Raw genomic sequence first — 50420 nt, forward strand, 5'->3', positions numbered from 1 at the left:
CCTGGCGATCATCGTCTCCGAAACCACGAGCAACACCGCGTCGGCCGCGGTGGTGGTGCCGATCGTGATACCGGTGGCGGTGGCCGCGGGCGTCAACCCGTTCGTGCCGGCGCTGGCGGCGACGTTCGCGGCGTCGTTCGGCTTCATGCTGCCGGTGTCCACCCCACAGAACGCGATCGTCTACGGCTCGGGCGTCGTCCCGATCACAAAGATGATCCGCTCCGGCGTCGCGTTCGACATCGCGGGCGCTATCCTGATCATCATCTTGCTGCCGCTGATGATCAGCCTCTTGGGATTGGGTACATGACCGATATCGCCGTCATTCCCGGTGACGGGATCGGTACCGAGGTTATCGCGTCGGCGCGCGCAGTGCTCGACGCGGTCGCGAAGAAACATGGAATCGCGTTGTCGTACACCGAGTTCGACTGGTCGTGTCAACGATACGCGGCCGAGGGCGCGATGATGCCCGACGACGGAATCGAGACGCTGCGCGGGTTCGACGCCATCTTCCTGGGCGCGGTCGGGTGGCCGGGCGTGCCCGACCACGTGTCGCTGTGGGGTCTGCTCATCCCGATCCGCCGCGCGTTCCGCCAGTACGTGAACATGCGGCCGATCCGGGTGTTCGACGGCGTCGAAAGCCCGCTGCGCACGGCGCAGGATGTCGACTTCGTCGTGGTCCGCGAGAACGTCGAAGGTGAGTACAGCGAGATCGGCGGACGGCTCAACCGCGGCTTTTCCGACGAAATGGCGGTCCAGGAGTCGGTTTTCACGCGCAACGGCGTCGGCCGCATCGCGGACTTCGCGTTCGAGCTCGCCCGCACCCGCCGCGGGTACGTGACGTCGGCGACCAAGTCCAACGGCATCGTACACACGCTGCCGTTCTGGGACGAGGTGGTCGCCGAGCGGGCGTCGCACTACCCCGACGTGCGGCTCGACAGTGAGCACATCGACGCGCTGGCCGCCAAATTCGTCCTGCAGCCACAGCGATTCGACGTCGTCGTCGGCTCGAACCTGTTCGGCGACATCCTCAGTGACCTCGCCGCCGCGGTGGCGGGTTCGATCGGGATAGCTCCGTCGGCCAATCTCGACCCCACCAAGCAGTACCCGTCGATGTTCGAACCCGTACACGGGTCGGCCCCCGACATCGCCGGGCAGGGCATCGCCAACCCGATCGGCGCGGTGTGGTCGGCGGCGCTGATGCTCGAGCATCTCGGGCACGCGGACGCCGCCGGTGAGGTGATGGGGGCCATCGAGTCGACACTGGCCGCACCGGAGACCCGCACCGGAGACCTCGGCGGGCGGGCGTCGACCGCCGAAGTGACCGACGCGCTCGTCGCGCGATTGGGGTGACCGACCCCAGCAAACTCCCGTGCTTCACCGACACCCCGCAGAGACGCTCCCAAAATTCGTGCGTCTAGGGGTATCTCGGCGATGGTAATGTTGGCCGGCAAACATGTGTGTCCCCTGGACCGTCGGCGAGCGTTGGGAAAGGCGAATGAGCGACAATCTGCGGGTAGACCCGTTGGAGGTCCGGATGGCCGCCGACCACGTCAACGCGGCCGCCGACAGCCTCAGGTCTGCCCACGGCACCGCGCACGAGCGAATGGGCGCCGCCGCGCCCGGCTGGATCGGATCGAGCGCCCCGGGACTCTCAGCAACCACCACGAAGTGGGAAGAGGAGTCCGCCGCGCATTACACCGAACTCCTCAAACACGCCGAGGATCTGCGCTCGGCAGCGGAGAAGTATGTCCGCACCGATGACAACGCCGCTACCGAAATCGACTCTACGGGAGCGAATCTGGGCACCATGGGGCTCTGACCCGTGGACATGACGTTGGCCGACGTTGCGCGTTGGCAACCCGAGCAGATCGACGAGGTGTCCAAGGCGGCGGCGCACCGGGCCGGCACCAGCGGTGAGACGGCCGAGGCGCTGCGCAATCTTTCGGTGTTCGGGACGTGGAAGGGCCGGTCCGGCGAGGCCGCGCAGCAGGCCATCGAGCAGTCGGCCACCAAGCTCAACACCACGCAGAAGGAAGCGATTCTGGTGTCGCTGGGCGCTCAGAAAGCCGCGGCCGATGCCCGCGCGGTCAAGAACGACCTCAACAGCCTCATCGACTACGCGGCCGCCGCGCCGGCGGTGCAGCTCGACCTGAACACCGGCACGGTCACTCCCCCCGACACGACCGGGTGGACCGATGAGGAGATCGCGCAGCTCGAGAAGAAGATGGCCGAGGTGGAGAACCGCGCGGTCGCGGTGCTGGCTGCCGCAGAAGAGGTCGACGGCGACCTGGCCCGGGTGCTGTCCGCGGCCACCGGCGGCGATCCGGACACGCCCGCCGAGCAGGGCAGCGCCGACGGCGAATCGCTGCAGGACGGGGAGCTCACCCCCGAAGAGCTCGCACGCCTTCAGGAGAACACCACGCTGACTCCGCAGGAGCAGGAAGCGTTGGCGCGCGGCGAGTTGGTGCTGCCGGCCAGCCAGATGGACTACCTGAACCAGCTGTCGCGGTCGCTGGATGGCAAGAGCCCCGCCGAGATTCGCGCGATGATGGACAAACTCGGCCCGAACGGCGGACGTGTCGCCGACGCTTTGCAGCTGGTGTCCAACGAGAACATCACCGTCGCCGGAGCCAGCCCCGACGCCAAACCGGGCGACGCCGGCTATGTACCCACCCGCGGTGGCATGCAGAACCTGCCGTCGGGCATCCGCGAAACATTCGAGGCGCCGCTGCGCGGACCCACCGCCCCCACCGCCGGAACCAACGACAAGGGCAACCCCACCCTCGAGTGGCCCGACCCGTACAAGCCGTTCCCGCACCTCGACGAATACCGCGATGTCGCTGCGATCGTGTCCGCCGGTGACGCCAAGCTGCAGCAGGGCACCGCCTTGGACAACGCGCTGCTGGACAAGTCCGAGCAGATCCTGCAGAACATGCACGAAGCACCCGACATCGCCTGGAAAGAGGACATCGGACTGGGCCAGCGTCTCGTGGACCCCACCGTGCAGGACATGCTCAACGCCGCAGGACGCGACCCGATGGCCGTCCACGACGCGCTGGCCGGAGCGGACGGCAAGACGCCCAACGGCGGCTTCATCGAGGACCTGTTCACCCACCATTGGGCCGACAACGGTGCGGCGGCAGGCAATCTGCTCAACGGCACCGGCACCGGCGCCGTCCCGACGGACCTGGCCGATCCCACCCAGGCGTTCCAGGCCGAGCAGGCGGGACAGACCATGCACGCGGTCGACAAGTGGGCCGGGGAAAACTCCCCGCGGTTGCTCGACATTCCCGGCACCGACGGACAGTCGCTCGGACAGGTCAATCCCGACCTCGCGCGTGCGCTCGCCGACGCCAACAAGCCGTATATCGACGACATGCTGGGCAATCCGCTCGACAACACCCGCGGGTTCGCACCGCTCGACGATCTGAAGAATCCCGAGATGCCGGTCACCCGGGACCTTTTCGCGGTCATCGACACCGACCCCCAGGCCGCCGCCACCCTGAACAGTCAGGCCTACCTCAACGGCATGCAGTACCAAGCGAACTTCGAGCAGTCCGTCATCGACGGCGGCACCGTCGACACCGCGGATCTGCAGTCGGCGGGCACGTTGCGCGGCATCATCGACTCCGGTGCCAACATCGCCGACAACGACGCGATCAAGTACGGCAACCTGCAAGAGGTCCGCGCGTATGAGAGCCGCCAAGAGTGGTTCGAGTTCGCCAAGACGGTCGGCGGTGAAATCCCCGGTGTCAAAACATTTCTCGAGTGGCACGACAAGATCGGCGGCGACATTTTGCACGACATCTTCGTCGGGGATGCGCCGGTGCCGAACGACCCGACCTATATCGTCCAGGAGAGTTCCGAAGCGCTGCAGTATGCGGTCGCCCAGCGGTTGCTCGACAACAACATCGGCGATCCGCGGTTCTTCGCCGAGGCCGGGTTGATCGATCCGGGCACCGGCCAGCTCAAACCGCTCGAGGACGGCTTCGCCGACTTCCGGACCGCGCTCACCACCTACTTCAACGGAATCGATCCGACGGTGAAGATCGGCATCGAGGACTACGAGGACGCCTACCGTGACGCCCTGCCCCGCCCGCCGGCTCACACGGGATAGGTTCGCCTGACGGCGTCGTAAGTTTCACGTACGGTGGGGCCGTGGCCGAAGCCGACCGCAGCCGCGTCATTGCCGCGAGCCCGACGCAGATCTGGGATGTACTCGCCGATTTCGGCGCCATCGCGTCGTGGCTCGACGTCGATCACTCCTCCATCCTGACGCGCGGTCCGGACGGCGCGTTGGTCGGAACGGCGCGGCGCGTGCAGATCGGGCGCAACACCCTGGTCGAAACCGTCACCGAATGCGATCCGCAGTATGTCCTCGCCTACGAGATCGCGGGCCTGCCCAAGGTCTTGGGCACGGTCAGCAACCGCTGGAAACTCGAACCGACCAGCGGTGGCGAGACGGTCGTGACGATCACCAGCACCGTGCGCAAGGGCCGCGGCAGAACGCAGCAACTCGTCGAACGGTTAGCCAGCCGGGCGTTGGCCCGCGGATCCGACAAGATGCTCGCCGCGCTGGCGAAGCGATTGGAGAACACCCCATGACAGATCGGCCCGACATCATCATCGTGATGACCGACGAGGAGCGCGCGGTTCCGCCTTACGAGGCACCCGACGTCCTCGCCTGGCGCCGAGAGACGCTCACCGGTCGCAAGTGGTTCGACGAGCACGGCGTGAGCTTTCAACGGCACTACACCGGATCGCTGGCCTGCGTGCCCAGCCGCCCGACGATCTTCACAGGCCAGTACCCCGACCTGCACGGCGTCACCCAGACCGACGGCATCGGCAAGACCGCCGACGACTCCCGGATGCGCTGGCTGCGCCCCAACGAGGTGCCCACGCTCGGCAACTGGTTCCGCGCGGCCGGCTACGACACGCACTACGACGGCAAGTGGCACATCTCGCACGCCGACCTGACGGACCCCGCCACCGGTGAGCCGCTGGCCACCAACGACGCCGACGGCGTCGTCGACCCGAAGGCGGTGCATCGCTACCTCGACGCCGATCCGCTTGGACCGTACGGGTTTTCGGGTTGGGTCGGCCCGGAACCGCACGGCGCCCCACTGGCCAACGCGGGGCTCCGGCGCGATCCGCTGATCGCCGACCGCGTGGTGGCGTGGCTGCGGGACCGCTACGACCGCCGCCGTGCGGGAGACGTCGACGCCATGCGGCCGTTCCTGCTGGTGGCCAGCTTCGTCAACCCGCACGACATCGTGCTGTTCCCGGCGTGGCAACGGCGCAGTCCGGTGCGCCCGTCGCCGCTCGACCCTCCGCCGATCCCGCCGGCGCCGACCGCCGACGAGGACCTGTCGACCAAACCCGCCGCGCAGATCGCCTACCGGGAGGCCTACTACTCGGGCTACGGACCGGCTCCGGCCATCGACCGCACCTACACCCGTCAGGCCCAGCGGTACCGGGACCTGTACTACCGGCTGCACGCCGAGGTCGACGCCCCGATCGATCGCGTGCGACGCGCGGTCACCGAGGGTGGCTCGCAGAACGCGGTGCTGGTCCGCACCTCGGATCACGGCGACCTGCTCGGCGCGCACGGCGGACTGCACCAGAAATGGTTCAACCTGTACGACGAGGCGACGCGGGTGCCGTTCGTGGTGGCGCGGATCGGCGACCAGGCCACGCAGCCGCGGACGGTGACGGCGCCGACGTCGCACGTGGACATCGTCCCGACGTTGTTGGGCGCCGCCGGTGTCGACGTCGAGGCGGCGGCGGCGAAGCTGGCCGAGACCTTCTCCGAGGTGCACGACCTGCCGGGCCGCAATCTGATGCCGGTGGTCGACGGCGCGGCGGTGGACGAATCGCGAGCGGTGTACCTGATGACCCGCGACAACGTGCTCGAGGGTGATACCGGCGCATCCGGTATGGCCCGCAAGCTGAAGATGTCGACGAAACCTCCTGCACCTCTGCGGATTCGGGTTCCGGCGCACGTCGCGTCCAACTTTGAGGGACTGGTGGTGCGCGTCGACCAGGCCGGCGGCCAGGGGCATCTGTGGAAGCTGGTGCGGACGTTCGACGATCCGGCGACGTGGACCGAGCCGGGAGTGCGTCATCTCGCGGCCAACGGCATCGGCGGCGAGGCCTATCGGACTTCGCCGCTCGACGACCAGTGGGAGCTGTACGACCTGACCGACGACCCGACCGAGGCCCGTAACCGGTGGACCGATCCGGACCTGCACGACCTGCGTCAGCACCTGCGCATGCAGCTCAAGCAGGCCCGCGCGGAATCCATCCCGGAGCGCAACAGTCCCTGGCCGTACACCTCGCGCCGTTCCCGAATGTGAATCCTCGGCGGGATCCGCGACTCGAACCCGCCATCCGTTCACCTTCGGGGTCGGGTGACTCCGGCGCAGTTGACTTTCTCTGCCAAATGTTTGCTGACCGCCGAACCAAGCCTGTACCGTTCTTCTCGGGTTGATATCCCAGCCTTGCGGAAATCGTCACGGCGGCGATCCGACTTCCCCGCCGACAATGGCACAGCCACCACCTCAGCCGTAACGCGGCGCGCTGCCACCACCAGCGCTCCCGAGGTGAGTACAGTCGGGATGCCTGACAAGCTCCGCACCTCGCTTCGGCCGAAGCGACGGATCACCTAGGTAGACGAAATCGTCCAGCAACCGCTGCCGGGCTACCGCAACACCTACATACGGCGTCGTCACGTCGCGGGCTAAAGGATCTTTAGTGAGTCAATTTACCGAGACGATGTACCGGAACGCCCGGTGGAGCACCAGGGGGATGGTCACCGGTGAGCCGGTCGCCCCCGTGCGGCATACCTGGGCGGAAGTCAACGAACGGGCCAGCCGGATCTCGGGCGGGCTGGCCGCGGCGGGTATCGGACACGGCGACGCGATCGCCGTGCTGGCCGGCGCGCCGGTGGAGATCGCGCCGACCGCCCAGGGCACCTGGATGCGCGGCGCCAGCCTGACCATGCTGCACCAACCCACTCCCCGCACCGATTTGCTGCGCTGGGCCGACGAGACCACCGCCGTCATCAACATGATCTCCGCGAAGGCCGTGGTGATCAGCGACCCGTTCATGGCCGCCGCCCCTGTGCTGGAGGGGCTGGGCATGACGGTGCTGACCATCGAGACACTGCTGACAGGCGCTTCCATCGACCCGGTGGAAACCACCGACGACGACGTCGCACTGATGCAACTGACGTCGGGGTCGACGGGTTCGCCGAAAGCCGTTCAGATCACCCACGCCAACATCGTCGCCAATGCCGAGGCCATGACGGTCGGTTGCGAATTCGACGTCGACAACGACGTAATCGTCAGTTGGCTGCCCTGTTTCCACGATATGGGGATGACGGGCTATCTGACCGTACCGATGTACTTCGGCGCCGAGCTGGTCAAGATCACACCGGTCGACTTCCTGAACGATACGCTGTTGTGGGCCAAGCTGATTCACAAATACAAGGGCACCATGACGGCCGCGCCCAACTTCGCCTACACGCTGTTCGCGAAGCGGCTACGACGGCAGGCCACACCTGGCGAGTACGACCTGTCGTCGCTGCGTTGGGCGCTCTCGGGCGCCGAACAGGTGGACCCGCAAGACGTCGAGGATCTCTGCGAGGCGGGCAAACCGTTCGGGTTGCGACCCGAGGCGATCGTCCCGGCATACGGAATGGCAGAAACGACGGTGGCCGTGTCGTTTTCCGAATGCGGCCGCGGGATGGCGGTCGACGAGGTCGACGCCGACCTGCTGGCAGTGCTGCACCGCGCGGTGCCCGCGAGCAAGGGTCGCACCCGTCGGCTGGTCAGGCTCGGCCGGCCCTTGGATGGTCTCGAGGTACGGGTCATCGACGAGGACGGCGCAGACCTGCCTCCACGCGGCGTCGGCGTCCTAGAAGTGCGTGGCGACCCCGTGACCCGGGGCTACACCACCGCTGCGGGCTTCATCCCGGCGCAGGACAAACGCGGCTGGTACGACACCGGCGACCTGGGCTACCTCACCGAGGACGGCGAGATCGTGGTGTGCGGACGCGTCAAGGACGTCATCATCATGGCCGGTCGCAACATCTATCCGACCGACATCGAACGTGCCGCCGGTCGCGTCGACGGGGTGCGGCCCGGCTGTGCAGTGGCGGTGCGGTTGGATGCCGGATTGTCGCGGGAATCGTTTGCGGTGGCTGTCGAGTGCAAGAACTTCGAGGACCCCAACGAGGTACGCCGCGTGGAGCGGCAGGTCACGCATGAGGTCTTCGCCGAGGTCGACGTGAGACCCCGCAACGTCGTGGTGCTCGCCCCGGGCATGATCCCGAAGACACCGTCCGGCAAGTTGCGGCGTGCACACGCGTTGGCGCTCGTGAGCTGATACCGCCGCGCGCGAAGGGTAAATTCGTAATCCACCCTGGCGGTTTACGACGCGCAACCCGGACGGCGATCGACCTCGGAGGCCGAGCTGTCGGCCGCACATCGCGACGCCGACGAAGCCGACCTGTACGCCGGCCATGCGGGGTGACCGGGTTGGTGGCGGATGCACATCAGATGACGATCTGCTCGCGGATGTGGCGCAGTTCGCCGCGTGGGCGATACCCGGCGTCGACGGCTCGGCATCGCGCTGAAGCAGCTCCGCGACGGTACACCGCCCATCGAGGCGTGGGCGGCCACGGTGGGGTTCGTCAACGAGATCGACCGCGTCCAGTAGGAAGAGCTGCACGAAGGACCGTGGTCGTGCATCTCTGCATCACCCCGGTCGGCCACGGATCCGGCAGACCCTCATACCGGCACCCGTTGGGGGGTCAGGAGACTCTGGGCGAGTCGCATGTAGGCACCTGCTACGGCCTGCCACGCCATGTCCGGGGCCATGCGCCGCGCTTCGGCGGCCATCGCGCCCGAGAGACGAGGCTGGGTGACGATTTGGCGCAACGCCGCCGCAAGTCCGGCGGAGTCGTCGTGGTCGACGACCTCGCCGGCCCCGCCTGTGAGTAGTTCAGAGGCGTGCGGAAAGGCGGTGGCCACCACCGGTCTGCCGTGCGCGATCGCCTCGACCAGCACGCTGGAGGCTACCTGCTCCGTGGAGTCGTAGGGCAGTACGACGACCGAGCATTGCTGGAACAACGTGGCCAGCATGGCTCCGTCGTAGTAGCCTGCGTCGAACGTCACCGAATCCGAGACGCCGCACCTGTTTACCTGGTCGATCCTGGCTTCCCGATATGCCTCACCCTCGGCTGCCGTCACGTGCGGATGTGTCGGACCGGCGACGAGGTACCGCGGGCGTCCAGGTACGTCCTTCAATGAAGCCATCACCTCGATGACGCGCTCGACGCCGTCTCCTGGCGCCAACCAGCCCCAGGTCAAAATGGTGGGTCTGCTGGGGCGCTTCGTGCGGATCGTGGCGGGGACGGTCGCGCCGTGCGGGATCACGCGAACCTTACGGCGGTCGACCTGATAGTCATGGCACAGCCGCTGCCGTGCCGATTCGGACATCACGACGACGTGGGCCGCGGAACCGACGATCGCCTCGAGCGCCGACGTCTGGTGTGCTGTCGGCGTTTTCGGGACTGAGCCGACGATGACGATCGACGGGATCGACAACCCGTCGACGATGTCGAGTACATCGTCGGCGCCGACGCAGAAGTCATGGTGGACGACCGCGACGTCGGCCTGGTCGAGCGCTTGATCGCTCGAATGCGGGCTCGCGGAATCCCCCACGACGCTGACGTCGACCCCCTGGCCGCTCAGCGCACGGGACAGACCGGCGGTGAACCGGGCCAACGCGCAGTATTCCGGTGCGGGTGTACCGAGGATGCTGATGCGTGTGCGGTATGGATTGCGTTGGCGCTGAGCGGAATTCGATCCGAGGACAGATATCGGCGATGCGTTCAAGGCGGTCCCAACTGAAGGATTGGTACCGGCGTGTCCGGCATGAGCAAGTCGCTCGGTCAGATCAGCGGAACTCGGCTGACCCGTTCCGGAATGGCTGGGCTCCCAACTCCTCGAGGCTACACCCGCAGAAACGCTCGACTTCGCCGGGCACGGCCCTGGAAAGAAGTCAGGGGTAGGGTCTTGGCATCGGGACCATCCAGGCCCCCGCAATCAAGGGGCCAGCGATGTCTGACAAGTCTCCTCGGCAAGCGATGTCCAAGAAGTCCGGTAAGTCTCTGAAGGAGAAACGGGCTGACAAGCACGCCAAAGCCGCCGCCAAAGCGGCCTCCGCCGATGCGGTCGGCGATCTGCGCAAGCGCTGAGCCAGCCTTCTGGTCAGGCGAATTTCAGCTCAGAAGCGGTTTCTGGGGCGTCGTCGCTGGTCGCCGTGAGAAAGCGGTCCGGCAGGGCCAGTTTGTGGATCGTGCGCAGCGTCAGAAGGTATTGACGCACGAGCGAGCCACTGGTGTAGGGCAGGTCGTATTTGTCGCAGATGGCACGCACGCGCACGGCGATCTCCCCAAGGCGATTGCTCGGTAGGTCGGGGAACAAGTGGTGTTCAATCTGGTAGCACAGGTTGCCGGTCGAGAACGCCAGTAACGGACCGGCGTCGATGTTGGCGGCGCCCAGCATCTGCCGCAGGTACCACTCGGCGCGGCTCTCCTCGTTGATGGCGTCGGCGGTGAATTTCTCGGCTCCGTCGGGGAAATGGCCGCAGAAGATCACCACATATGTCCAGAGGTTGCGTATGAGGTTCGCCAACGCGTTCGCGGCCAGCGCGCGACGCCACCGCCGTCCGCTCAGCGCGGGGAAGACCACGTAGTCCTTGACACCCTGTCGGGCGATCTTGCGAAGAAGCTTCCTTCTCTCCCGCGTGACCCGCACGGTGTCACCCTCTGCGCGGTCGCGTTCGGAATGGACGCCGTGCAGCGCGATACCCCACTCGAAGATGGCCGCCAGCAGCAGGTTTCGCAGGGGCTGCAACAGATGCACCGGTTGCCAGGGCTCGTCGCGCGTGATCCGCATGATGCCGAACCCGAGGTCGTCGTCCACACCGACCACGTTGCTGAACACGTGGTGGCGGTAGTTGTGCGAGTACCTCCATTGCGCCGAGACAGCGACCATGTCCCATTCCCAGGTAGTGGAATGGATTTCCGGATCATTCATCCAATCCCATTGCCCATGGGACACGTTGTGGCCGATCTCCATGTTCTCGACGCACTTGGCGAACGCCAACGACGCCGTACCGAAGAGCCAGCCGGTGCGCGACCGGCTGACGCCGATGAGCAACCGCCCCGCCACCTCGAGCGCCCGTTGGAACAAGATCGTGCGCCGGATGTAGGCAGCGTCGCGTTCGCCGAGCGACTCCTCGATATCGCTGCGTATGGCGTCCAACTCGACACCGAGGGCCTCGATGTCCGCTTCGGTCAAGTGGGTGTAGGCACCGATGTCGGTGATTGCCAAAATGTGTCCTGTGTTCGTGCGGGTGGTGGAGCAGGCTCGTGTACGAACCATTGGTTGACGGCGGACCACCGGCCGGAATCGACGAAAGACAACGGCAGCACGTCGGCTGCGACCAGTCTAGAGAAAAATCGTCGGGGCGACGGCGCGGTGTCAGCCGATCGATACCAGTTGGTCGATCGAGTCGTTGGGCAGCTCGCCGTCGACGACCGCCGTCACCAGCAACTTGTCCAGCGTGATAGCGCCGTTGTGGTTGGTCAGGAAGGCGATGTCGGCGGCATCGCGTCCGGCGGCGATACGCACCAACGACTGGCGCGGTGCCAGCAGCGTCGCGTCGACCACGCGCCAGGCGTCGTCGACGAGCGCCTCGGCGACCGCATGAAAGTCCATCGGGTACAGCCCGGGGGCATACACCGATACCACCCGGGCCGGGACGTTCACCGCCCGCAGCAGAGCCACGACCAGGTGCGCATAATCGCGACACACCCCCTCGCCGGCCAGCAGTGTGTCGGCCGCACCGTCGATCGGGTCGCTTGAGCCGGGGACATACTTCAGGCGGGTGCCGACCCAGGAGGACACGTTCTCGAGCAGGGTCGTCGAGTTGAGGTAACTACCGAACTCGGTCGCGGCGAAACCGTAGAACTTGTCGGCCTCCGCGTAGCGACTGGGACGCAGGTACATCAACCGGTCGTAGGGGGTGATGGGCGCGGGATCCGTCCGGCCGACGATCGTCGCGGCGTACTCCACCGTCAACGTGCCTGTGGGCACGGACAGGGTGTGTATGCGGTTTCCATGTGCGCCGCTGATCTCGGTCGGTTCGACGGGTTTGCCGTCGAGAAGAATTGAAAGCTGCTCGTGTACTTCGGCATTCGGATGCGGGGCGACGGCGATCTGAAATTCCAATTCGGTCGGATCGGTGATCTCGACCTGGAGTTCGACCCCGACCTGTCGCCGCATGAGCTGAATCACGAGCCGGACGTGAGGAGGGAGTTCACCGTCGACACGTTGCCGGGCGTGGCTGCGGCCATCGCGATCGTGTGTGCGAAATCGGCTTCGGTGGCGGCGGGAACCACCATCAGGGTGATCCTGCTACCGCTGCCGTCCAACACCGCGATCGTGTTAGCCGGCTGTCGTTGGTATCCGTCGAGACGAACGACTCGCCCCTTCACAACCGTCTTCCGCGGCGCCTCCGCCCACTCGGCGAGGTTGTACATCACTCGAGCCACCGGTCCGAGACGAACCGAAAGAACGCTGAGCAGGTCGGGAAGCTCCTTCTGAAGATCCTCGCTGTGGGGCCACCAAGCCCCGTCGACATAGCCAGTCGTCGGCCCTTTGCTCTTCAAGCGCAATCGCGGGGTGCTCTCAGGCCCGTCGTGTCGTCGGCCGGAGACTGTGGGGGCTTCTTGTACCGCCATCGGATGGTCCTGTCTGAGCCGTCGAACGGCTCAATCACTCAGATCGGTGACGACACGATCTCAGATGGTCGCGTGCGAGATATCGCCGATAGACCTTCAGCCTACGCGACTTGGCCCGTGATCACCGTCCCGAACTCAAATCCCCTGGGCAACAGCAGATTTCGCTTCGGACCCACATACGAAACGTGGGCTGGTGGGAATTCCCACCAGCCCACAGTCGTCGTGCAAGCTAGACGGCGGTTACGCCGATTGCCTGAGGCCCTTTGGCGCCCTGCTCGATGTCGAACTGAACGCGTTGGTTCTCCTCCAGCGACCGGAATCCATTTCCCTGGATCTCCGAATAATGAACGAAGACATCCTTCGCGCCGCCGTCGGGAGCGATGAAGCCGAAGCCCTTATCGCCGTCGAACCACTTCACAGTTCCCTGTGTCATACTTTTCAACTTCTCTCATTCTGAACGGATGTAGATAAACATCCACGTGAAACGCTATCACGCCCACCCCTCACCTCGTTCCGCGAGCGTGCGGGTCTGCACCCGACACGCCGCGGAATTTCGACAGTCTGCGCACGCTCGAGGCGGCGCGAGCGTGCGCATAAGGTGGTTGATTGCATACAACGCCGTAACGAATGCTCGCGGACGAGTGTTCAGACGACGGCGATAATCGCCAACTCTTCTACAGCGAACGATGGCCGAAAACCGTACTCGCCAACGCGAATCAATGCGTACGTATATCTACAGGCACTGAGCGCACGCTCGTGGCATCGCGACGGTGCGCAAACCGCCGAGAATTCACGGTGTGTCGACTGCAAGCACGCACGCTCGCGGTCCGCAAGACAACTACTCCGTCGAGTAGTCGAAGCTCAACCAGCGCTGCGGGCGCATCCGGATGATGACCGACGTCGGGGTGAGGTTCTGGTCGGTAAAGGCATTGCCTTCCTCGTCACCGAGGTAGCGGATGGCGATCTCGCGCACCACCGCATCCGTGGCCCGATCGATACCGACGACGTCGCCCTCCGCCGTGACGTAGCGATACGGCGGCGCCTCGTCCTGCGCGGTGATCGAGAACCGGCCGGCGTCCTTGATCAGCCGGTGCTTGAGCGACGCCGACTCCGTCCACAGCAGCACCTCACCGCCGGGCTGATAGCCGTACCAGATCGGAACGCTCAGCGGCGCCCGGTCGCGGCGCTCGACGGCGATGACGCCCACGTGGACGTCGGACAGAAACTTCTCGCGCTCATCGGTCGTCATCTTGGCCATAGCTCAGACAACCGGTGCGACCACGATCACATTCCCGCCGAGGTTCGCGTCGCGGTCCTCATCGCAGCGCCTAGCCTGGATGTGATGCTGACCGACCTGATCGAGCTGCCCGCGGGCACCTTCGCGATGGGATCGGCCGACTTCTACCCGGAGGAGGCGCCCGTCCACGAGGTGACTGTCGAAGTGTTCTCGATCGAGCGCCACCCCGTCACCAACGCGCAGTTCGCCGAGTTCGTCGCCGACACGGGGTACGTCACCCTCGCCGAGCAGGAGCTCGACCCCGCCGCCTATCCGGGCGCCTCGCCCGATGACCTGGTTCCCGGTGCACTCGTCTTCCGCCGGACCCGCGGTCCGGTCGACCTTCGCGACTGGCGGCAATGGTGGACCTGGGTGCCGGGCGCCAGCTGGCGCCACCCGTTCGGACCGGAATCCTCGATCGACGATCGCCCTGACCACCCCGTGGTGCAGGTGGCGTATCCGGACGCGTCGGCATACGCCGCCTGGGCGGGCCGCCGCCTGCCGACCGAAGCGCAGTGGGAGTACGCGGCGCGAGCCGGATCCCGATCCCGGTACGCCTGGGGCGATGAGGTGCAACCCGACGGACGCTTGATGGCCAACGTCTGGCAGGGCCGTTTTCCGTACCGCAACGACGGCGCGCTCGGCTGGGTAGGCACCTCGCCGGTGGCCACCTTCCCGCCCAACGCATTCGGTCTCGTTGACATGATCGGCAACGTCTGGGAATGGACGACGACGCCGTACGCGCCACGCCACCGTCCCGACGCCCAGAAGTCGGGCTGCTGCGCACCGCCCACCGGCGACCCGTCGAAATTCCAGACGCTCAAGGGCGGCTCACACCTGTGCGCACCCGAGTACTGCCATCGCTACCGGCCGGCCGCTCGGTCCTCTCAGTCGCAGGACAGCGCCACCACGCACATCGGATTCCGCTGCGTCGCCGCGTGACGTTGTGCGACAACATCTTCGCGGCGCCTCGATACACACGCGAACCTGACTTGTCGGACCCGGTGCATACAGTGCGGGCATGATCACATCGGTCGCCATCGCACTGGCCCGTCCGCGCGGGCCCTTGCTCCGCTATTCGGCCTGCTCGCAATACCGATGTTGGACTGGAACCGTGCGTGCAGACTCGGTTGACACGGCGATCCTCGACGTCGTACGCCGGGTCCGCGACGAGGCGGGGTGTGAGCGGATCCGGTTCGTGGTTCATCTGCCCCCGCGGAGCACGCTGTGGGCGCTGCGCGACGAGATCGCCTTATTGATTCCCGGTGCCTACTTGGAGCGGCCGCGGCTTGCCGACGAGGAACTGGTGCGCGCGGCGTACGAAGGACTGCGGGCCGAAGCGTCGACCGCATGAGCCGCGACTCTCGCCGCCTGAATCAACGGCACCCGCAAGAACTTTGCCGACGCAACAGTTTATTGACAGCAGCGACAATCAGGCGTTGAGTCTAAATGCCTTCGCACCCGCATGAGGGCGCGCCGAGGCTTGCACCCGGCCGCCCGGCCCCGCGCAAATCGATCGAAGGGGCTGTCATGGCAGACGTGGATTATTGCGTCGTGGGTGCCGGATTCGCCGGCCTGACTGCCGCATTGCGCCTGAAGCAGGCCGGCCATTCGGTGGCGCTACTGGAAGCCCGCGACCGCGTAGGCGGTCGCACCTTTACCGAGGTCCGCGACGACGGGGCCTGGATCGATCGCGGTGGCGCGTGGATCGGTCCCGGACAGGACGCGATCTACGCGCTCATGAAGGAATTCGGGGTGCCGAGCTACAAGCAGTACACCGACGGTGACGCAATGATGTTCGTCGACGGCAAGAAGTACCGTTACACCGGAACCATTCCGCTGTCGATGAGTCCGTGGGCGGTCGCCAACATCGGCACGGTTTTTCTCGAGCTCACGCAGATGTGCAAGGCCATCCCGGTGGAGGCGCCGTGGACGGCACGCAAGGCGCAGAGGTGGGACCAGACCAGCTGGGCGGCGTGGCTGGACAGGAACACGCTGTCCAAGCCCGCCCGCGAACTGTTGGAAAGCGCCGTCGCGGGACTGTATACGTCTGCGGCATCAGAGATCTCGCTGCTGTTCGTGCTGTACCAGATGGCGTCGGCCGGCGGACCGAGCTTCGTGCTGGGCGTCAAGGACGCGGCCGAGGACGCGCGGCCGGTCGGCGGCATGGGCGCAATCCATCGTGCGGTCGCAGCCGAGCTCGGTGACGTCATCCACCTGTCGCAGCCGGTGCGCAGCGTCGAGCAGAATGCCGACAGGGTGATCGTGCGCTCCGACGACATGGTGGTCAACGCACGTCGCGCGATCATCGCGGTGCCGATCTCGATAGCAAGCCAGATCGCTTATGAGCCAACGCTTCCCGCCGACCGATCGTTCCTCCACCAACGCATGCCGAGCGGGGCGGTTTACAAGATCGCGCTGGTGTTCGACGAGCCGTTCTGGCGAGCCGACGGCCTGTCGGGGCAGTCGTTCGGCCCCGGATCGCCGGCGAGCCTGACCATCGACTCGTGCACCGACACCGGCACTCCCGGGATGCTCACAGTGATCACCGAGGGTCCCGAAGCGCGCCGGTTGACCAACCTCGGCGATGACGAACGCAAAAGCGCGGTGCTGGGTGCTGTCGCAGAACGGCTTGGAGACAAAGCACTTTCACCGGTGGACTATGTCGAACAGAACTGGACCATCGAACGGTACTCCGGTGGCGGGATGATCGCGCACGCCCCGCCGGGTGTGCTCACCGAGTTCGGACCCGCGCTGCGTGAGCCGTGCGGACGGATCCACTGGGCAGGCACCGAGACTTCAGCGGTGATGTACGGGTTCATCGACGGCGCCGTGCGTTCCGGCGAGCGCGCCGCGGCCGAGGTCATGGCCCGCGAGGCGATGGCGATGGCTTGACCGCGGACTGACGAGGCTCAAGAGCGGACCTCCACAGCGTCGGGTCCCTAGCTTCCGCGCGCGCGGGTACTGTGCCACCCGTGAGCGGGGAACTGATCCTCACCGACGAGTTCCGCGAGGCGTTGGCGCTCCTTTCCGGTGGCAAGCACCTGTTCCTCACGGGTAAGGCCGGCACCGGCAAGTCGACGTTGATCCGTCGGTTCATGGCGGAGACGGACCGCAACGTCGTGGTGGTCGCGCCGACGGGTATCGCGGCGCTCAACGTCGACGGTTACACCATCCACCGGCTTTTCGGGTTCCGGACCACGACGACGCTTCACGACGTCACCGGCGGTCAGTACCGGCCGGGCCGATTCGCCAAGACCCTGGCGTCGTTGCAGACGTTGATCATCGACGAGGCGTCCATGGTCCGCGCCGACGTCTTCGACATGGTCGCCACCGCACTCGAACGCTACGGCCCCGAACCTGGAGCGCCGTTCGGCGGCGTGCAGATCGTGCTCGTCGGCGACCTGTATCAGCTTCCACCGGTCGTGGGCGACGGCGAGGAAAGCTACTTCACCACCGTCTACGACACCCCGTACTTCTTCTCGGCCCGCAAGTTCGACCGCGACGACTTCCCCACAATCTCGTTGACGACGGTGTTCCGCCAATTGGGTGATGACCGAATGACGGCCATCCTCAACGAGATCCGTGAGGGCGTGCTCTTGGGCCACGCCCAGGAACAGCTCAACGCCCGCGCCGACAAGGACTTCGTACCACCCGACGACGAATTCTGGCTGACGCTGGCGCCGACGAACCGGCTGGTGACCGCCCGCAACCGTCAACACCTGGAGCGGTTGCCCGGCGACGAGATGCGGCACCGCGCCCAGGAGTCCGGCGACCTTTCGCTGTTCGACAAACCGATCGAGGACGAGCTGCGGTTCAAGGTCGGCGCGCAGGTGATGATGCTCAACAACGACCAGGGCGACCGGTGGGTCAACGGCTCGATCGGACGCGTAGTCGGCGTCGGTTACGACCGCTACGGCGCGGTCGTCGAGGTCGAGTTCGCCGACGGATCGTGCGCGGAGGTCACGCCGTTCACATGGGAGGCCACCCGTCCGGTGGTCGACGGCGGGACGCTGCGGCGTGAGGTGATCGGCACGTTCACGCAGTTGCCGTTCAAGCTGGCCTGGGCGATCACGATCCACAAGAGCCAGGGCCAGACGCTGGAGCGGGTCGTCGTCGACCTCACCGGCGGCATGTTCTCGACGGGACAGTTGTATGTGGCGTTGAGCCGCTGCACGTCGTTGGCCGGCCTGGTGCTCAAACGCCCTGTGCTGCCGAAAGATCTGAAGACGGACCGGCGGATCGCCCGGTTCCTCCGCAGTTCGGTCAGCGGCGCCACGGCGCGCAAGTACTGCGCGATCGGCATGTTGACCGTCGGCGACGAAGGCCGGATGTCTCGACCCCGGCCGGTGGAACTGGCAGTGGCCTTCGACGACGGCACCGCGGTCTCGACGCTGATCAACCCGCAGCGTGATCTCGCCGATGCGCGAAGTGCTTACGGCATCGGCGTTTCCGACGTGCTGCTGGCACCGACCCTGCGCGAAGCCTGGGCGGTGATCGCGCCGATGCTGGCGGGCTGCACGCCCGTAGGACCGGAGGTGGACGAGACGCTGGGGCTGATCGACTTCGAGCTCAAGCGGCTCGGACATGTGGCACCGATGCCGTTGGGCATCGAGCTGCGTAAAGCCCGCGTGTCAGGGCGGAGTGCGTTGGAGCGTGCGCAGTCGGCGCTGGCGGCACACGCGGACGCCGACGTCGACACCGGCTCGACGGCGTTCGAGGAACCCGAACCGGCGGAATCGGTTTCGGGCCTGTTAGTCAGTCGCGACCCGGACGTGCCGACGCCTACAGCCGATCATCTGCCCGGGTTGTCCGCCCTGTTGCGGATCAGCCGCGACGTGGGGGCCGTGATGCTCGGTGCGTCGGTGCACCGAGACCTCGACTCGTCATGGGACGCGGCAGCCCGGTCGGCGGTGGCTGATCAACTGCGGGCGGCCGCTTCCCGCGCGCTGCTGCCTGACGAGGTTGTCGCCCGGCTGCACAACGCGTCAGCGCTGCTGGGCATCGACGTGGCGAGCGACGCATCGTTAGTGACGCGGCATGATATCGAATACGCAATGGTGCCAGGGGCGCGGATCTGTTTCACCGGAACGGCTTTCGATCCCTCCGGTCGCGTGGTGGAGCGCGAGGAGATCGAGCGAATGGCCGAGAGGGCCGGCCTGAAGCCGGTGCGATCGGTGACCAAGACGCGGTGCGAAGTGCTGGTGACGGCCGAGGCGGGCACACAATCGGGCAAGGCGCGCAAAGCACAGGAGTACGGCAAGCCGGTGTTCACCGCCGAGGAGTTCTTCGCCTGGCTTGCTGATCGTTGACCGCCCAAGTTTCAGTCGCACCATGTCCGCAACTGGCGCCAAGGTCGGTTGGTCGTGTCGGACCGTCGACGTACGGTCGGCGCATGGCGGGCGGAGACGTACGAGTCAGGCATGCTGAGCAGGTCCCGGATGCGACGGAGTGTGCCAAATGCGCCGGCGCGTCTGACGTGTTGCTCAGAACCACGTCCGGTGCGATGTGCCTCGACTGCGCCGGGTTCGCCCATCTGGAGTTCCTGCCCGCAGGCAGCGCCGCGCTCACCAGGCGCGCGGTGAAGCTCAGCCGGTCGCCGGTCGTCGTGATGCAGAAGAGCCTTCGGCGCTTCCGCTATCGGGGGCAGAGCATGTACGAGCGGCAGGGCATCCTGGCCGAGCCGGCAGCGATCGAGGCGGCGGCGTTGGCCAGCCTCGCTGACGCCGGTGTACGCGGCAGCGACGGTATTGCTGAAAGGATCCGGGAACACTTCCCTGGCTGTCCGACCGACCGTGCCGACGCCATCGCGCTGCACACCGCCGCCAGATTGCGTGGTCGAAGCCGCCAACGCTTGACCACGTTCGAGATCGGGCCCGACGCGGTCCGTCGAGCGGTCACGGCGTCGATCCTTCATGTCGACACCCATTACGACGAGTTGGTGAAGGCGGGTGTCGACCCTGACACCGCCAGGACACAAGTGTTCGACCGCGTCGAGAACGTGCTTCGCGCTTGGCGGGACGGCGTGTCACTGCTCGACACTTGACCACGGCAGTTGTCTCCGCGCTGAGGGCGCGAAATCGAAGGAAAACCACCCCCTGAGCGCAGGATCGACGATGAAAAGGGTGACGCCGGTGAGGATTCCAGCTGCAAGGGAAAGGTCCGACGCGCCGGACAGCCGGTGGGACTGCGCGCAGGGGTAGGGTGCCACCTGTGCATGTCGACGTGATGACCACCCCGCAACCGCTACTGGACATCGGCGAGCTGGCCCGGCGTACCCAGGCGGCCGGCTTCAACGGGTTGCTGTTCACCGAGACCGGCCGCACGCCGTACATGAACGCGGCGGTGGCGGCGCAGGCCGCGCCGGGGCTGGAGTTGTCGACGGGTGTGGCGGTGGCGTTTCCGCGCAGCCCGTTCGTGACGGCGGCGACGGCGTGGGAGTTGCAGGAGGCCTCGAGCGGGCGATTCCGTCTGGGCCTGGGTACGCAGGTGCGCACGCATGTGGTGCGCCGCTACGGGATGGAGTTCGAGCGTCCGGGTCCGCGGTTGCGCGATTATGTGCTGGCGGTGAAGGCGTGCTTCCATGCGTTCCGGACGGGCAAGCTCGAGCATCGCGGCGACTTCTACAGCCTGGACTTCATCACGCCGCAGTGGAGCGCGGGCCCGATCGATGCGCCGGATCCGAAGGTCGATGTGGCGGCGGTGAACCCGTGGATGCTGCGAATGGCGGGCGAGGTGGCCGACGGGATCCACGTGCATCCACTCGGCGAGCCGGGTTACATCGGTCGGCATGTGATGCCGAATCTGGCTGAGGCCGCGGCGAAGTCGGGACGCTCTGCCGAGGATATCGCGGTGATCGTGCCGGTGATGACCATCGTCGGAGACACCGATGAGGAGCGCGAGCGCGAGCGGGAACTGGTGCGCACGAGCATGAGTTTTTACGGCAGCACGCCGAACTACGCGTTCATCTGGGACGAGGCGGGCTTCGAGGGCACGACGGCGCGGATTCGGGAGAAGCAGAAGGCCGGCGACTACCAGGGCATGGCGGCCTGTATCACGGACGAGCACATTGCGACGTTCGCCACGGAGTCGACGTGGGACGGGTTGGCGGACGCGTTGATGTCGCGGTACGGCGGTCTGGCGTCACGCGTGGTGCTCTACAACGCGCTGGCCGATCCGGAGCGATTCGAGCGTTACGGCGAGGTGGCGCAGCGCATTCGGGCTCGATAGAGGGGCGGCCAGCGGACTCGCCTCGATTGGGTCACCATTGGCTGCCGCATACGGTGCAGGTCCAGTCGTCGTTTTGACGGACACAGCCTCGGTAGTCGTCCCACGGCGGGAAGTCCAGATGGAAGACGTGCCCGAACTGCGCGCTCTGCGTCCGTTGGGCGCCGCAGTACGGACACCGCGGATGCTGCGCGAACAGATAGTCGATCAAGCTCGTGAAGCCACCGTCGCGCATGGCGGTGTCGCAGCGCAGGCACAGGACGCCGGGCCAATCGGCGGGAAGCTCGGGCAGCCAACACTTGTCGGGTATCGGCCCGTAGAAGTAGCTCGGCACGTTGGTGGCCTCCATGATAACCGGCTGCGGTTGCGGTCGCTGGGGAAAGTCGACCGTGCGGATGCGGAAGGCGTCGCGGGCACGCTCGCCGAGTAGGTCGAGGACGGCTCCGCATCCGGTGCACCGTCCGCGGGAGTGAAGGAGGGTGGCCGCCGCGGCCAAGCTGGAGTGGCCGAACCGCGTCCAACGCTTGCCGTCGGCGTCGCAGTCGGTCAGCGCGACAAACATGCGAGCGGCCGCGTCGCCGCGAAGCTGCCACACCATGCGGGGGTCCTCGTCGTCGGCGAACCCGACCACCCGCGCCAGCGTGCCGAGGTCCACCAAACCGGGGCTGGGCAGGCCCCAGGTGATCTCGGCGCGGTCGAAGCGGCCGTCGAGACCGATGCGGCCGAGTCGCGTCATCACCGACGGTGGATCGGTGTTCAAAACGATGGCCACCGGGTCGCCGATGTGGGCTTCGCCGAAGCCGTAGCGCCACGGCCGGTAGGGCGAGCGATCCTCCAGCAGAGTGATCACCGCGTCCGTCCAGTCGGCTCCCTCGACGATGTGAAGGCGTTCGGTTGCAGTTTGCGTCACTACACCATTATTCCGGGTGCGTCTGACATTTCATCGATACGCTGGTTTGCTGAACCGGTTAGGTCACCACAGCACGGCGATGGCTGCGGCGGTGAACGAGAGCACGCCGATCGACCAGAACATCGGGCGTGGTATCGGGTTGCCGGTGCGCTTATGACGGGCACTGCCCATGCCACAGAGCCCGCCGAGGATCACGAGGATGACCAGCTTGATGCCGAGCTTCGGATAGTTGAGTTCGACGCCGGCAGGCCACGGCGCGGCCAGGGCAAGTCCGGTGAGCAGTGAGAGCAGCAGACCGTAATCCATGGCGCGGGTGGTACGGAAGCGCTGAGACAGGGCTTCGGCCGCCCAGCCGCCGAAGGTGATCGCGAAGCCGACGATGTGCAGCAGTACAACTACATTGCGTAGTAGCTCCATGGAGGGAGCTTAGCGTTAGGGAAGCCCCTGCACGAGCAGCAGACCGGGGAGGAAGAGCAGCACGGTCAGCGGTGCCGCGATCAGCCCGATCAGCATTCCCCGACCGATCTGCCCCCGTACACCTGCACGAGTCATCAGGACTACACCGATTGCCAGGTCAACGAGAAGAATAGGCACAGCGAATACCGCGAGCGCGAGCCACGGGATGAAGTACCACGTCGCGACGGCCTGCCACGAATGTATTTGCCAGTGCCGCAGTGAATGTCGCTGGTCCATAGCGTCGCACGGAGGCCCGCGCCGATTCGCTCACCATTGAATCACCCAGATTCCGTAGATGAGTCCGCCGACGAGCACCACCGCATACGACCCGAGGACGCCAAGTGCTAAGCCCTATGCGCGCGAGGAACTCGACCGCAGTAGCACGGCAGCTGCAGCGAGGGATATTACGAGGGCCACCGCCCTCGGATTTCGTCTGGATGCTGTCGACGACAAGGTTGATGGGGGCAGAAGCAGCCTAATTGAGCAGATGCGGTATGTCGGTGTCGTGATTGAACCTTTGAGTGATAATCCGGTTATCATCCCGCCCCGCGCAGTGACTGACGTTGAGACTGACCAAGGTTGGGGGCGGCACGGTAACCAAACGCCTAGGGTGACGGGACTGGAGCCGTCAGGCGAGCATCACTTTTCGTGCCAGCACCCACGCTTCGCCGTCACCTTCTCCCTCGGCAATCACCGCGAGTTCAGCGAACGCGGTGGCCAACTCCCCCGGCGCGACCCGAAAGCGGCCCGGCCCGGCGCCGACAACACTCAGCGCCGAGATCGCCAGCAGGCCACCGGGCGCAAGCCGCTCGATTATCGTCTGGTCAAGACGCGGGTCCCGGAATCGGTGGCAGACAACGGCATCAGCGGACGGGCCTACGGGCAGGCCCATGTCGAGATCGACGACGTCGAACCGGCATCGATCGCCGACGCCGTTACGTGCAGCAAGATCCCGCGCCCGACGGATGGCTGTCGCCGAGATGTCCACTCCCCAGACATCCATCCCGCGACGCGCCAGCCACACGCTCGCTGACCCCAACCCACACGCCACGTCCAGTGCTCGTCCCCTGGTCGGGAACTCGTTCTCAAACGCAGCGAACACGGCAGGAAGCTCGGCTGCAACCACTCGCGGCGCCTCGCGGCTCTGATACCGCTCCTCCCAGCGGATGCGATCCTGCTCGCTCACGCCGCTCAGCGTACGCAGCGCCCTCACCTGGGTGGTGGAGGTCAAGTGCGTGCTGATTCCCAAGAAGGGAGCGACGGCTTCATCCGAATGCTCACCGACATTGCGCTTTCAAACGAACAGATGCGCGCAGCGGCGAAAAGCTAACGCCCGGGCGGGAGTTCCCGAGGACCGCGATGTCCGCGCAGCTCACGCGCACCCCCGCCGGCGAGTTCGCCGCGCCCCTCGCCTCTCGTCACTGCGGATGCGTGTTCCGCACCGCGGCCGATCCGGCCATAGCCGTGTTCGCGATCGTCGTCTCGGACGGTCGTCGCTCTCGCACTACCCAACGCATCGGAATCACCTTCATCCACAACTTCTGCACCCTCCTCCATGTGGGTGCTCACCTTGCGGGTGCGGCGCATCGAGAAGTGAATCTCCTCGGTCTCCTCCAGGATGTGCCGCACACCCCGCAGCGGCTTGGTGGTGGTGTCTATCGCGTTGGCGATGATCGGCGGTACCAGCGGACGAATCCAACGCGCGGCGGCGCGTGTGACATCCGGGATTCCGGGAATCAGCGAGCGGACGGCCTCACCCACAGGTTCCACCGAACGGTCGTCGTCGACCGGCGCGGGCAGGTTCTGGGGTGTGACAACCTCAGGCGTCTCGACGGAAGGTGCCTCGGCCGCAACGAGACTGGCCGCTTCGGCCTCCGCCGCGATCGGCAAGTACACATCCTGAGGTTCAATGATGCGCTCGGCGCGTGCGGAAACAGCCGGCTCGATCGCCTCGATCACTCGTCGGCGCTGCTGCTCCCGGTCGATCTCCAGTTGCGCCTCGACGGCCATCCGGGCGCTGGCCAGCTGCTGCTCGGCCCACATGTTCTCGATGGCCGCGCGCACCTCGGCCCGTTTCACCGCGACTGACGTGTCGGCCTGCAGCTCAGCTCGATCGCGCTCGACATCGGCGGCGATCCCGCGATCCTGCGACGTCTCCCCCCGCCACAGCCGCAGGATCAGCGGCAGCAGGGCGAGCAGGACGAAGAACGCGTCGACGAGCAGGCGCAGCATCAGCGCACCAGCCTCGCCCAGCGTGTGATCGTTCATGGCGACCCACCGCGCGCCCAACCCGCGATCCGCGCCGGCCGCCGCGGCCTGCCGGGCCTGCGACAGCGCCTGCTCGGCGTCGGCAACCTGAGCGTCGAGCTCGGGCGCACGACGGTCCCGTTCGGCCAGCGTGGCGTCGAGCGCGAGTTGAGCGTCGGCGAGGAAGTCGTTGGCCGTCCGGTTCTCCGGCCCGGCGCCGGGCACACCGGTGATGAATGTCTGGGGGCAGTCGGGCCTCGGATTGAACTCACAGCGCGCCACCACGAGCGCTTCCTGGCGGCGTTGCACCGCCTGCTCCACAGCCGCGTCGAGCCCATCGCGCGCCGCACGACTTCGGTCCAGGTCGACCGCCGCTCTCGTCACCGCGGGCGTTCCGTCGGCAGCCATCGCCGCCCGCTCCTCGAGCAGCCGATCGACCGATCCGGAGAACGCGACGACGGCAGCGAGCTCACCGACGACGAGCCCGACAGCCACCGCGACGGCAGCACGTCCCACCACGCCGGGGCCTCGGACCGCCCCAGCTGCGAGCACACGGCTCACCGCGCCGACCAGCAGGCCGAACGTCGACGTCACCGCGATGACGGCCATCAGCGGCCAGGTGGTCGACGAATGCAGTGCGACGGCCGCCACGAGCCACGCCAGCAGCGCGCCGACCAGCACCACCACACCTGCGCTGACCAGCGTCGACTGCTCATGGCGGGCGCTCAGGTCACGCCGATCGCCGCCGCCGAGCCAAATGAGCGCAGACGCAATCGGTGAGACATCGTGGTTCTGCTGAGATGCTCTGTGGGCGGACATGGAAACTCCAACATCTTCCGTGCTCTACCAGGCGTGACGAGGCGCAGACCGACGACCATGTCGGTGCTGTTCACCAGGCGGAACCCCCCGCGGATCGCACCATCACGCCGATGCGAATGCCGAAAGTCTCCCATACGCCGACGGTGCCTGTCCGTTCCGGAGGACGCCGCGGCGGCATCGCCTCGTATCGTGACCGAATGCGCAAGGATCGAATCCTCCACATCGCCCGGCAGGTCGCGGCGCTGGTGGTGACGGCGGTGACCGCGGCCTCGACCCTCAACGGCTACCGACCATTGGCGCGTAAGGGCTACCCGTCGATCTTCTCGTTCGGCTTCGGCCTGGTGGTCAGCGAGTTCCCGCTGCAGACGCTGGTGAGCCAGATCGGCGGGCTGGCGTTGACCGCTCGTCGGCTGACCCGTCCGGTGCGGATCATCGCCTGGGTGACGGCCGCCATCTCTGCGATCGGTCTGCTGAACTTCAGCCGCGCGGGTCATAAGGCCGCCGCTCCACTGACCGCCGCGCTCGACAAGGGCTTGGGGACGCGGCGCCGCACCGACTCGACGGGTCTGTGGCGCCGAGCTGCCGGCGGCGGCACCGCCAAGACTCCGGGCGCGCTGCGGATGATGCGGATCTACCGCAACTACGCCCACGACGGCGACATCAGCTACGGCGAATACAGCCGCGCCAACCAACTCGACATCTGGCGGCGTCCCGATCTCGACCGGAACGGGAAAGCGCCGGTGCTATTCCAGATCCCCGGCGGCGCCTGGGTGACGGGAAACAAACGCGGGCAAGCACATCCGCTGATGAGCCACCTTGCCGAGCTCGGCTGGATCTGCGTGGCGATCAACTACCGCCACAGCCCGCGCAACACGTGGCCCGACCACATCGTCGACGTCAAACGCGCGCTGGCGTGGGTCAAGACGCACATCGCCGAGTACGGCGGTGACCCCGATTTCATCGCGATCACCGGCGGCTCGGCGGGCGGGCATCTGTCGTCGCTGGCGGCGCTGACGCCCAACGATCCGCGGTATCAGCCGGGCTTCGAAGACGTCAACACCAGGGTGCAGGCCGCGGTCCCGTTCTACGGCGTCTACGACTTCACCCGCTTTGACGACGCGATGCATCCGTCGATGCCGGAGCTGCTCGAGCAGATGGTGATCAAACAACCGCAGAAGTCGAGCTTGGAGACGTATGCCGATGCGTCACCGGTGAACCACGTGGCCGCCGACGCTCCGCCGTTCTTCATCCTGCACGGCACCAATGACTCGCTGGTGCCCGTCGAGCAGGCGCGGGCGTTCGTCACCAAGCTGCGCGACGTCAGCACCCAGCCGGTCGTGTACGCCGAATTGCCGTTCGCGCAGCATGCTTTCGACATGTTCGGGTCGGCCCGTGCTGCCCACGCGGCGGTCGCTGTCGAGCACTTCCTGGCCGAGATCTACACGAACTGGCAGCAGGGGGCGGAGCCGGAACGCCTCACCGCGACGTGACGTCCGGAGGGCCTCTACCTGGGCGTCGATTACCAGTTTGCCGTGTTCGGCCAATACCATCGCTGACGTTATGACCGACACCGCCACGACGGCTCCGCCCAGCGGCGACGCCTCGCCACCTGGCCGTATCTCCGCCGAGGCCGGCCGCCGCAGAACCTTCGCCGTCATCAGCCACCCCGACGCCGGCAAGTCCACGCTGACCGAGGCGCTGGCGCTGCACGCTCGGGTGATCACCGAGGCGGGGGCGGTGCACGGCAAGGCGGGGCGTCGCGCGACGGTGTCGGACTGGATGGAGATGGAGAAGGCCAGGGGCATTTCGATAACCTCGACGGTGCTGCAGTTCCCGTACCGCGACTGCGTCATCAACCTGCTCGACACTCCCGGTCACGCCGACTTCTCCGAGGACACCTACCGGGTGCTGACGGCGGTCGACTGCGCGGTGATGCTTATCGACGCCGCCAAAGGCCTTGAGCCACAGACGCTGAAGCTGTTCCAGGTCTGTAAGCACCGGGGCATCCCGATCATCACGGTCATCAACAAGTGGGACCGCCCCGGCAGGCACGCCCTCGAGCTCATCGATGAGATCCAGACCCGGATCGGGCTGCGCCCCACTCCCCTGACCTGGCCGGTCGGTATCGCTGGTGACTTCAAGGGCGTGCTGGATCGCCGTGGCGGCCAGTTCATCCGGTTCACCCGCACCGCGGGCGGTGCGACCGCTGCGCCCGAGGAGCACATCGCCGCCGACGATGCGCACGCGGCCGCCGGCGACGACTGGGACACCGCAGTCGAGGAGTCCGAACTGTTGAGCGCCGACGGTGGCGACTACGACCGCGAGGAGTTCCTCGCTGGGACGGCCTCGCCGACGCTGTTCACCTCGGCCGCGTTGAACTTCGGCGTGAACCAACTCCTCGATGTGCTGGTCGAACTCGCGCCGTCGCCGAGCGGAGCGGTCGATGTCGACGGGACTCGTCGTCCAGTCGAATCACCGTTCAGCGCTTTTGTTTTCAAGGTGCAGGCTGGTATGGACTCTGCGCACCGCGACCGCATCGCCTACGCGCGCGTCGTCTCGGGAACATTCGAGCGCGGCGACGTGCTCACCCACGCCGCGACCGGCAAGCCATTCGTCACCAAGTACGCGCAGTCGGTGTTCGGCCAGCAGCGCGCCACGCTCGACGATGCCGGGCCCGGCGATGTGATCGGGCTGGCCAACGCCGCCGCACTGCGACCCGGCGACACGCTGTATCGCGATGTGCCCGTGCAGTTCCCGCCGATTCCGAGCTTCTCCCCCGAGCACTTCGCGGTCGCGCGTGGCACCGATCCGAGCAAGCACAAGCAGTTCCGGCGCGGTATCGAACAGCTCGAGCAGGAGGGCGTGGTGCAGGTGCTGCGTTCGGACAAGCGCGGCGAGCAGGCGCCGGTGTTCGCGGCGGTAGGTCCGATGCAGTTCGAGGTGGCGGTGCACCGGATGGCTGCCGAGTTCAGCACGCCGATCGCATTGGAGTCGCTGCCGTATCAGGTGGCGCGCGTCGTTGACCCCGCAGATGCGGAGTTCATGGACAAGCAGGTCTCCGCCGAAGTGCTCACCCGCAGCGACGGCGTCATGCTGGTGCTGTTCTCGACTCCGTGGCGGTTGGAGGGTTTTCAGCGGGACAACCCCGACGTCAAGCTCGGGTCGTTGGTCGCGGCGTAGGGCGTCGCCGTTTAGGAGACCGCCGCACCGAGCTCGGCGTACACCGCAGCTTCGAAGCCGAGAATCGTCTCGACCATCTTGGCGTCGAAGAACGGCAGCACCTGGGTCGCGATCACCGCCGCTATCCCCGCTTTGCGGTCGATCCAGAAGAAGCTGTTGAACAGTCCGGACCAGTCGGCCGATCCTGCGCTACGCATGCCGGGCAGATCGACCAGATACAGGTGGAAGCCCAGGCCCCATCCCTGCGGGACGTCGAGCAGTTGAACAGGATTCGACAGTTCGGGGACGGTCGGTTCCATCGACATCGGCAGCGGCGCTCCGTCGAGGTGGTCCCGCAACGCGAGCTCCACCGTCTCCTCTTTGAGGATGCGTGCACCGTCGAGCTCGCCGCCGTTGAGCCAGGCGCGCACGAAGCGGCCGTAGTCGGTGATCGTCCCGTAGGACCCGTGGCCCGCGGCGTCCCACTCCGGTTCGGCCGGCAGGTCGAGCTCGGTCTCTAGAAGGCTGCCGTCCGGCGCGCGGAAACGGACAGGCAGCAACCGCGCGCGCTGCTCGTCGCTGGGAGCAAAGGTCGAGTCCGTCATGCCGAGCGGGCCGTAGACGTGCTCGGCGAGGTAGTCGCCGAGTGTCCGGCCGCTGACGGCCTCGACGACCAGACCGAGCCAGTCGGTGCTGACGCCGTACTCCCAGACCGTGCCCGGATCGTTGACCAGCGGCACGCGCAGGCCCTGCTTGACACCATCGAGCGGGGTGGGAAGGCCTTGCTCGGTGCAGTAGGTGTAGAGCTTGTCGTTGAGGAAGTGGTAGCCGCAGCCTGCTGTGTGGTTCATCAGCTGGCGGACGGTCGCCTGCGCCTTGGGTGCGCGCAGGACCGGCTCGCGGCCGTCGAAGCTGTCGAGCACTTGGAGTTCTCCGAACTCGGGCAGGATCGAGGCGACGGGCGCGTCGAGCTCGATGCGGCCTTGTTCGACGAGCTGTAGCGCCGCGGTGGTGGCGACGGCCTTGGTCATGGAAGCGTTGCGGAACATGCTGTCGGGCTTGGCATCTCCGGCTGCGCCCTGGTAGAGGACACCGTCGCGGCCGACCACCGTGGCGGCGATGCCATGCAGTGCCCCATCGGCGGTCACGCCGTTCAGCAGGTCATCGATGCGCTCAAACCCCATCTCAAGCTCCTTTGCTTTGGGATATGCGAGCCATCTTTGCACGGCTTGCGGGGTGTGCCGACGGTGCTCAACTGCTGCAGTCAGTCCGAGGCAAAGGCTTGCAGCTTCTGTGCGAGTTCTGAAAGCTGCAGATCTCCCTCGGCCGCAACGGCGTTCATGAAGTTCTCGGCGTCGTCGACATTGAAGCCGGGGTCCAATTCGACGCCGTTGAGGTACAGAAACGTCCAGGCGGCGGCCCATGCGGTGCGCTTGTTGCCATCGACCAGCGCATGGTTGCGCGCGAGGGACTGCAACAGCGCCGCCGCCTTAGTGAAGGGGTCGGGATAGGCGTCAACGCCGAAGGCGGTGGCTTGGGGTCGGGCCCCCGCCGCGTCGAGCAAACCGTAGTCGGCGACCCTGAGCTCCACTCCTACGGCCGCCGCACCGGCGACGAGAACATCGTCGCGGTCGAGGTATTCGGTCACGCCAGGCGGCGATTGAGCTCTGCGCTGCGTTCGGCGACGATCCGCGCGCCTTCACGCACGCGGCGCTTGTGATCGCTCGCGGCATCGACGGCGGCACGGTGCACGAACGCGCGCAGCGACAGCTCGCCCGCCGAAGCCGCGGTACGTAACTGCTCCATCTCCTCGTCACTGAAGTTGACGTTCAATGCAGGCATACTCCCAAGGTACCAGCATCAGTACCAAGTTTGGTACCAAAATCGTCTTCGCCTGCGTGACGATCCGGAATCGGGCACCGCGTCAACGCGGTGGGTCGAATGTGACGACCTCGCCCCGGTTGATCGAGACCCAGTCCCGAGCCTCCAGGTACGGCCGGAACGTCTCGGTGATCGCCTGCTGGTCGGCGGGCGTCTTGGGTCGCTGCAGTTCGTAGAGGTGCGGGAATTCCGTCCAGGCGACGACGGCGTCCCACAGCCGCAGCGCCGCCTCGCCGACCGGCGGGTCGATGAGTACGGGCCCGAACAGGCATTGGCCGTCGGGGAAGAACAAGGTCGGCACGCCGTAGCCGCCTGCATCGACGACGCGCTGGTGGTCGGCCATCACTTCGTCGTTGGTGGTCGGGTCGGCGATGGCTTGGTCGACGAGTCGGGGGTCGAAGCCGAGTTCTTCTAAAAGCGCTCGGGCGACGGCTTTTTCGTGCGGCTTGTGGCCTTCGACGTGCAGGGCTCGCGCTGCTCGTTCGTACCAGGCGTCGATGTCGGCCATCGACTGTCGGCGCAGCAGCGCACCGATGCGCATCATCGACCAGCCGTAAGACCACTCCCGCTCCCACGGGTGCTTCTTGCCGTCCTGGCGGTTGATCTCCTCGAGGCTGAAGAAGCGCCAGTTCACCTCGAGGCCGGTCAGGTCGCGGACCTCGCGGATCCATCGCGACGTCTGATACGCGAAGGGGCACATGACGTCGAAGTGGAAGTCAACGGCGACAGGATGATTGGTCACGTCGGAACCTCAGAATCGGTGCAGTGCCAGTTCAGCGTCATCCTGCCAGTTGATAGCACCGAAGTCGATGACCGTCACCGACCATCACCGATCCGGAACGGAAATTCCCGCGCGGCAGCGACCCGCGGTGGCGTTAGGGTTGATTCGCCACGGTCGTAGCTGTTCAAGCCATCAAAGGAGGACTCTTGCTTGTCGATCCTGAAGTACTTCGCGCCTTCGCAGGAGAGGTAAGTACAGCGTCTGAGGCCATCAAACGCGCCGACGTGGGCTCCAAGGCGACGACATCAGCCGACGGTCTTGCCGGGTCCACTACACAGTGGGCAATGCGCCTCGTGGGCGAGCACTTGACGAAGAAGGCAGATGCGATCGCCAAGAATGTCGAGGACATGGGGGGCGCGGTTCGTGGGGCCGGAGATCGATACGAGGTAACCGACAGCTCCCTTGCGGGGACGTTCGACGGGCTCTTTTGATCCGTGCTGCCCTCACGCCCCCGCTTACAAGGGTGGGATCCCGATTCACTGAATCCCGCCGCGTCGGCTCTAGAGACTGCGGGTCAATCCGTTTACACATCGGTGCGCAATCTTGACGATGGAATCGACCGGATGTCAGCGGAGCAGACATGGTCGGGTGAGGCGCATGACGCGGCGACGGCGATGTTTCGCCGCGCCACCGATACGACTTCCGAGTTCGCTCACTACACCGAAGCGGTCGCGACAGCGCTGAGTAAGGGCAGCGGATCGATTGGAGGTGCCCGGGCAGCCTTGCTGGATCACGCGGAAGCAGTAGATGCCGGTGAGCTCCAAGTCACGGATATGTGGGTAGTGCTCATCAAGCCTGCCCGCGTCTCGGGCGAAAAGGCAGCCAGCCTATTGGCACAGGCACAAGCAGAGCAGAAGGAGATCAACCGTCTACTGACCGCAGTCGGCGACGCGGACAACGCGACCGCAGAGTCGGTGCAGGCTGCTGCTCAGAATCTCGGTTTCACTCTGCCGGGGCCGAATGACTTTCCACTTCTGAATCCTGCAACGGGAGCTGCCCGACCCGCTGACGAAGTCCCGGATCCAATGACGCTCAACGGGCTTATCCAACAGGGAGTCGTTCGAGACAACGATATGGCGCAGACGATTCGTGAGAGCCGCGAGTGGGTGACAGAAGACGGCCAGGTGCGAAAGTCGCTAACGATGATGAACGGTAGCCGGCACGAGATATACGAGTGGAACGATTTCGCCCCCTGCGTCGAGGACACCTACTACGACAAGCACGGCAACGAAGTTTCCAGCACGTTCTCACAGGACAAGACGAACTACGACGGCACGAAGTACACATCCATTAGGTTCGCCGACGGCACCGAAGTCACGATGACGCAAACCGCGGATGGCAAGACCACGGGAGGCGTGACGGCGGCCGACGGTCGCCATGGCGTCTTACCCGACGAATTCTTCACCCACCCGACGCTCACGACTGTTGGAGGCGCACTCACCGGCCTAGAAGAACAAGCCAAGCGCGGAATCCCCATGCTTTCACCGCAGTCGGTCGAAAACCTCGGGAAGGCGGCCAAGTATGGCGGCCCGACGCTAGGTGTGGCAGTAGCCCTATATGACACGGTGACGGCCAAGACGTTTCACGACGGCTGTGTGGCTGCGATCTCCGGCGGGGCAGGGGTTGGTGGGGGCTATGCGGGTGGTACCTTGGCCGCGGCCGGAGCCTCGGCTTTCGGCGCTCCGCAACTGGCACCGGGGGTCGCCGCGATCGGAAGCGTCGCCGGCACCTGGACGTTCGGATATATCGGCGGAATCATCGGCAATATCGTGTGTCCGAAATGAAGGTTCTCCCTATCGCGCTGCTCTGCACGCTGTTCTTCGGCCCGCTGGGCATTCTGGCGCTGTTTTGGACGATTATCTGCATCGGGCGCGGCGACTTCCTGACGGCGGTGGTGTCGCTGGGGTTCGCGATGTTCTGCCTGGGTTTCATCGTCCCGTTCGCGAAGGTGGTTCCGGGAAAGCTCGTCCCGAGTGGCGATTTCGACGACGAGGGGACGACCATCCGGCCGGATCGAGGCGTGGACATACCTCTCCAGGTCGCGCTCCTCGGACAAACAGTGGCTTGTGGTTTATTCGCGGTTCTCGGACCGCTTGGGATGGTTGATATCCCGGTGCCCGAGCAAATGCGCTTCTACATTCCCTTCGCCAGCGCTGTCGCCGCAGTCATGGGGGCGCCAATTCTGTGGCGGACGCTCCGACGCGGCAGCCTGCATTATCTGCGCTTGACGCCCAACGGATTCACGTTCGTGCAGGGCTCGCGGCCGCAGGACGGTGACTGGGCGCAGGTCGTAGACGTCACCGATGCCTCACCGAAACAGTCCGCACCGACACCGAATTCAATAGTCGTCGTGATGTCCGATGAGGACGTGTTGACGTTGTCGGCGGCCTCGTTCACGCCAGAGGGCCGAGCTCTGCGCGCGCTGGTCCGGTTCTATTGGCAGAATCCGAATTGCCGCGATGAGCTGACCGATGGCCGGGCGCTGAAGCGCCTCGCCGAAAGCTCGCGGCGACACTGAGCTTGAGCAGTCTCACCGTCACACGGTCGGCGGTGTACGGATTCCCAGCCGACTGGGCGTGACTCAGCGATTTACTTCTCGATAGCGCTTGGGGCGGCGACATCAGGCCACGACGACGCAGCGACGGTGCTCACGCCCGCACGGTCGGCCAGAAGAGGTCGAACAGTCGCGCTTCCCAGTCTTTGGCGACGCGGCCGGTCCGTGCGCGCTCGGCGATGATCGTTCCGACCACGGCGTCGATGAGGGCGGCGTCGTTGATGTCGGCGCGAAACGATCCGTCGGCCTTGGCCGCGTCGATCACCGATTCCAGCTCCGAGCGTTGCTTGGCAAGGATGCGGCGGAAGATCTTGGTGAACTCGGGGTCGTCGTCGGTGAGCGTGGCGGCGAGGCCGCCGAAACCGATGCCGACATCGATCGCCTTGACCGCTTCCCCGACGAGCCAGCGGAGCCGGTCCGGCGCTGGGGCGTGCGCGCCGAGAGGTTCAGGAGAGGTCACCCGCGACAGCGCGGCGGAGAGCATGTCGCGACGGTCGCGGTGACGGCGGTAGATGGTGGTCTTCGCGATGCCCGAACGCGCCGCCACCGCCTCGACAGTCACTGACCTGGGCCCTCCAGTGCGCAGGAGCGCCAGGGTGGCGTCCGTGATGGCGTCATCGACGTCGCTTCGCTGTGCCATCGCACCTCCTATGGCCGGGAATATTCCCGGCCGAGAAAACGCTACACTAAGCGTAGCGCTACGCTACGCGTATCGTTGTATCCGAGCTTACGAGAGGTGATAGTTGTGTTGAAGGCATTAGGACGGATCCCGCCGACGTTAGTTGGGTACGTCTGTCTGCTGCTGAGTTTCGCGGCGCTGGGAACGTTCGTGTACGCGCTGGCCGCTCAGAGTGCGGTGGCCGGAATCATCGGGGCCAGCCTGGTCGTATTGATGGTGACGGCGGTGGTGGGCTTCCGCGTTGGTGCCCGAAAGCGCGCCGAGTCCAACGACAGTGGGATCGAGATCCCCAGCGAGAACATCTGGGCGCGACCGCTGCGGCGCGAGCAGATCGACCACTATCTGTCGACGTACCGCGGTGTGCGCGACAACCACGAGCAGTTGTTGGATGCCGCGACCGAGCTGCCCACCGAGCCGGCGAGGGAGCTGGAACGGCAAGCCGCCTGACACGCGGCTCGCGTGTCACTTCACGTCCGAATGACCGCTCGGCCCGGAGGACCGAATTTGGATGAATAACCTTGCCGCCGGGTCACACCAGCGGGCTGCCAGTCAGGCGCCGCCTCGGTCGATGGGAACAAAGGTAGCCTTTGAGTACCTCGCGATTTGATTGATGGCTACAACATTCACGCCCGCGCCGACGCCTCCCCCCACCAACGGAACAGCCTTCACCAAGTTGATTGACCCTCTGGTTCCGAACTTAGTGAGAAGGCGGTATCCAACTTTCCTGTTGATCTCAACTAACACCCGGCCCGGAAGGCGCTGTAATCCAGCGACGGCAGTCTTTGTTCCAACCTCGACGCCCACCTTGCCCAACGCACCGGCCGCACTTGCGCCAAGAAGCGAAATCAGCACCGCGCTCTGCACCTCCTCCGATGTGATGTCATAGCCTCGGAGAAAGGCGATGGCTGCAGACATACGGGCCGAGAGCATGTAGAAAGTGGTTACATCCGCGGGTAGCGACACCGGCAGAGTAATCATGCCGCCGACTCCACTCGCGAAGCCCGTTGAGCCAACCCAACGCCGATGAGTCGCGACAAGTCGATCGATCGCCTTCTCAGCGTCCCCGTGAGCCGTGAGCGCTTCATCAGCGACAGCGTAGGCCGACTTATAAGGTCCAACGCCACTTACTCCGACCGATAGGATTTTGTTCACAAGATCAAGTGCAGCCGAGCCGGAACCAACGGCACTGATCGTGGCTTTGTCCCTGGCTGCTCCTTGTCGTTCGGGCGTATCCCTGGCGTGTTCGGCATCCATAAGTTTTCCTTGTCAACTTCCGATCGATCGCTTCAGCCGAGAAGATGGGCGAAGACACACGGTTCGCATGTACCCCCAGCTGCGCCTCCCTAGACAACCCTTTGGGATCGACCTGAACTCGGCAGCAGATTGGCGCGCGCTATCAGCGCTATCACTTTGTCGAGGGTCCATGAGCCCATCGAGTGATCACCGCTGCTTCACCAAGCGGTGGCCCCGCAGGCTAACTCCACAGCGCTGCAACTCTGTCTTCCACCCATCCTCGAGGCCAATGATCGAGGGGTTCTGGTAAAGCCCTGCACGTACTTCCGCCTCCGTCAGACGGAGGTATTTGCCGTGGTGCGGATCGGCGTGGTCGAGGAACTCCTCTTTGCGGTGGAGCAGTGGCCGGTTTGATCGATCACCGAATCGTTGGAAGCTTGAGTCTAACGAAGTCATCTCAACCCCATACGTCCAGTCCAGGGTGGGATGTGGGTCCGAATCAAATGAGGGGTACGAAGACCACGAAACCCGTCTGCCTCGATGGTCGAGTTTGAGTATGTTCCACCCATCAGGTCTGCCTGCAGCGACAAACCCGCAATATTCGTACAGGCGTAGAACTACGGGCATTTTCGGCGTCGCTCGTCGATGGACGTAAAGCGCAGTAGCCGTTAGCTTACCCGGGGAGTTACGCATCGCCCCACGCACGTACGAATCGTCACGAATCTTTGCTAACAACCGATCTGCCCGAGCGCAGGCCTCACGATAACTTCTGAAGCAGTGCTTGATATCCGCTTGTACAGTCAGCGGCAAGTCCCGCAACGCTGCACGACCGCTAAAGATGGATGTACCAAGATATAGCAGCGTATCGAGGGTAGAACGCTTGAACCCTTCTGCGACTCGCTCCGGAGATGCGCCCTTCTGGATCACTTCGAGCATCGAGCGCCGCGAAAGTGTTCCCAAGATTGGCAAGAGACCCGCCGGTATTTCTTCGAAAAGTGGTGGCCTACCGCGCCTTTCCGTAAAAGCAATCAGTTCAGACACGGCTGATGCGTAATCCTCGCTGTCGGACCACTCGAAGTCGGCAATGGCCCCGCGAGCGAGGTAGGCAAACCTGTCTTCATCGCGACGGAAGGCATAAACGACACCGGGAGTCGGTGACACGCATCGCGTACCCGTCACTTCATCAACCAATTTTCGGAGCTCGCCTGGGCTGTAGAAATGCTGAAAAGTGTTGCGGCTTGTAACTAATCCATCACCGGAGGTGACGCCGTTGATCGAGCTAAGCTCCCACTTCAGGCGGCATGCAACGACTAACACACGCGACGTAAGCGCCCAAGCTGATGCGAGAGTTTGCTGCCGTTCGGCTGGGTTTTCGATGACATTAAGCACGTAGTTGAGGAGGACGATCTGGTTGACGTCGAGATCCGTTTCAGGAGAGAAATGAGGATCCCAGCCCTTCGACTGAAAACCCATCCTGCGCAGTCGCTCGACATCCTGGCCGCGACCACAACCGAAATCGAGAACCGACAGATCGGACTGCAATATGCCGTCGCGCAAACTTTGCCTCACCGGCATCGAGAGGTCGCCCCGGCCAATTGCGGTACGTTGCCTTGCGATAACCCTTTCCTGCATAATCAATGACCGCCAACTAGACTGCTAGCACTTGCTGCCATATCTCGAACGCCCCACCTCACTGCTCTTCGAAGGCTCGTCTACCGCCCAGCACGCTTTGGAGTTGGTCGTCTTGATGGTCAGCCGCACGCGCGACTGCGGCGAGGCTGGTCATTAACTCGTTCTCCTGCAGGTGATCACCAAGAAGGTCGTACTCAATGGTAATCGTGCGCGCATCTTTGTAGTAGACCCAACGTCCGAATTGCGTCTCCATGTTGAGGCGGTTAACTTGCTTGAGAACTAGCTTGGTCGGACCGTCAACGTCCGACAACGCATTCGAACTAATGCGTATTAGCGTTTGCTCGCCCCAGTTCGCAAGTTCGATCGCTACTCCGGCACTTGAAAACCGGAGAAAGACACCCCCGGTTGCCGTTTCGGTCCATGTCAGCGAGTTGGCATCGAGAATTGTGGTGATCTGCTTGTACACACGTTGCCGTGTCACTTACCAGTTCCTTCCGCGTTCCCGACCCGAGACATCACCTCAGAGCGTCTATACACGTCGCACGTGTAACGGTCTGGGAGGAATTCCAACATCCACCGCATAACTGTTTGCCATACTTCTTCAGCTCCGCCGCGGTCAAGTCCAGTGAGTCGACTAATCATTTCCCGCATCTCACCGAATCTTCTCGATTCATGGAGAAAGTCATCGATACTCCGAAACAGCGGTTGACTTTGGAGGCGGTATCCGACGAGCGTCCTGAACTGACTTTCGTCTAGCCCGAGAGGCAGGTCCAGTGCTGCAAGATCGGAGGCTGCAGAGGCCGCGGATCGCGAAGCAAGGGAGCTCGGTCCTCTGCTGTACGCGATGTAGAGGTCAGACGGTATACGCAATGAGGGAATCCAGCTCATCTCTGTAGCTGCTGAGGTCGGGATCTCAACTAGCTCAACGGGCGCTGGTAGCAGCTGCGCAATCCGTTCGATCTCCGAAGCAATCTCGTCAGTCGCGTAGGTGCATTCGAATTCAAGCAGCCTTTCGAGCTCTCTGACGTCTCCGTCTCGGGATTCCACCAGCAGTTCCAGGTTGGGGTTCGGCGCCCACCCAAGTGCCGCTCCCGTAAGATTGGCAGAACCAATGAGTAAGGACGTGTCATTTCGGAAGTACTTCGCGTGCAAGCGATCATGCAGATGGACAGTCCCACCGCGTGAGCGCATGACTTTTAGAACTTCCGTATCTGAGACGCCCGCCGCAACTTCTTCCGGACGCCATCGCGTGTATAACACCGGTTCAACGCCGACTGGTAAGACCGACAGTAGTTTCGCTACCACGCTCTGCTTAGCGAACGGCGCACACATTACAAACTCACTTCGCGATGACGCCGCTAAACCGAGCAGCCGGTCGCCGGGAGTCATTCATCATCTCGTTCCCTGAGCATCTCAATCGCTCTTCGACCCCACAGTAACCGCATGTCTTCGGTGGCCCGCTTCGTGGAACCTCCTGGGAGACTGTCCTCATATAGGGCCCAAGCGCTCAACAGGACTTCGCAGAGCTCCTTGTATCCAGCTTCACTCGCATCGTTCGCGAACGGCAGCGGCAAGGATGTAAAGATTTCATGCATCGAGTTCAATGCGAGGGTGATCGTGTTGCCCGCGGACCGAACAGTGAAGAAAGCGTCCGAATCTAGGGGGCGGCGAGTCACACTAATTGTCAAACCGCTCGAGAGCGTCAGCGCCCGCAACTCTCGAGGAGAGTTCGACGACAACAAATTTGAACGAGCGTCTGGCACGTTGTCTACATCACCGTGCTCGAGACGAGATTTCGGATTCGCGACTGTCCACTTGTGGCCGGGCTGCCATACAAATCGGTCCGGCGCCTGCCATAGAATCGCGTCGATATCCCGGTTGTCGCCGCCCGTTTGGGCGGCGATCTCGCTAACCGTCAGGGGTCTGCCAGAAACTTCGAGGATATGGACAACGTCCTCAGGTCGAACCATTTGGCCCTCCTACGGTCGGCTACCCAGGAACGCTTCCGCCATGCGACCCCAGTCGTGTCTGATGTTTTGAGTCACGCGCCGCTGATCATTCGGTTGTTCGTCTTCATACCGTGCCCAAGCGAACAGCATCATCTCGAGACCTGCCTGGGCTGCAGCAAGTTTCTCTTTGAGCTTGTCCGGATCCTCGGGTAAGTCCTTCGGATCCCGCGCTCCAAGCAGCAGTCCGTAGGCCGGATGATCCGTATTCAGCGTGACGAGCAAGACACCACCTCGAGGTTGAACCGAGAAGAACGCGCCCCCTTCGAGGGAGGCAACTTCCACGCGATACTTCAAGCCCTTGTCGATGGTCTCAGCCGCGAGCTCGCGCGCCGATTCAGGTGAGTGGCCTAAGTGTTCCAACTGCTCCGCGACATCGGCCTTTCGCTCGTCGACAGGCTTCTTCTCGTCATCGTCGCTTCGGCCGTGATGGCCTTCTTTTTGCCGCCTTCTCACCGCATCCGTGGCTTGGGCCTCGATGCTTTCCTCCGCATGACGAACTCTTCGACGTCTGCCTTCGGCTTGAGTCTGAATAAGACCCCGCATCTGCCTGATATTCGTTTGTACGCGATGGACGATTTCCAAGAGCGGCTCGATCGGATCCTCTTCCTCCTTCAGGGCTTCACGTGCAGCAACGATCGACCCTCCGTGCTCTTTGATGATTGCCGTGGTATCGATCTTTGCGGCTTCAGCGAGGTTTCGTGCTGACTGCTTATTGTTCGATACACCAAACAACTCGTCGAGTCCTGGCTCGAAGGAAATCTCGACACCCCACCATCGTTCGCGAGGCTCGTAAGTGGTTGCCCAGGCCGGATCCAACTCGAGTTCCCTGCCTGCCCGCACGACGGACACTCCAAGGTTACGAGCAGCATGCTGTCCGTGTGGAAGGCTTCCGGTTGCTTGGCCGCCGGAGCTGTCACGGGCCTCTTCTGTCGCCATGGAAAACTTGACCGTTACTAGGTGATCCTCCCCATGAAAGCGCACGGTCAAAGGGACCTCGTTCGTACCTTCCTCTGGAAAGGGTCTAAACATCGGCTTTGCGTCGAACGGCGCGGGGCAGCTCGTGTTTGCCATCAGGTACAGCGGATCGTTTGGCTTTGCGAAGCGCTCCTGAAGGATGCGGTCGGGCTCGTCGAAGAGAAAGCTCTTCAATGCAATCGAGACACGGCCATCGTTAATCCAATACCGATACATTCGGCCGATCAATTCCTCGGAATTGTCAATCAGCGCCTTCGATGTCCGCCACAGCACACGATCGACATTGCTCCACACAACCAGCGTTCCGGTGTCGCGGAACGCGTCCTTGCCGGCAGCAGTGCGCCACACCTTAGGCAGCGGCTTATGTTGGGGCGCAGGCAGGCGCCGCATCCGCCCGGCATTAATCTCCGGCAGGTCGATGTAACTATGTAGCGCGTTCTCCGGGCCGCCAATCCAACTCCACACATCGACTCGCTGGCATTGGGAAATGGACGCACTCGGTAGGCCCATCCCAAAGCGTCCCATACCCTGCTGCTGTTCCGGGTTGAGCCGAGTACCGTTGCCGAACTGCAAAGCTATTTGGAGTGTGCCGACGTCCATCCCTGAGCCATTGTCAAGTACAGCAACCTGATGCAGACGCTTACGTGCCCGTTGCTCCACCTGCGCCTCGCGATCCGCACACAACAGCTGGACAGTTGTCGCGCCCGCTTGGATAGAGTTGTCCATCAACTCAGCGATAGCGTACGCGGCATTCTTATAGCCGTTGTCCCGCATCGCCTTAACGGCAAGCGACGTCGGCACAATGTCGAAGTCCTTAACTGCCTCAGTCACCAGACATCCTCCCAATTGTCGAAGGCATCAGCCATGTTGCAAAAACCCGGCAATCGAGTGTCGACTACCGTTGCGACCTCAGCCCGTTCATTCCCCCCGGCCCTGCGGCCGCGCGTTGCACGACCGACCATTTGACTGAATAACACAAGACTCTTGGTCGGTCGAGCGATCACCGCGGCGCTCGTCTGTGGGGCGTCGAAGCCCGTCGTTAAGACCCCGTAGTTCACGATCACTCGAGGCTCGTCGCAAGCCGCCTTGTAAGACGAAATAATCCTTCCGCGCTCCGCGGACGGGGTCTGACCTGTCACGGCGTAGGCCCATGTCCCACGAGCACGCAACACCGTTGCCAGCACCAATGCGTGGTCCTTCGTGGCTGCGAAGACAATAATGCGATTGTGGCGTCGGCACATTGCTTCGGTTCGCCCAAGTATCAACATGTTTCGTTGCTCGTCGGCCGCCAATCGCCTGATGATGTTTGGCGGAACGTCCAACGAGTCTTCAAGTTCTCGCAGCTCAGCCTGTGAAAGCTCTGCGCCACCCGCGTATTCAAGCTGCACGAAGTCAGTCTCCGCGAGATACCCTTCGTCGATGAGGTAACGAACGGGGTTTGCATAACCCTCAACTTCGAGAGCGACTTTCCGGCGGAAGAAGAAGTCCGCAAGCAGCTGGTCTTCATCTATGTCGCTCCAGGTGCGCCCGGGCGTAGCAGTAAGGCCCAGTAATGGGGCGGGACTGCCCGCCTCGGCCAACAGGTCGAGAACGAGGCTGTAGGTTGGCGCGACAGCTTGATGAGCTTCGTCCATCACAATTAGATCGACCCTTCCGGCGAGCGCACCTATCTCTGCAACGGATTTTCGAGCCGATGAGTGGACTTTCTGTAGGCCGCCCACGACTAGTCCGTCACGTATCAGGGGCGCCTCCAATGTGTGTGACCCCCACCAACGCTGGACACCGACTGGTCGATTACCGAGCACTCGCCAGGATCGATCGAATTCCTCTACAGCTTGCTCGCAAAGTTCTTCTGAATGAGCCAGCCATATAATCAATTTCGGCTCACCTTGATTCAGAAGATTCGAAATCACGGACATTGCTGTGCGCGTCTTCCCCGAGCCGGTCGGCATATGCAACATCACCCTGCGGGGCTCCACGCAAAGCCCGTCCATGACCCGCCGTGCCGCTAATCGTTGATGCGGGAAAAGGGCGTAAAGGGGCTCCACACGCTCATGCGACGGGGGTACTTCTCTCTCCTGAGCCTCATCTTGGATCGAGAAGAAATCAAACAGAGTTGTCGCACGATTGCTGCCACGGCGTACGGTCATCGTGGTCAGTGCATCGAAAGGGTCCCCAGCTAAACCTAGTCTCTGCGAGAGTATTTCGGCGGTTGACGGCGGCAGAAGTAGTAATAATTCGGCCCGCGTCTTCGGATCAAGAAGCATATCGGAAGGGGATCGCAGTCCGGTCACCATCTCGCCCAGTCGTTCTGGACGAGCAAGAGAAGAGTCCAAGCTCGCCAGAAGGCGCACGACGTCGCGCCCGACTAGTTCTTGGAGTAACTGATCGGAAGCTCGACTGATTAATTCTTCGAATGTGATCACGAGAACGGCCCACAAGAGACCTGAAGGGTAGCGTGAGCGTCGTCGTACGACCTCGACCCAGGCAGCACCCCCGGATGCGAGCGGGCGCCCAGCGACAGCTTCGAGCTGTCGATCGCACTAGACATCATTATGGCCTCGATCTGCACAAGGTCTGCTGCGCCGTGGCCAGACCCCATAGTTAGGCTTTACAACGCACAGACTGAACACTGCATTGAATCGTCGTCGTCATCGAGTGCGTCACCGAGTACGTCCCATACGGAGCGGTTTTTTCTGCGCTTCTTCGCCTGTTGTTGTGCCTCTTCATGCCGAGCAAGGATCTCTTCGCGACGGGCGAGGAGCTCGGGTAGAGACTCTCCTCCAGACCAGGTGTACTGACGACCTTTCATCGCGTATTCCCCGAACGATGCGTCACCGTCGGCGCCGGCGTCCTGGCGGACTTTAGACTCGATCGCGATCGCACGCTGGAAGAGTTCAGGATGGCGCTCGGCGAGTCCCACCCACTCCGCCTTGCGCTGATAAAAGCAGAAATAGCATCCCGATCGCGTGCGCCAGTCGTAGTACTTCGGTAAGCCGATGCCCGCGTGCTCCAGGATGCGCAATACACCATCATGGTCGATGTTGTTCTCAACGAATGGCAGCACCGTCCTGATGTTCGGCTTAGTACTTACATAACCCTTCCGGCCGGACTCATCTGCTCGAATCGCCACGTAAGAAACAGCGGGATCGTCGCCGATCCACTCTTCGAGTGGCTCGATCTTCATCTTCTTCGTGCACCAGCGCATCTGCGGTGAAGGAAGCGTTCCACGATAAACCTCGAACCAATGATCGAAGCCCTTCCGAGCGTTGAGCCGAGCAATTGGTTTTCCCAACGCGGTCTCGAGGCGATCGAGATACTCGTATGTCTCGGGAAGCTCGGCACCCGTATCGCAGAAGAAGTACTCCATCTCCGCGACACGGTCCCGCATATACACAGCAAGCGCGCTGGAGTCCTTCCCGCCGCTGATCCCGCAGATGTGTCGGATAGCGTCAGCCATATCTTTCGTCCTCCCCTTGCACTCCCTGAGCAGCCATCGAGTCGGCCGTATCGTGCTCTATGGCCAACCTTGCCATGAGCATCCGACAAGCCGCCGATCGAGACACCCCACCTTCCATCAAGGTAGCGAGCAAACGCTCAAAATGGGGGTCAATCGCGACTTTCTCAGGCTCGGTGAGGGCTAGCAGCTCGATTGATTCGGAGCCGTCGGGACGCGTCAGCGTCATGCGGCTCGCCGAGTACCCATCAGTTTTATGCGCAGCAAGGCGGTCGTGCAAGAGCGCCGATGTACGACGCAGCGCACCCCCGAGCTCCGCGATACGGAGTGGAAAACGACCTACGGCGTCGTCCGTCCAGACGCGTGGCGCCTGACCTTCACACACCACCATCGCTATGTTCTCTAGCCATTCATCGTCATTGAGCGGTCGCATAAGCGCGCCGACGAAAGCCTTCAGTCTCGGCTCCAGGACATGGCCCTGAAGTCGCGTCGCATCGGCGGATAAGGCCTGGCGTAACTCCCGCAACTCGCTTGACGTCGACGTTGCTTGTGCGAGCTGTTGCCTGATTGACGTCATCAGCTTCGGGAAAGACTCGCGCAGCTCACGGATCGCGTTTGCGAGGCGGTCAGCGAACTCATCCGCGACCCGTTTATCGAGACGCCCTCGACCACCGAACGGCTCCATACCGAATATTCCCGGAAGCGTCTCGAAGAGGAGTACGTCGGGCTCGGCGGCCTGGTGAAAGGCATCTCGCACGGCGATGGCCTCTAGCGACAGCGCGGCTCTGGTCTTCTGCGTGTAGGGCGGCAGCAATCGCAACTCGCGGAATAGCGCAGTCGCGACGTTTAAGAAAGTAGGTGCGTCGGATGTATTGCGACTAGTGATCCCCATTCGCGTCACGAGACTCTCGATCACCATCGCCCGCTTGCCGCTGCCCGCCGCCGTGTTCTTAATCGAGAAGTGACCTAGATTTTTGGTTAATCGCTCCGCGACAGCATCGTCAATCGATAAGACGAGGCTCCCGTGCTCGTATAGAGCGATCTCATCACTCCGGACAACGAGGCCAGTCAAGAGAAGCAGAGGCACGATCCCGTCTTTAAGACCCACCGGAGGTGAAGTCAAACAAGACCGGATCTCGGCGAGGCTCACACGCCCGCCCACCGCCGAGTCGAACTGAGAGTTCATCAGAGACCAGATGCGCTTCCAGCGCAAGTCTTTAGGAGAACAGAGCTCCCAATGCCCCTTGTCCGTTGGCCGATGCAATCCAGTCTTGCGAAAGAGCGCCTCATAGATGGCCCGTTCTGGCCCGTAACCCTCTATCGCAAATGCCTCGACATCCCGATGAGCGAGCAGAGCATCCGTGAGGAACCTGCGCGCTTTAGCGCCTTGGCTCGTGAGCTCTCGGCGAGCAACCATTTCATTCGCGATGGGAGGTGTCTCGTAATAAACCGTGTCAGCCACATCCGACAACAGCGCCGACACACCTGCCGAAGCATTAAGCAACTCCCCGGTACCCGCAAGAAACCACCGCGCGCGCGCATTCCACGTCTCAGCGATAACCACTTGCAACCTTTGTACCGCTGCCGACGCCCTCTCAACCAACTCGGCCCGCGCCACCCAATCAGCGCCTTCGAGCTCCGCACTCTTCAACGCCGAACTTAGGGCGGCGGCGTCGATTGCAGCTTCTCGAACCGCTGAAACATCATCCGGTACTACGTAAACAGCGGGCCGTCCATCGGCTGGACGACCAGCCGATCGTGGATCCAATTTTGAACTTGTCGCGTAGTAGATCACGCCGTCCAGTGCAGGATCGAGCTCTCCGGCCCCAGCTCTGCCGTCACGAGCAAATGCACGTGCAAACACACGTAACACACCAGTCCGCTGGCTATGACGCCCCGCGACAAGCGGTTCGAGGCTCACCGCATTGCTCAACAGTTCATCAAGATCGGCTGCTGAATACGAGCTCCGTGCGTTCTCGACCACCTGGCGAAGGTTGTAATCGGAACCTTGCCAGATCCTGTACTCGTCGGAGAACGCTCGATAGGTGATCAACCCGGCGTCAACCAACGACTTGACGACCGAATCGGTCTCTGCGGAACATTCGGGATCAGAACCTAAAGCTAGGTGCAGTATTGCCTCTGACGCTCTTATCCGGCCCCCGCTGGCCACGAGGTTGAGCAGGCCAATTGTCTTGAGAACCTTCAACTGTGCCAGCGTGAGCCCTGGCGTATCCCGGATCCGGGTTTCAATCTCGATCCACCGACTAGCCCCGTCGGCCACACCGATCATGCTTCCCGATGACTCGAGAAAATAGTCATATAGGAGGTCCAGGCCGGCGAATGGAATCGGCGCGCTCGGCTCCCACCTGGCCGCTCGGAGATAATTCGGAAGGGCGAAAGGTTCAGCTCCCGTTAGGAAGGAGAAGAGTGTGCGCTCATTCTGTCCGTACCGGCTGCATAGCTCGGGAAGTACCGCGAGGGCTACCGGATGAAGAGGCATCGCCGCCAGCGCATCCTCGGCAACATCACGTAAACCGAGGCTTTCCAGGGTGATTCGATGTTCGGATATCCAGCGATCAGCATCACGTCGAAAGGCGTCATCCTGCTCGAGTGCAGATGCGATGAGACGTCGTGACTGCGAAGGCGTTTCCACGTACGGAATATCTTGGAAACGTCCTTGGACCTTCGACCATTCGCGCCGGCGAGCAGTGGAGCTGCCCTGAACGTAGTCATCAAAGGACAGATGTTGCATTGTGATGATGACGAGTGGCGCAGCTTGGTCCCCCTGCGTCATCTCGGCAAGCTCTTGGAGCAGGAACGGATCACCGTCGCTGCCCGAAGTCGCGAAGTACTCCAGGTTTTTGCCGAATTCGTCAATCACGAGGAGCACGGGATTGTCTCGCGTCATTTCCTGGATGACTGAGCGAATTGCTTCAGGAGTTACGCCGCTCTTGCTATCAGCGAAATGGGGTGGAACTAAGGCCTTGGTGGCGTTAGTATGTCGACGAGCCCCCGTGTATAGCGCGCGAGCGATAGTTGCGGCTACGGGCTCGCTACGCGCTGTGGCGAACGCACGAATGAAGCCTGGCTTGCGGACATTTACGTAGCGCATTCCAGCCCGGAGTGAATCATCCACATCAGGCGCGACACTCGCCAGAATCGCGTGCGCTCGCTTGAATTCCGCTGTCAAGGAGCCAGCGAGAAGTCCGTCGAGGAAGACGGCTAAAGACGACTTACCGCCACCGTGAGGCCCAGTGATGGTGAACGTCCGGCCTGACGCAGGATCGCGCAATCCACTGGCTACCCGGGAGATAACGTCAAGCGCACGACCGGTAGGCATGTAGCCATCAATCGCCGCGCTGCCATGGTCACGCTCAACATTGGCTGATCTGCTGAAGCGATCGCTCGTTTTTACATAGTTCGCGAGTGTCGTCCTCATGCCGCGTCTTCCCCCCTTCTCGCGCGAGCCTTTTTGACCCGTCGAAGCACACGCTCAAGTTCTGCGTCAGCGAGATACGGCTCTGTAGCGGTAAAGCCCGCGAGCACACAATCAGAAAGACGCGGTAGGTCTGAATGCTGAGCCCGCCTTGCCGCGAGCAGTTCAAATACGACATCACCCACGGGCGCACTGATCGCGAGCTGCCTCGAACCGGCTGGCCGGACGAGTCTGAGATGTCCAACAACCGCTTCAGATTCCTCGATCGCTTCCGCTATGTCCTGTTCGGTGACCTTCAGTATGCGACCGGGTGAGCCTGGGTCTGCAGCGAGTCGAGTCAGCGATACCGTTTGCGTTCCCTCTACTCCGCGACTCAAGTAATCGAGGCACGCGTAAGTGACTGCAGCAGCGGGGAGGGTTGGCTTGGGCCCGCGGATCATGCGGTATGAGTGCTTCTTCGCGCCCTGCGAAGGGCGGATCAATCCCAGGTCACGGAAAGGCGAATCCAAGAGATCGTCAACGGTTTGGCGGCCCTTCGTATCCCGACGCGAGTACATTCGTAGGAGGCAATCGATGTCCTTTTGCACGCTGCTTTTCATCGGTTGCGACCACGTCGTGGCGGCTATCTCATCAATGCAATACTGCAGTAATTCATCCTCGGTGAACTCAAGCGCACCGAAGTCATTAAACGCCAAGCGCCACACTGGAAGAACCGTCTTTTCGGATACAGCGTGCCAATGCAGCATCCACAACGTGACCCCATCTTCAATGAAGGGGTCTAGGCCTACACGGTCGTCCAAGAGGGCGCGACCAAGGCGTGTGGGCGTGTAGATGGATGTGCGTGGCCGGTCGGGATGGGGGCGCCGCGCGACCACTTTAGTAGCTAAAGCCCAGAAGCGGATCGCCTCAACCATGTTCTTACCGACGCCAAGCTCGACTGGGGCCGTCTTCTCATTGAAGATGTTCGGGTTACGGGCTGCGGCGTCGTACCCCTTCTTGATCCAGCCAAAGCGGGGGTGAAAAGTCTGATGATTGGCGAACATTGGGATCGCTGATTGTTCGAGCGTCACTCAACTACCTTTCCAGTGAGACGTCAGTTCGCGGACGCGCGTCACTGCGGCACTTATCGCGCGCGCTGCGGCCATCACGTCTTCTTCCGTAGTTGGCCGCCCGAGTGAGATGCGTAGCGATTCAGACGCCGCAACGCCGCTCAGCCCCATCGCCAGAAGAACATGTGACGGTATAGGCACGGCGGATTGGCAGGCGGAACCCGCTGACACCTGCACATCTGGCATAGACGCCATTACCGCTTCGGCGTCTGCGTCAATAAATCGCACGTTCAAAGTGTTTGAAAGCCGCTGGGCGCCAGCGGCGTTGAGATGAACATCTCTGAGCCCGAGCCTCAGCTCAGCCATCAACATTGCAGCAAGAGCGCCTATGCGTGTTGTGTCGGTCACCTGCTCCTTCATCGCAAGCTCTGCGGCCAATCCGAACCCGACGATCGCGGGAGTATTCTGCGTCCCTCCGCGCAGACCTCGTTCCTGCCCTCCGCCCGCAGCGATAGGAACGAGCAATTTCTGAATGTGCCGATCCGCAATTAGTGCACCGGCGCCCTTCGGTCCATAGATCTTATGGCTGCTGAAGACCATAAGGTCTGCTGCTTTGGACACTTCATCGAGCGGACCCTTGCCGACCACCTGCGTCGCATCGATGAAACTGAGTACGCCGTGACGCTTTGCGATCGCCGCAGCTTCAGCCACGGGCGCGAGCACACCGGTCTCGTTGTTGGCGGCCATGGTTGCCATTACCGCGACTGACTCATCAAGGAGGTGTTCGAGCGCGTCGAGATCGATCACTCCGGATTCGTCGACTTTTATGTGCCGAACTTCGCCGCCACTAAGTCGAGCACCGAGCTCTGCCGCAGCCAAAATCGCTTTATGCTCTGTGGGAGATACGACTATGTCAGGGCGGCCCCGAACACCCAACATCAGGCCCAGCAATGCGATGACCGCGGCTTCGCTCGCCCCGCTTGTGAAGATGACATCGCGCGATGGACGGTTCGCAAGGAGAGCCACGCGACCGCGTGCCTCCTCCACGAGTTCGGCCGCGGCCTGCCCAGCACTGTGGTGCAAACTAGCCGGGTTGCCGAATGCTCCGACCGCCTCGGTCAAGGCGGGAAGAATGCGCTGGTCAACCGGAGTAGACGCGTTGTAGTCGAGGTAGACCATCGGGTTGATCCTATCCGTCTGACAGTAAGATTTAGGGAGCCACGCGGCGTCAGCACTGTCGCACACACGTCCGACAATCCAAGCGCACATCTCGGGGTGCTACCCCCTTCGGGACGAGGGGCCGGCGGTCGACCGAGAGACCAATGAGCAACCTGCGAAAGGCCGTTGAAAGCTCTGGTGGCAGCCCGATCACCACTCAACCAATCCGCGACCTCTGCCGTGCCCGTAGCGAGTTGGCTGGGAACTATCACCGATGCAGCTCGGCGGTGCTCGCGTGCATACCCACCCTCAGCGGATAACTACGCCGAATTGTTAGCCGGGTTCCAACCAGCTGTCGAGTACGCCCCAAGCCCGACTAAGGAGATGTTCCGAGCGGGTACGTAAGAAATCACGATAACGTGACACCCAACCAACCGGTGAGGCGATCGCGGGCTTACGGCTAGAGTAATCAGGCCGGCAGTCGACCTTGGCGCTCAGTCTTCAGCAAGACGCAGCGGGATTTGGCACTTACACCCGCTGCCGGGCGCGTGTCGGTTCTCTGCCGGTCAAGTAGCCCAGCGGTGCCAACCCCGTCCGCACCAACCCCACACTCTCCGACACCTGTCCCTTACACACATCTAACCCTGCAGACCAAGGCCTACTGG

General features: G+C 63.6%; 46 protein-coding genes (1 of these 46 cut by a window edge). 21 read left to right on the forward strand and 25 right to left on the reverse strand.

The features are described 5' to 3' along the window. The 8 genes from CEX88_RS10165 to CEX88_RS26505 all read left to right on the forward strand — a co-directional run. A protein-coding gene (locus CEX88_RS10165) for an SLC13 family permease (protein ID WP_094293372.1) crosses the window boundary here: on the forward strand, window positions 1-307 show its 3' end. 1298 nt of this gene lie to the left of the window's left edge; only the last 307 of its 1605 coding nucleotides appear in the window; its start codon lies off the left edge, out of view; the stop codon is at window positions 305-307. Beyond that, on the forward strand, window positions 304-1350 hold the full coding sequence (locus tag CEX88_RS10170; RefSeq protein WP_094293373.1) for a tartrate dehydrogenase: 1047 nt from the start codon (window positions 304-306) through the stop codon (window positions 1348-1350). Before CEX88_RS10165 ends, CEX88_RS10170 begins: the two co-directional genes overlap by 4 nt. Before the next feature lie 145 nt (window positions 1351-1495). Then, window positions 1496-1819 (forward strand): WXG100 family type VII secretion target, encoded by a 324-nt coding sequence (locus CEX88_RS10175; protein WP_202931436.1) that lies wholly within the window; start codon window positions 1496-1498, stop codon window positions 1817-1819. A 9-nt stretch (window positions 1820-1828) separates the two neighbouring features. Beyond that, window positions 1829-4117: a TPR repeat domain-containing protein gene (locus CEX88_RS10180; RefSeq protein WP_420799209.1), complete on the forward strand. Its 2289-nt coding sequence runs from the start codon at window positions 1829-1831 to the stop codon at window positions 4115-4117. A gap of 41 nt (window positions 4118-4158) precedes the next feature. Next, window positions 4159-4605 carry an SRPBCC family protein gene (locus CEX88_RS10185; RefSeq protein WP_094293376.1) on the forward strand — a complete coding sequence of 149 codons (447 nt, stop codon included), beginning with the start codon at window positions 4159-4161 and terminating at the stop codon, window positions 4603-4605. Continuing rightward, entirely contained in the window at window positions 4602-6356 is a 1755-nt protein-coding gene (locus CEX88_RS10190) for a sulfatase family protein (protein WP_094293377.1), read from the forward strand. Before CEX88_RS10185 ends, CEX88_RS10190 begins: the two co-directional genes overlap by 4 nt. Before the next feature lie 397 nt (window positions 6357-6753). Continuing rightward, on the forward strand, window positions 6754-8388 hold the full coding sequence (locus tag CEX88_RS10195) for a fatty acyl-AMP ligase (RefSeq protein ID WP_094293378.1): 1635 nt from the start codon (window positions 6754-6756) through the stop codon (window positions 8386-8388). A 210-nt stretch (window positions 8389-8598) separates the two neighbouring features. Beyond that, window positions 8599-8721: a hypothetical protein gene (locus tag CEX88_RS26505; RefSeq protein ID WP_274381102.1), complete on the forward strand. Its 123-nt coding sequence runs from the start codon at window positions 8599-8601 to the stop codon at window positions 8719-8721. A gap of 71 nt (window positions 8722-8792) precedes the next feature. On the opposite strand, the gene CEX88_RS10200 is transcribed toward CEX88_RS26505, so the two are convergent. Beyond that, window positions 8793-9902, reverse strand: a complete 1110-nt coding sequence (locus CEX88_RS10200; protein WP_238382028.1) for a glycosyltransferase — start codon at window positions 9900-9902, stop codon at window positions 8793-8795. Window positions 9903-10126: 224 nt separating this feature from the next. Here CEX88_RS10200 and CEX88_RS26040 point away from each other — a divergent pair, with 224 nt between their 5' ends. Then, window positions 10127-10264 (forward strand): hypothetical protein, encoded by a 138-nt coding sequence (locus CEX88_RS26040; RefSeq protein ID WP_094293379.1) that lies wholly within the window; start codon window positions 10127-10129, stop codon window positions 10262-10264. 13 nt (window positions 10265-10277) lie between these two features. On the opposite strand, the gene CEX88_RS10210 is transcribed toward CEX88_RS26040, so the two are convergent. The 5 genes from CEX88_RS10210 to CEX88_RS10230 all read right to left on the reverse strand — a co-directional run bounded on the left by CEX88_RS10210 (window position 10278) and on the right by CEX88_RS10230 (window position 14075). Continuing rightward, entirely contained in the window at window positions 10278-11405 is a 1128-nt protein-coding gene (locus CEX88_RS10210) for a fatty acid desaturase family protein (protein WP_094293429.1), read from the reverse strand. Window positions 11406-11555: 150 nt separating this feature from the next. Continuing rightward, window positions 11556-12359 (reverse strand): transglutaminase-like domain-containing protein, encoded by an 804-nt coding sequence (locus CEX88_RS10215; RefSeq protein ID WP_094293430.1) that lies wholly within the window; start codon window positions 12357-12359, stop codon window positions 11556-11558. An 8-nt stretch (window positions 12360-12367) separates the two neighbouring features. Beyond that, complete coding sequence (locus tag CEX88_RS10220) at window positions 12368-12817, reverse strand: DUF5994 family protein (protein WP_094293380.1); 450 nt, start codon at window positions 12815-12817, stop codon at window positions 12368-12370. Between the two features lie 229 nt (window positions 12818-13046). Further along, a complete protein-coding gene (locus CEX88_RS10225) occupies window positions 13047-13250 on the reverse strand; it encodes a cold-shock protein (protein ID WP_066849749.1) in 204 nt (67 codons plus the stop codon). A gap of 405 nt (window positions 13251-13655) precedes the next feature. Beyond that, window positions 13656-14075 carry a pyridoxamine 5'-phosphate oxidase family protein gene (locus CEX88_RS10230; RefSeq protein ID WP_202931437.1) on the reverse strand — a complete coding sequence of 140 codons (420 nt, stop codon included), beginning with the start codon at window positions 14073-14075 and terminating at the stop codon, window positions 13656-13658. Between the two features lie 84 nt (window positions 14076-14159). On the opposite strand from CEX88_RS10230, the gene CEX88_RS10235 reads away from it, so the two are divergent. From CEX88_RS10235 to CEX88_RS10260, 6 genes are all read left to right on the forward strand, one after another. Next, on the forward strand, window positions 14160-15035 hold the full coding sequence (locus CEX88_RS10235; RefSeq protein ID WP_094293381.1) for an SUMF1/EgtB/PvdO family nonheme iron enzyme: 876 nt from the start codon (window positions 14160-14162) through the stop codon (window positions 15033-15035). A 172-nt stretch (window positions 15036-15207) separates the two neighbouring features. Then, entirely contained in the window at window positions 15208-15447 is a 240-nt protein-coding gene (locus tag CEX88_RS10240) for a hypothetical protein (protein ID WP_126315891.1), read from the forward strand. A 176-nt stretch (window positions 15448-15623) separates the two neighbouring features. Beyond that, entirely contained in the window at window positions 15624-16988 is a 1365-nt protein-coding gene (locus CEX88_RS10245) for a flavin monoamine oxidase family protein (RefSeq protein ID WP_094293383.1), read from the forward strand. 80 nt (window positions 16989-17068) lie between these two features. After that, window positions 17069-19405 (forward strand): AAA family ATPase, encoded by a 2337-nt coding sequence (locus CEX88_RS10250; protein ID WP_094293384.1) that lies wholly within the window; start codon window positions 17069-17071, stop codon window positions 19403-19405. Between the two features lie 83 nt (window positions 19406-19488). Then, a complete protein-coding gene (locus CEX88_RS10255) occupies window positions 19489-20139 on the forward strand; it encodes a DUF2293 domain-containing protein (protein WP_094293385.1) in 651 nt (216 codons plus the stop codon). Between the two features lie 167 nt (window positions 20140-20306). Continuing rightward, window positions 20307-21323, forward strand: a complete 1017-nt coding sequence (locus CEX88_RS10260) for a TIGR03617 family F420-dependent LLM class oxidoreductase (protein WP_094293386.1) — start codon at window positions 20307-20309, stop codon at window positions 21321-21323. Between the two features lie 31 nt (window positions 21324-21354). Here the strand turns inward: CEX88_RS10260 and CEX88_RS10265 are convergent, their stop codons facing one another. From CEX88_RS10265 to CEX88_RS10285, 4 genes are all read right to left on the reverse strand, one after another. Further along, window positions 21355-22230 carry a hypothetical protein gene (locus CEX88_RS10265; RefSeq protein ID WP_094293387.1) on the reverse strand — a complete coding sequence of 292 codons (876 nt, stop codon included), beginning with the start codon at window positions 22228-22230 and terminating at the stop codon, window positions 21355-21357. A 63-nt stretch (window positions 22231-22293) separates the two neighbouring features. Continuing rightward, the gene (locus tag CEX88_RS10270; RefSeq protein ID WP_094293389.1) at window positions 22294-22647 is read right to left on the reverse strand and encodes a Fe-S protein; all 354 of its coding nucleotides are present in this window, start codon (window positions 22645-22647) and stop codon (window positions 22294-22296) included. A 667-nt stretch (window positions 22648-23314) separates the two neighbouring features. Further along, complete coding sequence (locus CEX88_RS10280; RefSeq protein WP_094293432.1) at window positions 23315-23872, reverse strand: class I SAM-dependent methyltransferase; 558 nt, start codon at window positions 23870-23872, stop codon at window positions 23315-23317. A 140-nt stretch (window positions 23873-24012) separates the two neighbouring features. Further along, window positions 24013-25752 carry a DUF4407 domain-containing protein gene (locus CEX88_RS10285; protein WP_094293391.1) on the reverse strand — a complete coding sequence of 580 codons (1740 nt, stop codon included), beginning with the start codon at window positions 25750-25752 and terminating at the stop codon, window positions 24013-24015. Between the two features lie 197 nt (window positions 25753-25949). On the opposite strand from CEX88_RS10285, the gene CEX88_RS10290 reads away from it, so the two are divergent. Both CEX88_RS10290 and CEX88_RS10295 read left to right on the forward strand, forming a co-directional pair. After that, window positions 25950-27242 carry an alpha/beta hydrolase gene (locus CEX88_RS10290; protein WP_094293392.1) on the forward strand — a complete coding sequence of 431 codons (1293 nt, stop codon included), beginning with the start codon at window positions 25950-25952 and terminating at the stop codon, window positions 27240-27242. A gap of 70 nt (window positions 27243-27312) precedes the next feature. Further along, window positions 27313-28932: a peptide chain release factor 3 gene (locus CEX88_RS10295; protein ID WP_094293393.1), complete on the forward strand. Its 1620-nt coding sequence runs from the start codon at window positions 27313-27315 to the stop codon at window positions 28930-28932. 11 nt (window positions 28933-28943) lie between these two features. On the opposite strand, the gene CEX88_RS10300 is transcribed toward CEX88_RS10295, so the two are convergent. The 4 genes from CEX88_RS10300 to CEX88_RS10315 all read right to left on the reverse strand — a co-directional run bounded on the left by CEX88_RS10300 (window position 28944) and on the right by CEX88_RS10315 (window position 31534). Next, window positions 28944-30095: a serine hydrolase domain-containing protein gene (locus CEX88_RS10300; RefSeq protein ID WP_094293394.1), complete on the reverse strand. Its 1152-nt coding sequence runs from the start codon at window positions 30093-30095 to the stop codon at window positions 28944-28946. 80 nt (window positions 30096-30175) lie between these two features. Further along, window positions 30176-30559 carry a type II toxin-antitoxin system death-on-curing family toxin gene (locus CEX88_RS10305; protein ID WP_094293395.1) on the reverse strand — a complete coding sequence of 128 codons (384 nt, stop codon included), beginning with the start codon at window positions 30557-30559 and terminating at the stop codon, window positions 30176-30178. Beyond that, window positions 30556-30753 (reverse strand): antitoxin Phd, encoded by a 198-nt coding sequence (locus CEX88_RS10310; RefSeq protein ID WP_094293396.1) that lies wholly within the window; start codon window positions 30751-30753, stop codon window positions 30556-30558. Before CEX88_RS10310 ends, CEX88_RS10305 begins: the two co-directional genes overlap by 4 nt. Window positions 30754-30835: 82 nt before the next feature. After that, a complete protein-coding gene (locus CEX88_RS10315) occupies window positions 30836-31534 on the reverse strand; it encodes a mycothiol-dependent nitroreductase Rv2466c family protein (RefSeq protein ID WP_094293397.1) in 699 nt (232 codons plus the stop codon). Between the two features lie 185 nt (window positions 31535-31719). Between CEX88_RS10315 and CEX88_RS10320 the strand changes: the two genes are divergently transcribed. From CEX88_RS10320 to CEX88_RS10330, 3 genes are all read left to right on the forward strand, one after another. Further along, on the forward strand, window positions 31720-32004 hold the full coding sequence (locus CEX88_RS10320) for a WXG100 family type VII secretion target (protein WP_094293398.1): 285 nt from the start codon (window positions 31720-31722) through the stop codon (window positions 32002-32004). A 102-nt stretch (window positions 32005-32106) separates the two neighbouring features. Further along, window positions 32107-33357 carry a hypothetical protein gene (locus CEX88_RS10325; RefSeq protein WP_238382029.1) on the forward strand — a complete coding sequence of 417 codons (1251 nt, stop codon included), beginning with the start codon at window positions 32107-32109 and terminating at the stop codon, window positions 33355-33357. Continuing rightward, complete coding sequence (locus CEX88_RS10330; RefSeq protein WP_094293400.1) at window positions 33354-34091, forward strand: hypothetical protein; 738 nt, start codon at window positions 33354-33356, stop codon at window positions 34089-34091. The genes CEX88_RS10325 and CEX88_RS10330 overlap by 4 nt, the downstream gene beginning before the upstream one ends. A 130-nt stretch (window positions 34092-34221) precedes the next feature. Here the strand turns inward: CEX88_RS10330 and CEX88_RS10335 are convergent, their stop codons facing one another. Continuing rightward, window positions 34222-34767 (reverse strand): TetR/AcrR family transcriptional regulator, encoded by a 546-nt coding sequence (locus CEX88_RS10335; protein ID WP_094293401.1) that lies wholly within the window; start codon window positions 34765-34767, stop codon window positions 34222-34224. Window positions 34768-34872: 105 nt separating this feature from the next. Between CEX88_RS10335 and CEX88_RS10340 the strand changes: the two genes are divergently transcribed. Next, the gene (locus tag CEX88_RS10340; RefSeq protein WP_238382030.1) at window positions 34873-35253 is read left to right on the forward strand and encodes a hypothetical protein; all 381 of its coding nucleotides are present in this window, start codon (window positions 34873-34875) and stop codon (window positions 35251-35253) included. A gap of 102 nt (window positions 35254-35355) precedes the next feature. On the opposite strand, the gene CEX88_RS10345 is transcribed toward CEX88_RS10340, so the two are convergent. From CEX88_RS10345 to CEX88_RS10395, 10 genes are all read right to left on the reverse strand, one after another. Beyond that, window positions 35356-36060, reverse strand: a complete 705-nt coding sequence (locus CEX88_RS10345; RefSeq protein ID WP_094293402.1) for an EcsC family protein — start codon at window positions 36058-36060, stop codon at window positions 35356-35358. 186 nt (window positions 36061-36246) lie between these two features. Beyond that, entirely contained in the window at window positions 36247-37671 is a 1425-nt protein-coding gene (locus CEX88_RS10350) for a DNA phosphorothioation-associated putative methyltransferase (protein ID WP_094293403.1), read from the reverse strand. A gap of 58 nt (window positions 37672-37729) precedes the next feature. Continuing rightward, window positions 37730-38152, reverse strand: a complete 423-nt coding sequence (locus tag CEX88_RS10355) for a T3SS (YopN, CesT) and YbjN peptide-binding chaperone 1 (RefSeq protein WP_126315893.1) — start codon at window positions 38150-38152, stop codon at window positions 37730-37732. A 904-nt stretch (window positions 38153-39056) separates the two neighbouring features. Then, entirely contained in the window at window positions 39057-39641 is a 585-nt protein-coding gene (locus CEX88_RS25905) for a hypothetical protein (RefSeq protein WP_126315894.1), read from the reverse strand. Between the two features lie 9 nt (window positions 39642-39650). After that, window positions 39651-41486, reverse strand: a complete 1836-nt coding sequence (locus CEX88_RS10365; protein ID WP_238382031.1) for an ATP-binding protein — start codon at window positions 41484-41486, stop codon at window positions 39651-39653. Beyond that, entirely contained in the window at window positions 41483-43081 is a 1599-nt protein-coding gene (locus CEX88_RS10370) for a DEAD/DEAH box helicase (RefSeq protein ID WP_238382032.1), read from the reverse strand. The genes CEX88_RS10365 and CEX88_RS10370 overlap by 4 nt, the downstream gene beginning before the upstream one ends. A 185-nt stretch (window positions 43082-43266) precedes the next feature. Beyond that, window positions 43267-44115, reverse strand: a complete 849-nt coding sequence (locus tag CEX88_RS10380) for a phosphoadenosine phosphosulfate reductase family protein (protein ID WP_094293407.1) — start codon at window positions 44113-44115, stop codon at window positions 43267-43269. Continuing rightward, window positions 44108-47551, reverse strand: coding sequence for a hypothetical protein (locus tag CEX88_RS10385; RefSeq protein ID WP_094293408.1), 3444 nt, complete (start codon window positions 47549-47551; stop codon window positions 44108-44110). Before CEX88_RS10385 ends, CEX88_RS10380 begins: the two co-directional genes overlap by 8 nt. Next, a complete protein-coding gene (locus CEX88_RS10390; protein ID WP_094293409.1) occupies window positions 47548-48618 on the reverse strand; it encodes a DUF4007 family protein in 1071 nt (356 codons plus the stop codon). Before CEX88_RS10390 ends, CEX88_RS10385 begins: the two co-directional genes overlap by 4 nt. Then, on the reverse strand, window positions 48619-49776 hold the full coding sequence (locus CEX88_RS10395) for a cysteine desulfurase family protein (RefSeq protein ID WP_094293410.1): 1158 nt from the start codon (window positions 49774-49776) through the stop codon (window positions 48619-48621). Between the last annotated feature and the right edge of the window lie 644 nt (window positions 49777-50420).

Source organism: Mycobacterium neumannii, assembly GCF_002245615.1.
GTDB classification, from domain to species: domain Bacteria; phylum Actinomycetota; class Actinomycetes; order Mycobacteriales; family Mycobacteriaceae; genus Mycobacterium; species Mycobacterium neumannii_A.

What these genes read in the sequence shown, in the direction of transcription:
- CEX88_RS10170 (WP_094293373.1), top strand. Translation starts at nt 304, where the DNA reads ATGACCGATATCGCCGTCATTCCCGGTGACGGGATCGGTACCGAGGTT.
- CEX88_RS10175 (WP_202931436.1), top strand. Translation starts at nt 1,496, where the DNA reads ATGAGCGACAATCTGCGGGTAGACCCGTTGGAGGTCCGGATGGCCGCC.
- CEX88_RS10180 (WP_420799209.1), top strand. Translation starts at nt 1,829, where the DNA reads ATGACGTTGGCCGACGTTGCGCGTTGGCAACCCGAGCAGATCGACGAG.
- CEX88_RS10190 (WP_094293377.1), top strand. Translation starts at nt 4,602, where the DNA reads ATGACAGATCGGCCCGACATCATCATCGTGATGACCGACGAGGAGCGC.
- CEX88_RS26040 (WP_094293379.1), top strand. Translation starts at nt 10,127, where the DNA reads ATGTCTGACAAGTCTCCTCGGCAAGCGATGTCCAAGAAGTCCGGTAAG.
- CEX88_RS10215 (WP_094293430.1), bottom strand. Translation starts at nt 12,359, where the DNA reads ATGCGGCGACAGGTCGGGGTCGAACTCCAGGTCGAGATCACCGATCCG.
- CEX88_RS10220 (WP_094293380.1), bottom strand. Translation starts at nt 12,817, where the DNA reads ATGGCGGTACAAGAAGCCCCCACAGTCTCCGGCCGACGACACGACGGG.
- CEX88_RS10225 (WP_066849749.1), bottom strand. Translation starts at nt 13,250, where the DNA reads ATGACACAGGGAACTGTGAAGTGGTTCGACGGCGATAAGGGCTTCGGC.
- CEX88_RS10230 (WP_202931437.1), bottom strand. Translation starts at nt 14,075, where the DNA reads ATGGCCAAGATGACGACCGATGAGCGCGAGAAGTTTCTGTCCGACGTC.
- CEX88_RS10235 (WP_094293381.1), top strand. Translation starts at nt 14,160, where the DNA reads ATGCTGACCGACCTGATCGAGCTGCCCGCGGGCACCTTCGCGATGGGA.
- CEX88_RS10245 (WP_094293383.1), top strand. Translation starts at nt 15,624, where the DNA reads ATGGCAGACGTGGATTATTGCGTCGTGGGTGCCGGATTCGCCGGCCTG.
- CEX88_RS10255 (WP_094293385.1), top strand. Translation starts at nt 19,489, where the DNA reads ATGGCGGGCGGAGACGTACGAGTCAGGCATGCTGAGCAGGTCCCGGAT.
- CEX88_RS10270 (WP_094293389.1), bottom strand. Translation starts at nt 22,647, where the DNA reads ATGGAGCTACTACGCAATGTAGTTGTACTGCTGCACATCGTCGGCTTC.
- CEX88_RS10285 (WP_094293391.1), bottom strand. Translation starts at nt 25,752, where the DNA reads ATGTCCGCCCACAGAGCATCTCAGCAGAACCACGATGTCTCACCGATT.
- CEX88_RS10290 (WP_094293392.1), top strand. Translation starts at nt 25,950, where the DNA reads ATGCGCAAGGATCGAATCCTCCACATCGCCCGGCAGGTCGCGGCGCTG.
- CEX88_RS10295 (WP_094293393.1), top strand. Translation starts at nt 27,313, where the DNA reads ATGACCGACACCGCCACGACGGCTCCGCCCAGCGGCGACGCCTCGCCA.
- CEX88_RS10300 (WP_094293394.1), bottom strand. Translation starts at nt 30,095, where the DNA reads ATGGGGTTTGAGCGCATCGATGACCTGCTGAACGGCGTGACCGCCGAT.
- CEX88_RS10310 (WP_094293396.1), bottom strand. Translation starts at nt 30,753, where the DNA reads ATGCCTGCATTGAACGTCAACTTCAGTGACGAGGAGATGGAGCAGTTA.
- CEX88_RS10330 (WP_094293400.1), top strand. Translation starts at nt 33,354, where the DNA reads ATGAAGGTTCTCCCTATCGCGCTGCTCTGCACGCTGTTCTTCGGCCCG.
- CEX88_RS10335 (WP_094293401.1), bottom strand. Translation starts at nt 34,767, where the DNA reads ATGGCACAGCGAAGCGACGTCGATGACGCCATCACGGACGCCACCCTG.
- CEX88_RS10345 (WP_094293402.1), bottom strand. Translation starts at nt 36,060, where the DNA reads ATGGATGCCGAACACGCCAGGGATACGCCCGAACGACAAGGAGCAGCC.
- CEX88_RS10350 (WP_094293403.1), bottom strand. Translation starts at nt 37,671, where the DNA reads ATGCAGGAAAGGGTTATCGCAAGGCAACGTACCGCAATTGGCCGGGGC.
- CEX88_RS25905 (WP_126315894.1), bottom strand. Translation starts at nt 39,641, where the DNA reads ATGGTTCGACCTGAGGACGTTGTCCATATCCTCGAAGTTTCTGGCAGA.
- CEX88_RS10380 (WP_094293407.1), bottom strand. Translation starts at nt 44,115, where the DNA reads ATGGCTGACGCTATCCGACACATCTGCGGGATCAGCGGCGGGAAGGAC.
- CEX88_RS10385 (WP_094293408.1), bottom strand. Translation starts at nt 47,551, where the DNA reads ATGAGGACGACACTCGCGAACTATGTAAAAACGAGCGATCGCTTCAGC.
- CEX88_RS10395 (WP_094293410.1), bottom strand. Translation starts at nt 49,776, where the DNA reads ATGGTCTACCTCGACTACAACGCGTCTACTCCGGTTGACCAGCGCATT.